Consider the following 56206-nt stretch of genomic DNA (forward strand, 5'->3'; position numbering starts at 1 on the left):
CCCTCCCCCCCCCCCCCCCCCCCCCCCCCCCCCCCCCCCCCCCCCCCCCCCCCCCCCCCCCCCCCCCCCCCCCCCCCCCCCCCCCCCCCCCCACCTCTTCCCGGACCTTCGGATTCCCAGACCCTCGGAGCAGTTCATGGGACGTTATGTGATCCGGCGTCTGCTGCAGATGATCCCGGTCTTCTTCGGCGCCACGCTGCTGATCTTCCTGATGGTCAACGTCATGGGCGACCCCATCGCGGGGCTGTGCGGCGACAAGGCCTGCGACCCGGCGACCGCCTCCCGCCTCAAGCAGGAGTTCGGCCTCGACAAGCCGGTCTGGCAGCAGTACGCGACGTACATGGGGAACGTGTTCACCGGTGACTTCGGGACCGCGTTCAACGGCCAGAAGGTCACCGAGCTGATGGCGACCGCCTTCCCCGTCACCATCCGGCTCACGATCATCGCGATCCTCTTCGAGATCGTCATCGGCATCACCCTCGGCGTGATCACCGGGCTGCGGCGCGGCCGCCCCATCGACACCGCGGTGCTGATCCTCACCCTGGTGGTCATCGCGATCCCCACCTTCGTCACCGGTCTGGTGCTCCAGCTGCTGCTCGGCGTCGAGTGGGGATGGATCAAGCCGTCCGTGTCCCCGGAGGCGCCGTTCAACGAGCTCCTGGTCCCCGGCCTGGTCCTCGCCTCGGTCTCGCTCGCGTACGTCACCCGGCTCACCCGGACCTCGATCGCGGAGAACTCCCGCGCGGACTACGTCCGTACCGCCGTGGCGAAGGGCCTTCCCAGATGGCGGGTGATCACCCGCCATCTGCTGCGCAACTCGCTGATCCCGGTGGTCACCTTCATCGGTACGGACGTGGGCGCCCTGATGGGCGGGGCGATCGTGACCGAGCGGATCTTCAACATCCACGGCGTCGGCTACCAGCTCTACCAGGGCATCCTGCGCCAGAGCACGCAGACCGTCGTCGGCTTCGTGACCGTTCTGGTGCTGGTGTTCCTGGTGGCGAACCTCGTCGTCGACCTCCTGTACGCCGTACTCGACCCGAGGATCCGCTATGCCTGAGCCCGACTTCGACGAAGGTGCGATCGCCGCGACCGGCGCGGGCGGCGTCGGCCAGGGAGCCATCGCCCCCACCGGCACCAGCGGCCCGATGGACCTCGCGATCAGCGAGGGGGCGACGCTCGAAAAGATGCCGGGCGGACCCGAAGGCACCGGCCCCGCGGGCAAGCCCCGCAGCCTCTGGGGCGACGCCTGGCGGGATCTGCGGCGCAACCCCGTCTTCATCATCTCCGGCCTGATCATCCTCTTCCTGGTCGTCATCTCGCTGTGGCCGTCCCTGATCGCCTCCGGCAACCCGCTCAAGTGCGACCTCTCCAAGGCCCAGCTGGGCTCCCGGCCCGGCCACCCCTTCGGCTACGACGGCCAGGGCTGCGACGTCTACACCCGGACCGTGTACGGGGCGAGGACCTCGGTCACCGTCGGCTTCTGCACCACCCTCGGGGTCGCGCTCTTCGGCTCGGTCCTGGGCGGGCTCGCCGGGTTCTTCGGCGGCGGCTGGGACGCGCTGCTCTCCCGGATCACCGACATCTTCTTCGGTATCCCGGTGGTGCTCGGCGGTCTGGTGTTCCTGTCCGTGGTCACCTCGACCACCGTCTGGCCCGTGATCGGCTTCATGATCCTGCTCGGCTGGCCTCAGATCGCCCGGATCGCGCGCGGCTCGGTGATCACCGCCAAACAGAACGACTACGTCCAGGCCGCCCGCGCGCTCGGCGCCTCCAACTCCCGGATGCTGCTGCGCCACATCACGCCCAACGCGGTGGCCCCGGTGATCGTCGTGGCGACCATCGCGCTCGGTACGTACATCTCCCTCGAAGCCACGCTCTCCTACCTCGGCGTCGGGCTGAAGCCGCCGTCCGTCTCCTGGGGCATCGACATCTCGGCCGCCTCCCAGTACATCCGCAACGCGCCGCACATGCTGCTGTGGCCGGCCGGGGCGCTGGCGATCACGGTGCTCGCGTTCATCATGCTCGGCGACGCGGTGCGCGACGCCCTCGACCCCAAGCTGCGCTGAGGAGTTGGACGCCATGCTGCTCGAAGTGCGCGACCTCCAGGTCGAGTTCAAGACCAGGGACGGGATCGCCAAGGCCGTCAACGGGGTCACCTACTCGGTGGCGGCCGGGGAGACACTGGCCGTGCTCGGCGAGTCCGGCTCCGGCAAGTCGGTGACCGCGCAGGCCGTGATGGGCATCCTGGACATGCCGCCGGGCCGGATCACCGGCGGCGAGATCGTCTTCCAGGGCCAGGACCTGCTGAAGCTCAAGGAGGACGCGCGGCGCAAGGTGCGCGGCTCCGGGATGGCGATGGTCTTCCAGGACGCGCTGTCCTCGCTCAACCCGGTGCTGAGCGTGGGCGCGCAGCTCGCCGAGATGTTCACCGTGCACAAGGGGATGTCCCGCGCCGACGCCAAGGCCAAGGCGGTGGAGCTGATGGAACGGGTGCGGATCCCGGCCGCCGAGGAGCGGGTCGGGCAGTATCCGCACCAGTTCTCCGGCGGTATGCGCCAGCGCATCATGATCGCCATGGCGATGGCCCTGGAGCCCGCGCTGATCATCGCGGACGAGCCGACCACGGCGCTCGACGTGACCGTCCAGGCCCAGGTGATGGACCTGCTCGCGCAGCTCCAGCGCGAGATGAACATGGGGCTGATCCTGATCACCCATGACCTCGGGGTGGTCGCGGACGTCGCGGACCGGATCGCGGTGATGTACGCGGGCCGGATCGTCGAGGAGGCTCCGGTCCACGAGATCTACAAGGCCCCCGCGCACCCGTACACGCGCGGCCTGCTCGACTCGATCCCGCGCCTGGACCAGAAGGGCCAGGAGCTGTACGCGATCAAGGGCCTGCCGCCCAATCTGATGCACATCCCGTCGGGCTGCGCCTTCCATCCGCGCTGCCCGATGGCGCAGGACGTGTGCCGCACGGACGTACCGCCGCTGGCGCACGTCTCCGAGGGCCGCAGGAGCGCGTGCCACTTCTGGAAGGAGTGCCTGAATGGCTGAGGCGATTCTGGAAGTGCGCGACCTGGTCAAGCACTACCCGCTGACCCAGGGCATCCTCTTCAAGAAGCAGGTCGGCGCGGTGAAGGCGGTCGACGGGGTCTCCTTCGACCTGGCGGCCGGCGAGACCCTGGGCATCGTCGGCGAGTCCGGCTGCGGCAAGTCGACGGTCGCCAAGATGCTGGTGAACCTGGAGCGCCCGACGGCGGGCCGGATCGCCTACAAGGGCGAGGACATCACCAGCATGTCCGGCAAGGCCCTCAGATCCGTCCGCCGCAACATCCAGATGGTGTTCCAGGACCCGTACACGTCCCTGAACCCGCGGATGACGGTCGGGGACATCATCGGGGAGCCGTACGAGATCCACCCCGAGGTGGCTCCCAAGGGCGACCGGCGCCGCAAGGTGCAGGACCTGCTGGACGTGGTGGGCCTCAACCCGGAGTACATCAACCGGTACCCGCACCAGTTCTCCGGCGGTCAGCGCCAGCGCATCGGCATCGCGCGCGGCCTCGCCCTCCAGCCCGAGATCATCGTGGCGGACGAGCCGGTCTCCGCGCTCGACGTCTCGGTCCAGGCGCAGGTCGTCAACCTCCTGGAACGCCTCCAGAACGAGTTCTCCCTGTCGTACGTCTTCATCGCGCACGACCTGTCGATCGTGCGGCACATCTCGGACCGGGTCGGGGTGATGTACCTGGGCCGGATCGTGGAGACCGGCCGGGACGCCGAGATCTACGACCACCCCACGCACCCGTACACCCAGGCGCTGCTCTCGGCGGTCCCGGTGCCGGACCCGTCCGCGCGCGAGCACCGCGAACGGATCATCCTGACCGGCGACGTCCCGTCCCCGGCGAACATCCCCTCGGGCTGCCGCTTCCGCACGCGCTGCTGGAAGGCGCGGGAGCGCTGCGCGCTGGAAGTCCCGGAGCTGGCGGTCCCGGCGGTCTTCCAACTCCTGGACGGTCCGGCCCACCACCCGTCGGCGTGCCACTTCGCGGAGGAGAAGAGGGTGGTGCCGAGGGAGTGACCCGGTGTTCGTCTGCGGGCCGTCTGTGGCTGATCGCGCAGTTCCCCGCGCCCCTGAAATGCTCGGCTTCGCCCTCGCCCTCGCCCGTACCCCCTAGGGGCGCGGGGAACTGCGCGCTCAGCCCCCACCGGGCCGCAGACAAAGGTCGGCACGCCGGAGCCCGCGTCCGTGGTGTAACGGGGTGTACGGACGCGGGCCCGGCCTCCGAGCGGAGGCACTACGAACTCGGGTCAATGGGCTGTGTCCGTCGCCTCCTCGATCGCGGCAAGCGCAGGATCGAGCACGACATCCTCGCCCCGCGCCGCGACCGTCGGTTCCTCGGGGAAGTGGCACGCGGTCAGATGCCCCTCCCGGTTGCCGTCGAGCCGCACCAGTTCCGGTACTTCCAGCGCGCAGCGCTCCCGCGCCTTCCAGCACCGCGTACGGAACCGGCACCCCGAAGGCGGGTCGATCGGGGACGGCACGTCACCGGCGAGCCGGATCCGCTCGCGCCCCTCGCCCTCGTCGTCCACCACCGCCTCCGGCACGGCGGAAAGGAGCGCGTGCGTGTACGGGTGGCGGGGCCGGTCGTAGATGGAGGCCCGGTCGCCGATCTCGACGATGCGGCCCAGGTACATCACGGCGACCCGCTGCGAGAAGTGCCGCACGATCGCCAGGTCGTGGGCGACGAACAGGAACGCGATCCCCATCTCCCGCTGGAGGTTCTGGAGCAGGTTGACCACCTGCGCCTGGATCGACACGTCGAGCGCGGAGACCGGTTCGTCCGCCACGATCAGCCGGGGCCTGAGCCCCAACGCCCGTGCCACGCCGATGCGTTGGCGCTGCCCGCCGGAGAACTCGTGCGGGAACCGGTTGTAGTGCTCGGGGTTGAGGCCGACGACCTCCAACAGCTCCCGCACCCGCTTCTCGCGCCCGCCCGGCGGATTGACGCCGTTGACGGCCATCGGGTTGGAGATGATGTCACCGACCGTCTGGCGCGGGTTGAGCGAGGCGAACGGGTCCTGGAAGATCATCTGGATCTCGGACCGGATCGGCGCCAGCTCCTTGCGCGAGGCGTGGCTGATGTCCCGGCCCTCGTACGTGATGGTGCCCCGGGTCGGTTCGAGCAGCCGGGTGATCAGCCGCCCCGTGGTCGACTTGCCGCACCCCGACTCGCCCACCAGGCCCAGGCTCTCGGCCTGCCCGATGGTGAAGTCGACGCCGTCCACCGCGCGCACGTCCCCGACGTGGCGCCTGAGGACGAGTCCGCTGGTGATCGGGAAGTACTTGACGAGCCCGGCCACTTCGAGCAGCGGGGCGGACGGCTCCGGGCCCTCCTCGCCGCCCTGGTCGCGGGGCCCCGGAACCTTGGTGAGGCTCAGCTGTTCGCTCATGATGTGTTCTCGACTCCTGGTCGGCCGGTCGGCTGGTCGGCGAAGGGGCAGCGACCGGGTCAGCGCAGTCGCGGCCGGATCTGCTCGGCGAAGATGGTGGACTTCTGATTTGGTGTCAGATGACAGGCGGCCCCGTGCGGTTCGTCCTCCGGGATCACCGGCCGCGCAGTGCGGCACGCGCCCCCCGCGACCTGGTCCGGGAAGGCGCACCGCGGGTGGAAGGGGCACCCCGGCGGCGGTGCCAGCAGGCTCGGCGGTGTCCCCGGGATCGGCACCAGCGGCAGGTCGACGGGAGAGTCGAGCCGGGGGATCGAGCCGAGCAGCCCCCAGCTGTAGGGGTGGCGGGGCGTGCGCATGATCTCCCGTACCGTGCCGCGCTCCACACAGCGGCCCGCGTACATCACCATCACGTCGTCCGCGGTCTTCGCCACCACACCGAGGTCGTGGGTGATGATGATGATCGCGGAGCCGGTCTCCTGCTGGAGGTCCTTGAGCAGGTCGAGGATCTGCGCCTGGACGGTCACGTCGAGCGCGGTCGTCGGCTCGTCCGCGATGATCAGCTCCGGGTCGCAGACCAGCGCCATCGCGATCATCGCGCGCTGGCGCATCCCGCCCGAGAACTGGTGCGGATAGTCGTCGACCCGCAGTTTGGGCTGCGGGATGCCGACCTTGGTGAGCATCTGGACCGCCCGCTCGCGGGCCTCCTTGCGGGAGGCGCCCATGTGCTTCATGTACGGCTCGGCGATCTGGCGGCCCACCGTGTAGTACGGCGAGAGCGCGGCCAGCGAGTCCTGGAAGATCATCGCCATCTTCTTGCCGCGCAGCTGGGCGAGCCGGCGCTCCGAGGCGCCGGTCAGCTCCTGCCCGTCGAGCAGGATCTCGCCCCGGATCGTGGTGTTGCGCGGGTTGTGCAGGCCGAGGACGGCGAGGTTGGTGACGGACTTGCCGGAGCCCGACTCGCCGACGATGCCCAGCGTCGAGCCGCGCGCCAGGTCGAACGAGAGCCCGTCGACCGCCTTGACGGTGCCGTCCTCGGTGGCGAAGTGGACGTACAGGTCACGGACCGAGAGGAAGCCGCGGGACGCGTCGGCGACCGGCTTCGCCTCGGGCTGGCTGAGGGTGCTCACGGACGGTTCTCCTCCGGAGGTTCCTGGGTCCCGGGGTCCCGGGACCGTGAGGGTCGACGTGCTCTCAGGAGAGCCGGATCCGCGGGTCGATGAAGGCGTACGCCATGTCGACGACGATGTTGCAGAGGACGATGATCGTGGCGCCGATGAGCATCACGGCCATCTCCAGCGGCAGGTCGCTGCGGAGCACGGCCTGCACCGACAGCGAGCCGAGGCCGTGCAACCCGAAGGTGACCTCGGTGATGATCGCGCCGCCGAGCACCGCGCTGAGGTCGACGCCGAAGATGGTGATGACGGTGGCCATCGCGCCGCGCAGCGCGTACCGCAGGAAGACGTAGCGCGAGCTCATGCCCTTGGCGCGGGCCGCGCGGATATGGTCCTCCGACATCTGCTCGACCATCAACGACCGTGTCTGACGGCTGTAGTTGGACCAGAAGATCACCGACAGGATCAGACAGGGCAGCAGCAGCCCCGAGACGGAAGCGGCCGGGTCGCTCGACCAGTGGGGGTCCTGGCCGCGGTTGAAGATGTGCGTCTTGGTGGAGAGCAGCAGGATGGCGATCGGGCCGATGAAGTAGATCTGCACGGACTGGCCGAGCAGCGAGGCCGCGCTCGCGATCCGGTCGAAGAGCTTGCCCTGCTGCCAGGCTGAGACGAGGCCGAGGCCGACGCCGACGGTCAGGAAGATCGCGGCGCCGCCGACGCCCAGCGAGAGCGTCGTGGGGTAGCGGTCGGAGATGGTGCTCCACACCAGCTGCTGGTCGGCGAAGGAGTAGCCGAAGCAGGGCGCCGGGCAGTGCCCGACGGGCATGTCGCGCCCGGCGAAGATGCCGACCATGAAGTGCCAGTACTGGACCCAGATCGGATGGTCGAGTCCGAGGTTCTTGCGGATCAGCGCGACGTTCTGCGGGTCGCAGTTCTTGCCGCAGGAGAGCAGCGCGGGGTCGGAGGGCAGGAAGAAGAAGAGGAAGTACGTAATGGCGCTGATCAGCAGCAGGATGACCGCGGCGCCGAGCAGTCGTCGCACAAGGAAACGGAGCATCGGACTCTTCCGTCTGTATGCGGTCCCCGGCCCGTGAGCCGGGCCGGGGACCGGGCCGCCACTGCTACTGCTTCACGAAGATGGTGCTCGCGTTGATGGTGCCGAAGACCTGGTTGTAGGTGACGCCGCCGAGGCCGTCGCCGTGCAGGTTGAAGTACTTGTCGTAGATGAACGGGATCTGCGAGGTGTCGCTCTGCAGCACGTACTCGGAGAGCTTGCGCCACTCGTCGTTCTGCTTGCCGATGTCGGTGAGCGCCATGATCCGGTCGATCTCGGAGTTCACCTTCGGGTCGTTCAGGAACGCGTAGTTGTTGGTGCCGTCCTGGAGGTTGCGGCCGTCCATGGTCGGCGGGACCACGGTCGAGGCGCTCGGCCAGTCGGCGCCCCAGCCGGTGCGGTAGATGTCGTACGGCGTGTTCACCTTGCCGACCACCGTGTAGTACGAGGTCGGGTCGATGGCCTTGCGCTCCACCTGGAAGCCGGCCTTCTCCAGCGCCTTCTGCAGGGTCAGTGAGACGTTCTGCCAGCGCGGGGTGTTGGCGTACGCGTAGGAGAGCTTGACCGGGGTGGTGACCCCGGCCTCCTTCAGGAGCGCCTTGGCCTTCTCCGGGTCGCCCATGGGCTTGGCGAGCTTGCCGAACGGGTCGAACTTCGCCCAGCCGGCCACCGTCGGGCTGATCAGCGTGGTGCCGAGCTCACCCTGCGCACCGCCGCCGAACGCCTGCTGCACCTGCTGCATCGGGAAGGCGTACATGATCGCCTGGCGGACCTTGGGGTTGGTGATCCGCTTGGTGTTGATGTTCATGACCTCGACGTACGGCTGGTACTCGTTGACCGTCCGCGACTTGTACTGCGAGTCCGTCGTCAGCGTCTGCATCTTCGACGGGTCGGCGGAGCCGGACATGTTCACGGCGTACTTGTCGGGCCCGGACTGGGCGGCCATCCGGTTGGTGAGGCCCGGCTCGGCGATGCCGAGCTGGAACTCCCACTTGTCAGGGTAGGCGTTGCGGATCGGGTCGCTCTTGGGGTCCCAGTTGGTGTTGCGCACGAAGGACAGCGACTTGCCCGGCTTGTAGTCCGCGATCTTGTACGGACCGGCGGCGACCGGGTGGTTGTTGTACTTCTGCTTGTCGTCCTTGTCCTTGGGCACCGGCGACACGTTCGGCATCGACATCGCGTACGGGGCGTCCGCGTGCGCGTCCTTGAAGTGGAAGACGATGGTCTTGTCGTTGGGCGTCGCCAGGACCGTGTCGGGCAGCTCCTTGCCGTCGTACGGGCCCTTGTAGGCCTTGCGGTAGTCGGTGCCCAGCATCCACTTCTGGACGTACTGCGGGCCCTGCGTCTGGTAGTCCGCGAAGAGCCGCTCGATGCCGTACTTGACGTCCTTGGACGTGATCGGCCTGCCGTCCTCGAACTTCAGGTTGTCCTTGAGCGTGTACGTCCAGGTCTTGGCGCCGTCCGACGAGGTGCCGGTGTCGGTGGCGAGGTCGCCGACCAGAATCGTTTTGCCGGTCTTGGCGTCGATCTTGTATCCGGTCAGCGAGCGGTTGTAGAGCAGTTGCAGCGAGAGCATGTCGCTGACGTACTGCTGGCCCGGGTCCAGATAGTCGAAGCCCGCCTGGTCCAGGTCGTAGGCCGTACCCCCCGGCTTGGCGCCCTCGACGGGCACCGCCGGGCCGGTGGAGTCGGCCTTGGTGCCGATGCCGAAGTTCTGCACCGACGCTTTCTTGCCGTCGTCCGAGGGTTTCTTTCCATCGTCGGCCCCGCCGCTGCTGCATGCAGCAGACAGTGTCAAAGCCCCCACCGCCAGAAACGCGGAGGCGTAGCGCGCCTTGCGAATTCTCATTGATTCCTGCCTGTCAGGATGTGGACGGTTCAGCGGACGGTCTTGGGGTCGAGTGCGTCCCGGACCGAATCCCCGAGCAGGTTGAAGGCGACGACGAAGATCAGCATCGCGATGCCGGGGAAGAACATGAAGGTGACGTCGGACTCGAAGTACGAGGCGCCCGACTGGAAGAGCAGCCCCCAGTCCGGGGTCGGTGGCTGGATACCGACGCCCAGAAAGGAAAGTCCCGCCTCCGCGGTGACATTGGCCGGAAGCAGGAGTGTGGCCTGAACGAGGACGGTCGACCAGATGTTCGGCAGGACTTCCTTGCGGATGATCCGCCAGTTCGAGGCGCCGCTGAGTCTGGCCGCCTCGATGAACTCGCGCTCCCGCAGCGAAAGCACCTGGGCCCGCACCAGCCGGCCCACCACCATCCACCCGAGCAGGAACTGCACCAGGATCAGCGCCACGATCCGCACGTACGTGGGTTCCTCGTCCCGGGGCGAGACGAAGAGCGCGACGATCACCGGGGTGAAGGCGATGAAGAACAACTGCTGGGGGAACGACAGCATCAGGTCCGAGAACCGGCCCAGGAAGTAGTCGACCTTGCCGTGCAGATAGCCCTGGACCAGGCCGATCAGCACCCCGGTGGCCACCGAGACCACGGTGACCGCCAGCGAGATGAACAGCGAGGTCCGGATCCCGTAGATCAGCAGCGTGAACACATCGCGGCCCAGGTTCGGTTCGACGCCGAACCAGAAGTCCCCGTCGATGCCGCCGTTGGGCTTCAGCGGAATGCCGTAGCTGTTCAGCAGCCCGCGGTCCTGGCCGTAGAGCTGATAGGGATCCTTTCCGTACAGCTTCGCGATCAAGGGTGCCGTGAAGGCGACGAGAATGAAGGCGAGCACCGTGACGGCACAGGCGATGCCCACCCGGTCGCGTTTGAAGCGCGCCCATGCGAGGCGGCCGGGAGAGCGTCCCATGAGTTCGGTCGCCGTCAGTCCCGTGCCCGTGCCCGAATCCCCGCCAGGCGGAAGGGGATCAGTTGGTTCTGTGGCGGCCTGGGTTGAACTCGTCATCGCGCATAGCCCCCGCACCGAGAGAGTCGAACGGCGCCCGAAAAAGGCGTCATTGATTGACCGGAACATTCATGGGCCCGGCCTTGTGCGTCAAGAGGTTGGAGCATGCTGGTGTGTGATCACGAAAGAACTTGGCACAAGATTTCGCACATCGAGGCGACTGCGTGCTTGACAGGGCGGCGGAGCGGGCGACATGACTCCATAAATGCCCATCAATTTCGTTAACAAGCAGGCAACTTGACTGACGCAACACCGATATACGAACGCGCCACGCTGAACACCGTACGGCCGTGCGGGTGCCGTAGGCCGGCCGGGGCGGCCAAGTCGCCCCGGCCGGCTGCCTCCGGCCCGCCCGGGCCACGCACCCCTCTTGTCCATCCGAGCACCGCGGGTGGAGGATTCGCCCGAGCAGGCGCTCGCCACGCCAACCGGGGGGACGGCAAGGGGCATGACGCAGCCACAGACACTCACGGCCGGGGCCCGGCTGACCGGCGCCGTCCTGTGCGCCTTCCTCGCGCTGCTCACGGCCGCCTGGATCGCCCGCGACATCCACGCCGCCCGCAGCCTGTCCGACCTCTGGTGGTTCTGGACCGGCGCGCCCAAGCACCGCGGCGGCACCCCGCTGACCACCGGCGTCCTCGACCCCGTCCTGCTCGTGGTCTACGCGGTGGCGGCCGCGGTCGTGCCCCGCTCACCGGCCGCCGCGGCCGTGCTGAGCTGCGTCGGCGCCGTCACCGCGGCGCTTCGGGTCTCCTCCCTGTGGGTGCTGCACGACGACTGGACGGACTCGACCGCCCTGCACGATCTGCACCGGCGGGCACTGCTCAGCACCTTCGCGGCGCTGGCGGCCGGGCTCGCCCTGGTCATCACGGCCGCCGCCGGACGCAGACCCGACGCCGTCCCCGGCCCGCGGTCGCAGGCCCGGCCCGGTCCGGGCGCCGGGACCACCGCGTTCCTGCTGCTCGGCGCGGCCGGTCTGGTGGCGGTGGCCTGGGAGATCTACTGGGCCGTGGAACTCTCCGGGGAGCAGTACAAGGCGCGGTTCACCGGCAAGCACCTGCCGCTGCTCTGGATGCCCGGCGGCTGGGTGGCGGTCGTCCTCGCGGCGATCGCGCTGACGGCCGCGGGCGGCGGGCTGGCGCGGGCCGTCCACGTACGGCCGCTCGGTCTGGTGGCGGCCGCCGTCCTCACCGCCTCCGGCGCCATCGGGATCGCTCTGGCCGTACGGTTCGAACTGCTCGACCACTTCGGGGACTTGGAGACCGGCGCCCAGCTGCAAGTGCTGACGTGGTTCTTCCAGCTGGCCGCCGGTATCGCCCTGGTCCCGGTGCTCGCCCGGCGCGGCCCCGAGGACCAGGCGGGCGCGCCCGGGGCGCCGTGGACACCGCAGTCACCGCCGTACGCGCCCTACTCGCCCCAGCCGCCGCAGGACGCCCACGGCGGCGGCTTCGGCCCGCCGCCCCCGGGCTACGGCCCGCCCCCGCCGCCCTCCTCACCGCCGCCGGGCTGGTGAGGCCGGCGGCGGTGAGGAGCCGGGTTCAGATCCCCAGCGAGCGCTTCAGGAAGTCCACTTGGAGCAGCAGCAGATTCTCCGCCACCTGCTCCTGCGGGGTCATATGGGTCACGCCCGTGAGCGGCAGCACCTCATGGGGGCGGCCGGCGGCGAGCAGGGCCGAGGAGAGACGCAGGGTGTGTGCGGCCACCACATTGTCGTCCGCCAGGCCGTGGATGATCATCAACGGCCGGTGCTGCTGGGCCGGTTGGGACAGACCGGAGTCGGTGACCAGCGAGTTCGCCTCGTACACCGACGGGCTGCTCTGCGGGTCGCCGAGGTAGCGCTCGGTGTAGTGGGTGTCGTAGAGCCGCCAGTCGGTCACCGGCGCGCCCGCGATCCCCGCGTGGAAGACGTCGGGCCGGCGCAGCACCGCGAGCGCCGACAGATAGCCGCCGAAGGACCAGCCGCGCATCGCCACCCGGCCCAGATCCAGCGGGAAGGTGCCCGCGAGGCCATGGAGCGCCTCGATCTGGTCGTCGAGGGTGAGCGTGAAGTCGTCCCGGATCGCCTTCTCCCAGCCGGGGGAGCGGCCGGGTGCGCCGCGCCCGTCGGCCACGATCACCGCGAACCCCTGGTCCGCGAACCACTGCGAGGTGAGATGGGCGTTGTGCGCGGCGTGGACGCGCGCGCCGTGGGGGCCGCCGTAGGGGTCCATCAGCACAGGAAGAGGACCGTCCGATTCCGAGTAATCGGCGGGGAGCAGCACGGCGCATGGGATGCGGCGTGCGCCCCCCTCGGTCAGCCGGACCCTGGCCGTGAGCACCGGGGTCTCCGCGTACGAGTCGACCACCGCGACCGTCTTGCCGTCCCGTTCCACCCGGACCGTGGTGCCCGGGCTGTCCGGACGGGCCGAAGTGAGCACCGTCACCGGCCCGCCCCGGACCGCCGAGTGCACCCCGGAACCCTCCGAAACCCGCTCGATACCCAGCTCATTGACCCGGTACACATGGATCTCTCCGGTTTCGGGAGCACGGGCCGCCTCGCCGGCCGACGCCGAGACCAGGATGTCGTCGGTCCCGATGTCGAGCACGGCCCGGATCTGCAGCTGCCCTCCGGTCAGCGGGCGGTCGCCCGCCGCGAGCACGCGCGCCCCGCCCTCGTCCGCGATCCGCACCAGCCGTCCGTCCGGCGCCCAGGCCGGGACGCCGGGGAAAAGATCGAGCCACACCGCGTCCTCGTCCGCGTGGACCGTCCGGGTCTTCCCGGAGGCGGTGGGGGTGGTGTCGATGGTCAGATGCATCTGCACCCGCTGGTCCCGGGCCTGCACCAGGAGCAGCGGGGCACCCGCCGCCGACCAGTGCACCCGTGCCAGGTACGGGTAGCGCTCCCGGTCCCAGACGACCTCGGTCCGGGAGCCGTCGAGCCCGTACAGGAACAGCCGCACCTCGGCGTTGGGCGTGCCCGCCGCCGGATACGCGACCCGCTGCGGCTCGCGGTCGGGGTTGGCGGGGTCGGCGATCCACCAGCGCCGCACGGGGCTGTCGTCGGCCCGCGCCACCAGGAGCGCGTTCCCGTCGGGCGACCACCAGTAACCCCGCGGGCGCTCCATCTCCTCGGCCGCGATGAACTCCGCGAGCCCATAGGTGACCTCGGGCGATTCCGGCTCGGCGAGCGCCCGGTCGCCCTCGCCGTCCGCCCCGGTCACGCGCAGGGCGCCCCGCGCCACATAGGCGACGAGGCGGCCGTCGGGCGAGGGCCTCGGGTCGATCACCGGGCCGGGAACGGGCAGTTCACGGGTGGTCCCGGCCCGCAGCTCGGCCGTGAACAGCCGGCCCGAGAGGGCGAACGCGGCCAGCTCCACCGCCGCGTCGGTCGCATAGCCGACGATGCCCGCCGCGCCCTCGCGGCTGCGCTCGCGCCGCGCCTTCTCCTGCTCCGACAGCTCCTCCACGGCTCCGCCGAGGAGTGCCCGGGGGTCGGCCGCGAGCCGTTCGTGCGCGCCGTCCTCCAGATCGAGCACCCAGAGGCTGTTGGCCGGATCCGTACCCCCAGGGGCCCTCAGAAAAGCCACCCGGCTGCCGTCCGGCGCCACCGTGAAGGCGCGGGGCGCACCGAGCGTGAAGCGCTGGGTCCTGGCGTACTGACGGGGAAACGAGGGTTTCCCAGGGGCAATTGAGGTCATGGAGGGAACCTAGCGGCACCCGTCCGCACCTGCTCGTACGTGGGGGGTGTGCGCCCCTTGTGCGCCCGTGCACCGATCAATGCGTTCCGTCGGATAGTTATGATCCATAGTGGGGGGTGGGTATGACTCTGCATGCCCCCTCACACGCTGCTCTGCCCCTACCGACTGGCTCTTCCCGACCGACAGATGGAGGTGAACCGCCGTGGCACTCTCGATTTCGGCGGTGGTGCTGCTGGCGATCATCGTCTTCCTGCTGGTCAGGAAGTCCGGACTGAAGGCCGGACACGCGGTGGTCTGCACTCTGCTCGGCTTCTACCTCGCCAGCTCGTCCATGGCGCCCACCATCAACGACCTCTCCAACAACGTCGCGGGCATGATCAGCGACATCAAGTTCTGACGGTTCCGTCGCCGCCCGGCCCGGTCGGGGGATCCGAGGCATGCCGCCGTGCGGCATGCCTCGTAGGCTGTCCCGTATGACGGATCTCCCCGCCCGGCGGCTGCTCCTGGTGCACGCCCACCCCGACGACGAGTCGATCAACAACGGCGCCACCATGGCCCGCTACGCCGCCGAAGGCGCGCTGGTCACCCTGGTGACCTGCACCCTCGGTGAGGAGGGCGAGGTCATCCCGGCCGACCTCGCGCACCTCGCCGCCGACCGGGACGACCGCCTCGGCGCCCACCGCGTCGGCGAACTCGCCGCCGCGATGAAGGAGCTCGGGGTCACCGACCACCGCTTCCTCGGCGGCCCCGGCCGCTTCCGCGACTCCGGGATGACGGGTCTTGAGCAGAACCGCCGCGAGGGCGCCTTCTGGAACACCGAGGTGGACGACGCGGCCCCCCATCTGGTCGAGGTGATCCGCGAGGTCCGCCCGCAGGTCCTGGTGACGTACGACTCCAACGGCGGCTACGGCCACCCCGACCACATCCAGGCCCACCGAGTGGCGATGCGCGCCGCCGAGCTGGCCGCCGAACCCGGTTACCGTCCCGACCTCGGCGAGCCGCACACCATCGCCAAGCTCTACTGGAACCGGGTGCCGCGCTCGGTGGCCGAGGACGGCTTCGCCCGGCTCCGCGCCTCCGGGGTCTCCTTCCCCGGGATCGCCGACATCGGCGACATCCCGGGCGTCGTCGAGGACACGCGGATCACGGCCGAGATCGACGGCGCCGCCCACGCCGAGGCCAAGGCCGCCGCGATGCGCGCACACGTCACCCAGATCGCCGTGGACGGCCCGTTCTTCGCGCTCTCCAACGACCTGGGCCAGCCGCTCTTCTCCGTCGAGTACTACGAGTTGGTCGACGGCGAGTCCGGGGCCCCGGCCGGCGAGCGCGAGCACGACCTGTTCGCCGGGCTGGACGTGTGATGAGCACTTCATCCCGTACGTCCGGTCCGTCCGTCAACTCCCGTACGGCGGGCGCCCGCCCCGGGCGGATCGCCGCCTTCGCGGCCCTGTTCGTGCTCGGCGCGCTCACCGGGGCCGCGGGCGCGCTCGTCCAAGCCGCCTGGTTCCCCGGCGGGTTGCTGCTCTCGCTGGCCGCCGCGGCCGGACTCTTCTGGGCCGGTACGGCCCTGACGGGCAGCCGGGCCGGGGTCGGCGCGTCCGCCGCCGGATGGCTGGTGGCCGTGCTGTTCTTGACCACCACACGGCCCGAGGGCGACTTCGTCTTCGGCGCGGGACTGGGCTCGTACGTCTTCCTGCTCGGCGGGATGGTCGCGGCTGTGATCTGTGCCACGATCGGCGGCCTGGTGCAACCACCCCGTGATTCGGTCCGACTTGGCAAGTGACGTGCGCGGTCACGGCGGCGCAGTACCGGGTGTCGTGCCCTGCTTTCCCGGGCGGTCCCTTGCTTGTCGACGGCGGCCAGTATGGTGGTGCGCGCCGCCGAGCCACCCGCACAGAGGAAAACGAGACAAGAGCGGGTGGTGGAGCCGATCGGGAGAGAACCTGCCTTGAGTCGTGAAACTGACAGTTCGACCTCCGGCCCCCAGGGGCGCGGCGGAGCTGCGTACCCGTCGGGTACCCCGCCGTACGGAACGCCGCACTCTCCGGCGCACGACGCCCCGGAAGCCGCCGTCGCCCAGCCGGACGAGCCCAAGACCGAGACCACGCTGACGACGCGTATCCGGATCAACATCCCCGGGTCCCGGCCCATCCCGCCGGTCGTGATGAGAACGCCCGTGAGCGACGCCGACAAGGCGTCCGCCGCCGCGGAGAGCGAGCGTGCTCAGGCCGCCGCCGCGGCGGAGGAGGCGGCCGCGGCCGCCGACGCCGCGGCCGAGGAGAAGCCGACCAGCGACTGGTTCGCGCCCCGCAAGGCGGGCTCCGGCGCGACCCCGCCGTCCGGCACCCCGCGCCAGAACCTCCCGTACTTCTCGGACAGCCCGCAGGGCGCGCCCGCCGACGGCTCCGCCACGGGCGCGTCCGCGCGGCCCGGGAGCAACGGCGGCAACGGCTTCGCACCCGGCACCGGCACCGGCACCAACGGCAACGGCTTCGCCTCCGGCCCGGCCGGTCCCTCGGGCGCCAACGGCTTCGCACCGGGCGGCCCCGACAGCAACGGCTCCCACGGCCTCGCGCCCGGCGGCCCCGACGCCAACGGCTTCCGGCCCGGTGCGGCCGCGGCCAACGGCTCGGGCCGCTCCGCCCTCGCCGGCAGCGGCGGCCCCGCCGGGCCCACCACCGGCCCGGTCACCGGCACCGCCGCGCTGCCCACCCGCCCGGTCGGCAGCCGCAAGGGCCAGCAGCGGCTCGGCGGCGCGCCGGGCGGCCCGGAAGGCACCCCGAGCCACGGGACCCCGGTCCTGGGCGCGCAGGGCGTGCGGCCCGGGCCCATGGCGCCGCCCGTGCCCCAGATGTCCGACGACACGGCGATCCTGACCCCGCAGGCCCCGGCCCCGGTGCCGGGTGCCGGGAGCGGCGGGGTGAATCCGCCCCCGCCGGCGAGCCACGTCTCAGGGGACACGCTGACCAGCGGGATCCCGGTCGTACCGGGGGACAACCGCTCCCCGTTCGCGCCCGGCGGCGCGGGTCCCGACCTCACGCCGCGGCTGCCGGACGGGCCGCGCCCCGCGGAGGAGCCGCCCGCCCCGGCCCGTACGAGCTCGCCCGCGCCCGCCAAGAAGAAGGGCCGCTCCAAGCTGGTCCTGCTCGGCGTCGCGGCCTTCGTCCTGGCCGGTGTCGCGTACGGCGCGGGTCTGCTGCTCAACCACTCCGAGGTCCCCAAGGGCACCACGGTCCTGGGCGTCGACATCGGCGGCGGCAGCAAGGAGCAGGCCGTCGCCAAGCTCGACGCCACGCTCGGCAAGCGCGCGGCCCAGCCGCTGCGGCTCTCCGTCGACGGCAAGAAGGAGACGCTCGCGCCCGACAAGGCGGGCCTCGCCCTGGACAGCCAGGCGACCGTGCGCAACGCGGCGGGCAGCGACTACAACCCGGTCTCCGTCATCTCCTCCCTCTTCGGCGGCAAGCGCGTCGCCGAGCCGGTCATCCCGGTCGACGAGGAGAAGCTGGGCGTGGCGCTGACCGACCTGGCGGGCGCCTCGGGCTCGGCGGTCGAGGGCACGATCAAGTTCGTCCCGGGCAAGGCCGTTGCCGTACCCGGCAAGGCGGGCAAGAGCCTCGACGTCAACCGCTCGACGATCTCGGTCAAGGACGCGTACCGGGCGCAGGTCGAGACGGGCAGGCCCAACGAGGTGCGGCTGCCGGTCACCGGGCGCCAGCCGACCATCACCCAGGCCGAGATCGACCGGGCGATGAACGAGTTCGCCAAGCCCGCGATGTCCGGCCTGATCACCGTCAAGGCGGGCGGCAAGCGCATCGACTTCGGCCCGGTGAAGTCGCTCCCGAAGATCCTTTCCATGAAGCCGATCGAGGGCAAGCTGGTCGAGGTCTACGACAAGAAGGCGATCGAGCAGCTCATGGGCAGCACCTTCAACGGCGTGATGATCATGAAGGGCGACGGTCAGAAGCACCAGCTGACGTCCGACGACGTGGCCAAGGCGATGCAGAGCGCCCTGCGCGGCAAGACCTCGGCGGAGCGCATCGTGACGATCGATCTGAACGCGAGCTGACCTGCGGTCCCGTGCCGGCCCCCGTACGCCCTGCGCGTACGGGGGCCGTGTCATGCCGTCCGCATGACATCTGTCATCCGACACTCACGACACCCGGCACTGCCCCCGGCCAGGGCCCGCGGGCGAATCTTGGGTCATGACCACAATGACCTCCACCTCCACCTCCGTGGTGAGCTTCGAGCACGTGAGCAAGAGCTACGGCGACGTCCACGCCGTCGCCGGGCTCTCCCTGGAGCTGCACCCCGGCGAGACGGTCGCGCTCCTCGGGCCGAACGGCGCGGGCAAGTCGTCCACGCTCGACCTGCTGCTCGGGCTGCGCAAGGCCGACTCCGGCGCGGTGCGCCTCTTCGGCGCCACGCCCGAGCAGGCCATCAAGGACGGCCGGGTCGGCGCGATGCTCCAGAGCGGCGGTCTGATGGAGGAGGTCAAGGTCCGCGAGCTGGTCCGGCTCGCCTGCGATCTGCACCCGCGTCCGCACCCGGTCGAGGAGGTCCTGGACCGCGCGGGCATCGCGCAGATCGCCGACCGTATGGTCAACAAGCTTTCCGGCGGCCAGGAGCAGCGCGTCCGCTTCGCGCTCGCGACCGCCGGCGCCAACGACCTGATCGTCCTGGACGAGCCGACCACCGGCATGGACGTCACCGCCCGCCAGGCGTTCTGGGCGACCATGCGCGAGCAGGCGCAGCAGGGCCGTACGGTCCTGTTCGCCACCCACTACCTGGAGGAGGCGGACGCGATCGCGGACCGCGTCCTGGTCCTGCACAAGGGCCGGCTGCTCGCCGACGGCACCGCCTCCGAGATCAAGGCGAAGGCCGGCGCCCGCCGGATCGCCTTCGACCTGGAGGGCGTGATCGACGAGGACGTCCTGCGCAGGCTGCCCTTCCTGACCTCCTTCGACGTCTCGGGCCGCACGGTCCGCATCCAGTCCGCCGACGCCGACGCCACCGTCCACGCGCTGTACGGGCTGAGCCTGTACCCCCGCAACCTCGAAGTCGCGGGCCTCGGCCTGGAGCAGGCCTTCGTCGCCATCACCGAGGCCGAGGAGGCCAAGGCAGCATGCTGAACCAATTCTTTTCCGGGTCCCTGATCAAGCTCGAAATCACCCGCACCCTGCGGAACAAGAAGTTCATGTTCTTCTCGGTGATCTACCCGTCGGCGCTCTATCTGTTGATCTCCGGCTCCCAGAACACCACGGACAGGATCGGCGACACCGATCTGACCTTCCCCGCCTTCTTCATGGTCTCGATGGCCTCGTTCGGCGCGATCACCGCCGTCCTGATGGGCAACAGCGAGAAGATCGCCAAGGAGCGCGAGAAGGGCTGGGTGCGCCAGCTGCGGCTGACCGCGCTGCCCGGCCGCGGCTACGTCCTGGCGAAGATCGCCAGCGCCGCCGTGGTCACCCTGCCCTGCATCGTGGTGGTCTTCCTGGTCGCCGCCACGGTCAAGGACGTACGGTTCGACGCCTGGCAGTGGCTGGCGCTGACCGGCTCCATCTGGGCGGGCTCGCTCTGCTTCGCCGCGCTCGGCGTGGCCATCGGCTACCTCGCCAGCGGTGACGCGGTCCGCCCGATCACGATGATCATCTACTTCGGCCTCTCCATCCTGGGCGGCCTGTGGATGCCCACGACGACGTTCGCGCCCTGGCTCCAGTCGCTCGCCAAGTGGCTGCCCACCCACGCGTACGCTGCGCTCGGGCAGGCCATCGAGGCGGGCAACGCCCCGGACACCAAGGACGTGGCCGTCCTCGCCGCCTACTTCCTGCTCTTCGCGGGCGGCGCGGCCTGGCTGTACCGGAAGGACACCCTGAAGGCGTGACGAGCGTGACGGAAGACCGCAGGGCCGAGGCCACCGTGGCCACGATCGGCCGGCCGCCGGAGAACCGCCAGGAGGCGCTGCGCAAGCTGCTGTGGATCGGCATCTGGCTGGCGTTCCTCGGCGCCCCGGTGTCCGACCTCCTCAAGCGGGAGCACACGACGTGGGCGACCGTGCTCGGCTGGCTCGCCCTGGTGGCGTTCGTCGCGGTCTATCTGGCCCTGGTCTTCCGTCACACCGCCCGCCCCTTCGCCCGCACCACGGTCGCCTCGATACTGGTCTTCCTGACCTGCATCGCGGTGGTCACCTCGCTGACCCTGGACGCGCCCTGGCTGGTGCTCTTCGTGTACGTGTCGGTCGGCTGCGGGGCGGTGCTGCCGCTGCCCCTGGCGAGATGGGCGATCCCGGGCGCGACGGCCGCGATGGCCCTGATCGGCCTGACCACCAAGGGCGACTGGGGTGACTTCGTGCCGGGCCTGGCGATCCCGGCCCTGCTCGGCGGCTTCGCCATGACGGGCGTGCGCCATCTCGTCCGTACGACCGTGGAACTGCGCCAGGCCAGGGCCACCGTGGCCCAGCTGGCGGCCAATGAGGAGCGGCTGCGCCTCGCCCGCGACCTGCACGACCTGCTGGGCCACTCGCTCTCCCTGATCACGCTCAAGAGCGAGTTGGCGGGCCGGATGCTCCCCGACCACCCCGACCAGGCGGCCCAGCAGGTCGCCGACATCGAACAGGTCAGCCGCCAGGCCCTGGTGGACGTACGGGAAGCGGTCACCGGCTACCGCAGGGCGACCCTCACCGGGGAACTGGCGGGCGCGTGCACCGCGTTGACGGCCGCGGGGGTCGCGGCGGACCTGCCGATGACGGCCGAACTCCCGCCCGGCCTGCCCCCGGGGGCGGGGGAGGCCCTGGCCTGGGTGATCCGTGAGGCCGTCACCAACGTGGTCCGCCACAGCGGCGCCCGCACATGCGCGATCACCCTCGGGGAGCGCCAGACCCTGGACGGCCGCTTCCTGGAACTGAGGATCGCGGACGACGGCCGAGGGGGTTCCGCCGTAACGGCGGGCAACGGCTTGACGGGCTTGGCGGAACGCCTGTCGGAGGTGGACGGCACGCTGGAGCCGTCGGCGCAGAAGGGCAAGGGCTTCACGCTGACGGCGAGGGTGCCGCTGGGCGCCCCATAGGGGCGCGGGGAACCGCGCGACCGGCCCAGCACGGTCCGCAGCCGACCAACGGCACAACCACCGCCGCCGCTTAGAATCCGGCTCATGATCCGCCTACTCCTGGCCGAAGACCAATCCATGGTCCGCGAAGCACTCGCGGCCCTGCTCGGCCTGGAGCCGGACTTCGAAGTGGTCGCCCAGGTGGCCAGGGGCGACGAGGTGCTGGGCGCGGCCCGCGCCTTCACCCCCGACGTGGCGCTGCTCGACATCGAGATGCCCGGCAAGACCGGCATCGAGGCGGCGGCCGAACTCCACAAAGAGCTCCCCGCCCTCAAAATCGTCGTCCTGACGACGTTCGGCCGCCCCGGCTATCTGCGCAGCGCGATGGAGTCGGGCGCCGACGCCTTCCTGGTGAAGGACGCCCCGGCCGCCCAGCTCGCGGCCGCGGTGCGCAAGGTGCTCGCGGGGGAGCGGGTGATCGACCCGACGCTGGCCGCGGCCGCGCTCGCGGAGGGCGCCAACCCGCTGACCGACCGCGAGCGCGACGTCCTGCGCGCGGCGGCGAACGGCGCCACCAACGCGGAACTCGCCCGCACCCTCTCCCTCTCCCAGGGCACGGTCCGCAACTACCTCTCCATGGCCATCCAGAAACTGGCGGCCCGCAACAGGGCGGAGGCGGTGGGGATCGCACGGGAGAAGGGCTGGTTGTAGGACTCCTACTGGCCCGGCGTCAGTTCAGCATCGCCCGAGCCGCCCGCGCCCGCCCCCGGATCGTCTCCGCCGTGCCGGGTTCCACCGGCTCCAGGACGTCCGCGTACAGGTCGAGTTCCGCCGCGCCCCCCAGGAAGTCGCCTCGCTGGACCAGGAGTTGGGCGCGGTCGTAGCGGAGCCGGGCCGGGTGGGTGGGCAGGAGCAGGGAGAGGTCCAGGGCCCACAGGGCGACCGCGCTCTGCTCCGGGCGGGCCGCCGCCCAGGCACGGATGTTGTTGAGGATGCGCAGCACGATCGCCAGCGGGTCGGCCGGGGTGAGCATCGACGGGTCGAGCGGGGCGCCGGTGGCCCCGGCCACCAGGAGCTCCGCGTCCGCGCCCGTCAGCGGCCGCCCCCCGTCGAACGGGTCCGCGAGCACCCGCTCCTCCGGGCGGCCGAAGCCCACCACGAAGTGGCCGGGCAGGGCCACCCCGTACACCGGGGCCCCGGCCCTGCGGGCCACCTCCATCCAGACCACCGAGAGCAGGATCGGCAGGCCCCGGCGGCGGCGCAGGACCTCAGGCAGGAGTGAGGACTCCAGGCGCTGGTACTCGGCCGGGGTACCCCGGAACCCGCAGCCGCGGCCGAGCAGTTCGGCCAGCGCCACCGCCCACGGGCGGGCCCCGGAGACGCCGTACGGGAGCAGACCGGCGAGGCGGTCCAGCTCCATCTGGGCGTCGTCGAGGCCCCGCTGCCCGAGCTCGGGGTCGGCCACCGCGCCGATCAGCAGGCACAGCGTCGCGAGGTCCGGCCGCTCGGACCGGGCCTCCTCGGTGAACTGCCGCCGCCAGTCGTTGGTGTTATGGCTTTCGGGGTATTCCATAAGCTTTCCGTGGTATTTCCTGCTCGTCCCGAAAGGGGCCGGTTCGGGCTGGACCGCAATCTGCGGGTGGGAAGCCCCCGCCGTTCAGGTGGGGAGCGGAGTCACAACCGCCTCGTACCCGCTCAGCTGGATCGGGAAATGAAGGCGGGGCATCCGGGTGCCCCGGAGGGTGGTCCGACCGGTCAGTTCGGCCGGGCCGATCCGCCGGGTTCCCGGAAGTGGTGATAGCTGTGATGCGTCGCGAAGCCGAGCGCGTCGTACAGCGCCGCCGCTCCTTCATTCTCCGCCTCGACCTGGAGCCACGCCGCCGACGCCCCCTCGGAGAGGGCCTGGCGGGCCAGCGCGGCCATCACGGCCGTCGCGAGCCCCCGGCGGCGGTGCGCCGGGTCCACCTCGACCGCCATGAACCCCGCCCAGCGGCCGTCGACCACGCACCGGCCGATCGCGGCGGGCGCCCCGCCCCCGTCCCCGGCCACCGTCGCGAACCATGTCGAGGGGCCGCTCTCCAGTACCTTCAGCACATGGGGTCCGGGTGTCCCGGTGCGCTGGTAGCGGCCGAGCCAGGCGGAACCGACAGAACGGGACAGTCCGACCCGTGAGACGTCCGCGTCGAGGTCCCCGATCGGGGCAAGTGCGGCGATCCGCAGTTGGGCGCTTACCTCGCGAATCCACCCAAACTTTTCAAGATCGGCACAGAGGCCCTCCTGGGTCCCCTCGGCGCCGGTGGACGTTTGTATGTACGTGGGAAGTCCGCGGGCGGTGTACCAGGCGTGCGCGTCCGCGAGGGCGTCCGCGAGCGGCATCCCCGGGTCGCCGAGCGGCAGCACCGAATTGGCCCGGCGGGTGAATCCACCGGCCGCCCGCAGCGTCCACTCGCCCAGCGCCTCGCTCTCCACGGGCTGCCACGCACGTGCGCTGACCAGCGCCAACTCCCGGAAAGTGGCGGCCGGACCACGTCGCCGGGCGGGTTCGGCCGGGATGACCTTGCCGGCGACCATCTCGCGCTCCGGGACGTGGACCGTCTGTCCGTTCCTGCGTACAATCGAGAGCATTCCGGCATCCCACGATGTGAGAACGCCGACCGTGTCGGTGAACTTCTCGCCCCGCTCCCCGGACCTCGCCAGGTGTCTGACTGATACGCGTTTGCCCTGATCTTCAGGCGTGATTCTGACGATCAACCGTCCGCCGGTGGTGAACTCCACAGCTCTCTTCGCCCCTCCTGTTCGGATCGCGCCCCGGAACGGAGATACTAGGTGTGGGCATCGACGACGCCGCGCTCCCGCGCGCCACGTGGACGGAGCCGCAGACCGGCCCGCCGCGCCCTATCGAGGAGGAACGACAGCGTGACCTACGTCATTGCGGAGCCTTGTGTCGACCTTAAGGACAAGGCATGCATCGAAGAGTGCCCGGTCGACTGCATCTATGAGGGCCAGCGGTCCCTCTACATCCACCCGGACGAGTGCGTCGACTGTGGTGCCTGTGAGCCGGTCTGCCCGGTCGAGGCCATCTTCTACGAGGACGACACCCCGGAGGAGTGGAAGGACTACTACAAGGCGAACGTCGAGTTCTTCGACGAACTCGGTTCGCCCGGTGGAGCCTCCAAGCTCGGCCTGATCGAGCGCGACCACCCCTTCATCGCCGCGCTGCCCGCCGACATCAACGCCGACAGCGAGCACTGACACTGACACCGCGTGTCCCCCGGTCCCGTACGGCGCCCACCGCCCTGCGGGACCGAGGCGTTTCGTCCGTACGGAACCGAGTACGAGAAAGTGAGCACCTCCGTGGGCGCAGTCTCCGCACGCCTGCCCGTCTTCCCCTGGGACAAGCTGGAGCCGTACAAGGCGACGGCCTCGACCCATCCGGACGGGATCGTGGACCTGTCCGTCGGCACCCCGGTCGACCCGGTTCCGGCGCTGATCCAGAAAGCGCTGATCGAGGCCGCGGACTCGCCGGGCTATCCGACGGTGTGGGGGACCACGGAGCTGCGCGACGCGCTCACCGGATGGGTCGGGCGCCGGCTCGGCGCGGTCGGCGTCGGCCACCGCAACGTGCTGCCGGTGGTCGGGTCCAAGGAGCTGGTGGCCTGGCTGCCGACCCAGCTGGGCCTCGGCGCGAGCGACAAGGTCGCCTACCCCCGGCTCGCGTACCCGACGTACGAGGTGGGCGCCCGGCTCTGCGGCGCGACGCCCGTCGTCTACGACGACCCGACGGACCTCGACCCGGCCGGTCTCAAGCTCCTGTGGCTGAACTCGCCGTCCAACCCGACCGGCCGGGTCCTCGCCAAGGACGAGCTGGTCCGGATCGTCGCCTGGGCGCGCGAGCACGGCGTCCTCGTCTTCTCCGACGAGTGCTACCTGGAGCTGGGCTGGGAGGCCGAGCCGGTCTCGGTGCTGCACCCGGACGTCTGCGGCGGTACGTACGAGGGCATCGTCGCCGTCCACTCGCTCTCCAAGCGGTCCAACCTCGCGGGCTACCGCGCGGCCTTCCTCGCGGGCGACGAGGCGGTGCTCGGCGAGCTGCTCCAGATCCGCAAGCACGGCGGGATGATGACGGCCGCGCCCGTCCAGGCGGCCACGGTGGCGGCGCTCGGCGATGACGTGCACGTCCAGGAGCAGCGGGCGCGTTACGCGGCCCGCCGCGCCGCCCTGCGCGACGCGCTGGTCAAGCACGGCTTCCGGATCGAGCACAGCGAGGCCAGCCTCTACCTGTGGGCGACCCGCGACGAGGGCTGCTGGGAGACCGTGGAGCACCTCGCCGGTCTCGGCATCCTCGTGGCGCCCGGCGACTTCTACGGCGAGGCGGGCGAGCGGTTCGTGCGGGTGGCCTTCACGGCGACGGACGAACGCGTCGAGGCGGCCGTCAAGCGGCTGGGCTAGGGCCTGTCCGGCGGATCTTGTCCGGGACGCGGGGTCCTGGCACGCCCTCCCCCAAGGCCTCAAGGGCCAGGGGGACCTGGGACCCCCAGCGGCGTTGTCGTAGGTTGCCGACTCCCACCAGGACCCCGCTCACCAGGACCCAAAGGCGCAGGCACCTCGCGGGCGACCAGATCCGCCGGACAGGCCCCAGGGCCGTACGAGCTCGTACGTGCGAGAAGGGGCCCCGGGGACAGGATCCCGGGGCCCCTTCGGCCGTGTGCCGCGCGGCTCAGCCGACGGGCAGGCTCTTGGGCGGCAGCTGGTCGGTGGAGGGCAGTCCGCCGGTGGGCAGCTGGCCGCCGGCCGGGAGGCCGTCCAGGCTGGTCGACCGGGCGGTGGAGCCGAGGAGGCCGCCCGCGTTGCCCGCGGCGTCGCCCGCCGTCTTCTGGGCCGCCGGGGTCGCGGTCTTGCCCGCTTTGCCGACGGCCTTGCCCGCGGCCGGGACCGCCTGCTTGACCGCCTTGCTGCCGGCGTCGCCCGCCAGGCCGGTGGCCTTCTGCGCGGCACCGTCGACGGTGTTGCCGATGTTCGCGCCGTCGAGTGCGGTCCGGCCGCCCAGGTTCGGGGTCTCCGGAAGGGACGCGGCGCTCGCCGCGCCGGCCGCGCCGACCACGGGAACTGCACCCGCCGCGATGAGCAGCGCGGCACGGGCGATCCGACGGGTCAGGGGGAGGGACATGATGCTCCTTGAGACGGGAGGAACGGCGTTCGGACGCTGTGACAACTCCTCTGGGTGCGGCGGAGGTTGCGGAGGCCCTGGGTAAAGAGTTCGCAATGCGTCGCATTATCGGGTTCGGATAAAAACGGGCAAATGAGCCGTCGCGGCAATATGTTGAACGCCGCCGATTCCCTTTGTTCTCAAGGGAATTGACGATTCTTCCGGTGGGCGCGGGGGTGGGCGTACGAAACGGTGTACGCGAAAGCCATCTGTGCCCCGCACGAGTGGCCGTCCGAACAGGTGTCGCGCGCTATCCGGCGAGCTGGATCCGGACCTGGCCGAATGCGCCGGAACTCTCCGCGCCGCCCGTGGCGCCGCCCGCGTTCCCGCTGGTGGCGCCGCTCGCGCCGGCCTCGGTGTCGTCCGTGTGCCAGCCCTTGCGGGAGCCGTCCACGCGCCAGGTGCGCCCGGCGTACGAGACCTGCTCCACGCGGAACGCGGCGGCGTGCGCGACCGCCCAGTGGGCCAGCTCCCAGCCGCGCTGCTCGGCGCCGCCCTCGGCACCGGCCCGCGCGGGCGCCCGCACCGGGACCGTGACCTCACGCCCGTCGCCCTTGTCCGGAGCCACCCCCGCGCCGAACGCCCGGGCCAGCTCGGTGCGTACCTTCGCCGGGTCGCCCGGGTGGGTGTCCTTGGCGATCGTGCAGGTCAGCGAGGCGGGAGTGCGGCCGGTGAGGACGGCGGTGAGCAGCGCCGCGTCCGGCTCGTGCTTGGCGTAGGCCTGCGGGAAGCCGCTGCGCTGGACCCGCTGCGCGGCGACGGTGAGCGGCAGCCGCGAGTAGCCGGGCACTTCGGCCAGGCGCTGGTAGAACTTCCCGGCCGAGTAGACCGGGTCCATGATCTGCTGCACGGTGCCCCAGCCCTGCGAGGGCCGCTGCTGGAAGAGCCCCACCGAGTCGCGGTCGCCGTGCGTGATGTTGCGCAGGCCCGACTCCTGGAGCGCGGTGGCCAGCGCGATCGTCACCGCCCGCTCGGGCATCCCGCGCGAGGTGCCGACCGCGGAGATGGTCGCCGCGTTCACGGCCTGCTCGGGGCTGAGCCGGTAGGTGTCGTCCCCGGACCCCACCGTGCATCTCGGCGCCCCCGGCCCGCCGCTCATGTACTGCACCGCCAGATATCCGGCGACGGCGAGCAGCACGACCGCCGCGGCCACGATACGGAAGAGGCGGCCGCGCCTTACGGGTCGGTTGGGGGTGACGGGCTGGGACACGGGGACCACCGTACTGGAGGGCGGGGCGGGGGCCCGGGGGCCGGTGCCGGGGCGGGTGCGGGCCGGGTGCTTCTGGATGCCCCCGCCCTGGTCGGGCGGTGCGCGCTAGGGTCGTGGCCATGGCAGACAGCGCACTCGACCTGACCCTGGACGGCCCCGCGCTCACCGCGTGGCTCGTCGACTTCCCGTCGGAGAGCGGGACGGAGAAGCCGCTCGCGGACGCGATCGAGGCGGCGCTGCGGACGCTGCCGCACCTGACCGTGGACCGCCACGGCAACAACGTCGTCGCGCGCACAGACCTGGGCCGGGCCGAGCGGGTCATCCTCGCCGGGCACATCGACACCGTGCCGATCGCCGACAACGTGCCGTCCCGCCTCGACGGGAACGGCATCCTGTGGGGCTGCGGCACCTCGGACATGAAGTCCGGCGTGGCCATCCAGCTGCGGATCGCCGCGACCGTCCCCGAGCCCAACCGCGACCTCACCTTCGTCTTCTACGACAACGAAGAGGTCGCCGCACACCTCAACGGTCTCGGTCATGTGGCCGACGCACACCCTGACTGGATCGAGGGCGACTTCGCGGTCCTCCTGGAGCCCTCCGACGCCCAGGTCGAGGGCGGCTGCCAGGGCACGCTGCGGGTCATCCTGCGCACGGCGGGGGAGCGGGCCCACTCCGCGCGCAGCTGGATGGGGTCCAACGCCATCCACACGGCCGCCCCGATCCTGGCCAGGCTCGCCGCGTACGAGCCGCGCCGGCCGGTGATCGACGGCCTGGAGTACCACGAGGGCCTGAACGCGGTACGGATCGAGGGCGGCGTCGCCAACAACGTCATCCCCGACGCCTGCGCGGTCACCGTCAACTACCGCTATGCCCCGGACCGCACCGCCGAGGAGGCGCTGGCCCACGTCCGCGAGGTCTTCGCGGACTGCGGGATCGCGGAGTTCACCGTCGACGACCACTCGGGCGCGGCCCTGCCGGGGCTCTCGCACCCGGCCGCCGCGGCCTTCATGGCGGCGGTCGGCGGCACCCCGCAGCCCAAGTTCGGCTGGACCGACGTCTCCCGCTTCGGAGCCCTCGGCGTCCCCGCCGTGAACTACGGGCCCGGCGACGCCCTGTACGCGCACAAGCGGGACGAGCACGTCGCCGTCGACCGGATCACCCACTGCGAACGGCGACTTCACGCCTGGCTGACCACCTGAATTTCGTCTTTGGTCACGTAAGTCGTCCTACGCTGGCCGGACGCGTCGTATGACTCAGTCAGCGGAGGGAGCACGCAATGGCCAACCCCGAGGGAGAGTTTCCGGGCGAACAGCGGCTGGAGCAGCGGCTCGGACCGGTGCTGCGCCGCCGCGACCAGGTCCAGGCCGGGACCACCGACCAGCGGCTCCTCGACACCGAGGGCGACTCGGAGTGGGTGCACACCGACCCCTGGCGGGTCATGCGCATCCAGTCCGAGTTCGTGGAGGGCTTCGGCGCGCTCGCCGAACTGCCCAGCGCCATCAGCGTCTTCGGCTCTGCCCGCACACCGGTGGGCTCACCGGAGTACGAGGCGGGTGTGGCCATCGGCCACGCGCTGGTCGAGGCGGGCTTCGCGGTGATCACCGGCGGTGGCCCGGGTGCGATGGAGGCGGCCAACCGGGGCGCGCGCGAGGCGCGGGGCGTCTCGGTCGGCCTCGGCATCGAGCTCCCCTTCGAGCAGGGGCTCAACCCGCACGTCGACATCGGCGTCAACTTCCGCTACTTCTTCGTCCGCAAGACGATGTTCGTGAAGTACGCGCAGGGCTTCGTCGTCCTGCCCGGCGGCCTCGGCACGCTGGACGAGCTCTTCGAGGCGCTCACCCTCGTCCAGACCGGCAAGGTGACCCGCTTCCCGATCGTCCTGTTCGGCTCGCAGTACTGGGCGGGCCTGGTCGACTGGCTCCGCGACACAGTGGTCGGCGGCGGCAAGGCCTCCGCCCACGACCTGCTCCTCTTCCACGTCACGGACAGCGTGGAGGAGGCGGTGGCGATGGTGACGAAGGAGGTGGGGCGGTAGTTCCCCCACCCCGCCCCTTCGTGGCGCCCACGGGATGCCGCGCAGCGGCATTCAAGGGGCGTGGGGCTGTGACATCGTGCGGCCCCGCCGCGTGGGCGCGACCAGCCCCCACCGAGCCCGCAGGGAAAAGCAGGGCCCCCGGGGCGAAGCCCCGGCTACGCCAGCCCGCGCCGTGCCACAGCAGGCGGACGGTGGCCGGCGATGGACGCCACCATGTCCAGCACCTGACGGGTCTCGGCGACTTCGTGCACCCGGTACACCCGCGCCCCCAGCCACGCCGACACCGCCGTCGTCGCCAGCGTCCCGATCACCCGCTCCTTGACCGGCCGGTCCAGCGTCTCCCCGACGAAGTCCTTGTTGGACAGGGAGACCAGGACCGGCCACCCCGTCGCCGTCATCTCGCCGAGCCGCCGGGTCGCCTCCAGACTGTGGCGGGTGTTCTTGCCGAAGTCATGACCGGGATCGATCATGATCCCGTCCCGCCGCACTCCGAGCGCGACCGCCCGCTCGGCGAGCCCCACCGTGACCCGGAGGATGTCCTCCATCACGTCCTCGTACGCGATCCGGTGCGGCCGGGTGCGCGGTTCCACGCCGCCCGCGTGTGTGCACACCAGCCCCGCCCCGTACCGCGCAGCGACCTCCGCCAGCTTCGGGTCGACCCCGCCCCACGCGTCGTTCAGCACGTCCGCGCCCGCCTCGCAGACCGCCTCCCCGACGTCGTGGCGCCAGGTGTCGACGCTGATCACCACGTCCGGATGCCGCCGCCGCACCTCGGCCACGAAGCCGACCGTGCGCCGCGCCTCCTCCTCGGCCGTCACCTCCTCGCCGGGGCCCGCCTTGACCCCGCCGATGTCGATGATGGCAGCCCCCTCTGACACCGCCTGCTCCACGCGGGCCAGCGCGGGCTCGTCCCGGAACGTCGCACCCTGGTCGTAGAAGGAGTCCGGGGTCCGGTTGACGATCGCCATGATCACCGGCTCGTGCGCGTCGAACTCGCGCCTTCCCAGCCGCAGCATCCGCTGTTTCCTCCTCGGGTAAGACGCCCGTGACCTCAGGTTCCGTGTCCGGCGGGTCCGGCCTGTGCCGACCGACAGACCCTAACTCCCAGCTCCGCATGGCACGATCGGACCCGACGGTTTCCGGCTGCCGGGGAGAGGTTTCGCGCGTGTTCTGGTTCTTGCTGATCGCCATGGTCGTGGTGGTCGCCGCGGTCACGCTGGCCGTGGTGGGCGGCGGCGACGGTGCCGTACTGCCCGAGACGGGCCCCGAGCGGCTCACCGACCCGCTGCCCGCGGGCCGCCCCGTCGAGCGCGCGGACATCGACGCGCTGCGGCTTCCGGTGGCCGCGCGCGGCTACCGGATGGCCGACGTCGACGACGTGCTGAGCCGCCTCGCCGCGGAGCTCGCCGAGCGCGACGCCCGGATCACCGATCTGCGGGAGGCGCTCAGCGCCGCCCACGCCCCCCGCGACGAGGAGCCCCGCAAGTGAGCACCGCCATCCCCGGCCCGGACGGCCGGCTGCGCTGCCCGTGGGGGCTGTCCACCGCGGACTACGTGGCGTACCACGACACCGAGTGGGGCCGCCCGGTCCACGGCGACGACGCCCTCTACGAACGGCTGTGCCTGGAGGCCTTCCAGTCGGGCCTCTCCTGGATCACCATCCTGCGCCGACGCGAGGGGTTCCGCCGCGCCTTCGCGGACTTCCGGATCGCCAAGGTGGCCGCCTTCACCGACGAGGACGCGGCGCGGCTGCTGACCGACGAATCGATCATCCGCAACCGTGCCAAGATCGAGGCGACCCTCTCCAACGCGCGCGTACTGGCCGACTGGGCCCCCGGCGAGCTGGACGAGCTCATCTGGTCGTACGCCCCGGACCCCGCCTCCCGCCCGGCCCCCCGCACCCTGGCGGACGTCCCCCCGGTCACCGACGAGTCGACGGCGCTCTCCAAGGCCCTCAAGAAGCGCGGCCTCCGCTTCATCGGCCCCACGACGGCGTACGCGCTGATGCAGGCGTGCGGTCTGGTGGACGACCATCTGACGGACTGTGTGGCCCGGAGCGGACGTACCCCTTAAGGGGTACGGGGCTGTGGCTCCCCGAATGGCTCAGCGCCCCACATATTTCGGCTTCTCCTTGGCCAGGAACGCCGCCACCGCGATCCCGTGGTCCTCGGACGCCCCCGCCAGGGTCTGGAGCTCGTCCTCCTTCTCCAGCGCCTCGGAGAGCGAGTGCCCGGCCCCGTACGCCAGGGACGCCTTGAGGGCCGCGTACGCGAGCGTCGGGCCGTCGGCCAGCGCGCGCGCCACGGCGGCCGCCTCGGCCGCCAGCTCGGCGGCCGGGACCAGTTTGTTGACGATGCCGAGCTCGTACGCCTCCTGAGCGGAGACGGAGCGCGGGAAGAGCAGCAGGTCGGCGGCGCGCGAGTGGCCGATCAGGCGGGGGAGCGTCCAGGAGACGCCCGAGTCGGCGGTCAGCGCGACCCCCGCGAACGACGTGTTGAAGGCGGCCGTGTCCGCCACCACCCGGTAGTCGGCCGCCAGCGCGAAGCCGAAGCCCGCGCCCGCCGCGACCCCGTTCACCCCTGCCACGACCGGCTTGGGCATCTCGGTCAGGGCCTTCACGATCGGGTTGTAGTGCTCGCGGACCGTGCTCATCGTGGAGCCGGTGCCCGCCTCGCGGTCCGCCGCGAGCAGGCTCACGTGCTCCTTGAGGTCCTGGCCCACGCAGAACGCCCGGCCCGTCGCCGTGAGCAGGACCGCCCGTACCGCGGGGTCCGCGGCGGCGGCCCGCGCCGCGTCCCGCAGGGCGACCTTGGCCTCGGTGTTCATGGCGTTCATGGCGTCGGGACGGTTGAGCGTGATCGTCGCGAGCCCGTCGGTCACCTCGTAGAGCACGGTGTCGGCCATTGGGATGGATCCCCTCCGTTGCGGTGTCGTGTCCGCCCAGCATGGCGGAGATCATCGGCGCCGCACATGTGACCTGCGTCAAACATTCCCGGCCACGACCCGGACCGAGGGTGGCGAAGTATCGCAGGCGGATCGCCGAATTGGGTGGTTTTGATAGAGCGCGTTGCGCAAGCGATGCCGACCGATGTTGGTCATCGGGTCCTGCGATGCGGGATAATGACCTGGAAGCAATGTGTTCGATGCCGGTAACACGGTGCCTGTCAGGGGCCGCCGGCTGCGATGAGCTGGTTTCAGGAAGGGGAAACAGCATGGCGGCCATGAAGCCGCGGACGGGCGACGGCCCGCTCGAGGTGACCAAGGAGGGGCGGGGCATCGTCATGCGCGTTCCGCTCGAAGGCGGTGGACGGCTTGTGGTCGAGCTGACCCCGGACGAGGCCGAGGCGCTCGGTGACGCTCTTAAGAAGGTCGTCGGCTGATTCAGCGGGCTTGACCCCCAATCTGCCTCCGCCCCGGGCCGGTACTCATGTACCGGCCCGGGGCGGAGTAGTTTCCGGACCCGCGTTTCCGGACCCGCGCACGCGGCCGGAAGAGAATCTCGGCGGGCGCCCTCGGTGAGGGGTCACGCCCGCTTCACGGCGCAGAGCAGCCCGTCGCCCACCGGCAGCAGCGACCCGACGAGCTCCTGGCTCTCGCGTACGGTCCGCAGCAGGTCGCGCAGCCGCAGCACCTCGGCGGGCTGGACGCCGGAGTCGACCGTACGGCCGTCGGCGAAGACCCCTTCGAAGCAGACGATTCCGCCGGGCCGCAGCAGGCGCAACGATTCGGCGAGGTAGTCCAGGGACTCCGTCCGGTCGCCGTCGCAGAACACCAGGTCGTATCCGCCGTCGGCCAGCCGCGGCAGCACGTCCAGGGCGCGCCCGGGGATGAAACGCGCCCGGTTCCCGGCGAAGCCCGCCGCGCGGAACGCCTGCTTGGCGAACTGCTGGCGGTCCGCCTCGGGGTCGACGGTGGTCAGCACGCCGTCCGGCCGCAGGCCCTGCAGCAGATAGATCCCGGAGACGCCGGTTCCGGTGCCGATCTCGGCGACCGCCTTCGCGTCGGCGGTGGCAGCGAGCAGGCGCAGCGCGGCGCCGGTTCCCGGGGACACCGAACGCAGTCCTGCCTCCCGGGACCGCTCGCGGGCCCAGCGCAGCGCGTCGTCCTCGGCGACAAAGGCGTCGGCGAACGCCCAGCTCGTCTGCCGGTTGGCGGTAATGGCCCTCTCCTGTCCCCGTAGTTGGCGCGCACGGGTGACTGTATCCGCTGCACCCGGGAACCCGCAGATGGGACCGGGCGTTATGAAGGGCGGGGGGAGACATGGACGAGTACGGAATCCCGGTCCCCGAGCGGTCCGGGAAGCAGCGCGGTTCGAGGGGCACGAAGCCAGTCCCAAATGCGCGTAAAGATTCTTATCCGGAGCTAACGGGCGAGGTGGCTATGGTAGGGGCTCCGCTGGACACCACCAGAGCCGACAGGGGAGGTGCGGCTGCGCCTGTGGATCGGGGAGGAGTGCTCCGGCGCTTTCTCAGGTCGGCAGGTGAGCCGAGATCCGTGACCTACACCGCTGACAGCCCCCATGGCCTCAATGGCATGGGAGGGACTCCCATCACCTCCGCAGCCACCGCGACCTTCGCCGACGCGGATTCCCCGGCGTGGACCCCTCCCACCTGGGAGGAGATCGTCAGCACGCACAGCGGCCGCGTCTACCGCCTCGCCTACCGCCTGACGGGCAACCAGCACGACGCCGAGGACCTCACCCAAGAAGTCTTCGTCCGCGTCTTCCGCTCGCTGTCGACCTACACGCCGGGCACGTTCGAGGGCTGGCTGCACCGGATCACCACCAACCTCTTCCTGGACATGGTCCGCCGCCGCCAGCGCATCCGCTTCGACGCCCTGGGCGACGACGCGGCCGAGCGCCTGCCCAGCCGCGACCCGTCCCCCCAGCAGGTCTTCAACGACGCGCACTTCGACGCCGACGTCCAGCAGGCGCTGGACACCCTCGCGCCCGAGTTCCGCGCCGCCGTAGTGCTCTGCGACATCGAGGGACTGTCGTACGAGGAGATCGCCGCCACCCTCGGCGTGAAGCTCGGAACCGTGCGCAGCCGGATCCACCGCGGCCGCTCGCATCTGCGCAAGGCCCTCCAGCACCGTTCGCCCGAGGCTCGCGCCGAGCAGCAGCGTGCCCTCGCGGGGGTGGCGCACGGCGCCCCGGGGGCGGTCGGAGAGGGGGCCGCGTGACCGGCACCAGTCCCACTCCCGCAGAGCAGCATCTGGGGGACCGTCTCGCCGCCCTGGTCGACGGCGAGCTCAGCCATGACGCGCGCGAGCGTGTCCTGTCGCATCTGGCCACCTGTCCCAAGTGCAAGGCCGAGGCCGACGCGCAGCGCCGCGTCAAGAGCGTCTTCGCGCAGACGGCACCGCCCGTCCCCTCCGAGGGCCTGCTGGCCCGGCTCCAGGGGCTGCCCGGGGGACCCGGAGGTGACGACGACGGTCGGGGACCATTCGGCGGGGGGCGCCTTGCCGACGGGGTCTTCTCGCCCGGAGTCCTGAGCGATCCGCGCGACCCGGTCGGAGGCTTCGGCTATGTGCCCGGCGGGGCCCATGCGGCCGTCCTCGGCGGCGGGCTGCCCGGGCGGGGCTTCCGGATCCACGAAGTGGCCCGCCCCGAGGAGCGTTCGGGCTCGCCGTGGCGCGGGCGCAGGATCGCCTTCGCCGCCGCCAGCGCCGTCTCCCTCGCGGCGATCGCGCTCGGCGGCGCGGTCCCGTCGGACTCGGGGGCGGAGACGTCGGCCCGGGGCGAGGGGTCGGGCAGCAATGTCACGCCGCTGCGGGACCAGCGTCCGTCGGCCGGTCCGTCCTCGGGGGCACCCCTGTCCGCGGAGTCGCAGCGCAGACGGGGCGGCGTGGCGAGCGCACCGGTGGCCCCGGAGTCCACGGCGCCGGTCGCGATGGGTCTGGCCGGGTTGAACGGAGTCCCGTCCCAGCCGTCCCCGCAGCAGTTCGGCAATCCGTTCCGTGCCGCTCTGCTGAGCGGTTCGTCCTTGCCTCCGCTGATACGCCCGGCGGCCGCCACCCTGGCAGTGCGGCCGGTCTCACCGCTGTCCGCGCTCTCCGGCGCGACCCCGTCCGCTCCGCCGACGCATCTGGCGGCTCCCCGGCACTGACCGTGCCCTGCGCTCCTCCCGGCAAACCTGGTTGAATCCCTGGGAGGGTGCCCCTGGGGCACGCAGGACAGTTGCGGGGAGAGCATGAACGACGGGAAGCCCACCGGGCCCAAGGCGAGATGGTGGAGCCGTCCCACCCCGCGCGGGGACGGCTCCACGGCCGAGGAGACGTACGACCTGGCTCCGCCGGAGGCACCTGCGGCTTCGGCGCCGGGTGCGCAGGACGTAGCGGTTCCCGGCGGGCCGCAAGGTTCCGGCGACGGGGAGGTGCCGTACTCGCTCGCTCCCGGGGAGCCGGTCGAGGACGAGTCCGCGTATCGGCTTGCGCCGCCCGCGCCGGCCGGCGAGCCCGCCCAAGAGCCCGCGTCGGCCGGCGAGTCGGTCCACGACCCCGCCCGGCCCGAGGGCCCCGTGCCGCCTCGGCAGCCGTTGCACGCCCCTGATCCGTACGGGACGCCGCCGTACGGCGGGCCGGGGCCGTGGGCGCCCGCGCCGCCCGTGCAGCGGCCCGCGCCGGTCGCAGGAGCGGTCCCGACCCAGGGGGCGTACCCGGCGCCGGAGGCCCCGGTCCCGTACCCCGTACCGGAAGGCGTGCCGCCGGTGCCGCCCTCGTCCCAGTGGGTGCAGTACGACCCCTGGGGCGCGGCCGGGCAGCCGCTCAGCACGGCCGGGGTGCCGGAGAGGCGGAAGCCGCGGCGCGGGGCGCTCGTCCTCGGGGCCGTCGTCCTCGCGCTGGTCGCGGGCGGCATCGGCGGCGGGGTCGGCGCGTACATCGAGCGCACCGGCGCCACGCCCGTCGATCTGCCGCAGGCCGGCAAGGGGCCCACCGGACGCGCGCCCGACAGCGTCGCCGGGATCGCCGCTAGCGCCCTGCCGGGCGTGGTCACGCTGCACGTCAGCGGGGAGAGCGAGTCCGGCACCGGCACCGGCTTCGTGCTGGACGACTCCGGGCACATCCTCACCAACAACCACGTCGTGGAGCCCGCGGGCTCGTCCGGCGACATCAGCGTGACGTTCAGCGGCGGCGAGACCGCACGCGCCACGGTGGTCGGCCGCGACTCCGGGTACGACCTCGCCGTGGTCCGCGTCACCGGTGTCTCCGGGCTGAAGCCGCTGCCGCTCGGCAACTCCGACAACGTCCAGGTCGGTGACCCGGTGGTGGCCATCGGTGCCCCCTTCGACCTCTCCAACACCGTCACCTCGGGCATCATCAGCGCCAAGGAGCGCCCGATCACGGCGGGCGGCGAGAAGGGCGACGGCAGCGACGTCAGCTATGTCGACGCGCTCCAGACCGACGCCCCGATAAACCCGGGCAACTCGGGCGGCCCCCTGCTCGACTCGCACGCCCACGTCGTCGGCATCAACAGCGCGATCCGCGCCGCGGGCAAGAGCGACGGCGGCGGGCAGGGCGGCTCCATCGGCCTGGGCTTCGCGATCCCGGTCAACCAGGGCAAGCGGGTCGCCGAGGAGCTGATCAACACCGGCAAGGCCACCCACCCGGTGATCGGGGTGACCCTCGACATGAAGTTCACCGGCGACGGCGCCCGGGTCGGCGCCAAGGCCGCCGACGGCAAGCCGTCCGTGACCCCCGGCGGTCCCGGCGCCACCGCGGGCATCAGGCCCGAGGACGTGATCACCAAGGTCGACGGCCAGCGGGTGCACAGCGCCGAGGAACTGATCGTCAAGATCCGCTCGCACCGCCCCGGCGACCGCCTGGAGCTGACGCTCAAGCGCGGCGGCGGGGAGCAGCGGCTGACCCTCACGCTCGGCTCCGCAACGTCCTGACCTGCCGCTGCCCTGCTCCTGACGTGTTCCTGGCGTGCTCCCGGCGTTTCCCTCGGCCGCTCGCCACGGCCCGCCACGGTTCGCCCCTCTGGTCACCTATCGGTCACCAGGGGGGCAAGCGGCGGCCAAAGGTCACCGGGTAGGTACCGTTTCGACAGTTTCGGCGGGTACCGTGGAGCGGTCCATGACTGGACCCGGGAGCAGAGCCACGAGGAGCAGCTAGGTGTTCAACGACATAGGGCCCATGGAGCTCGTCACCCTCGTGGTCCTCGCTGTGCTCGTCTTCGGCCCGGACAAGCTGCCCAAGCTGATCCAGGACGTGTCGGGGTTCATCCGCAAGATCCGCAGCTTCTCGGAGACCGCCAAGGCGGACATCCGTGCCGAACTCGGCCCGGAGTTCAAGGACTTCGAGTTCGAGGACCTGAACCCGAAGACGTTCGTACGCAAGCAGCTCATGGACAACGACGACCTGGGTCTCAAGGAGATCCGCAACAGCTTCGACCTGCGCAAGGACATGGAAGAGGTCGCGGACGCGGTGCACGGCCGCGAGAGCGCGCCCACCGGGTCCGGCGCGCCCACGACGGCCGCCAACGGCTCGGCCGCGGGTGTCTCGGGTACGCCCGACCTCCTCAAGAAGCGCGAGAAGCTCGACCCCGGCGAGCGCCCCCCGTACGACGCCGACGCGACCTGACACCACCCCCCGGGTTTCGTACAGGACGTCAATCTGAGCCACCTCCGCACCGTCATTCCCGGTGGGCGGGACCGGGGTGGCTATCCTCCATAGGTCCGGCAGCCAGGACGCCCGAGGGGGGCGGGCCGCTCCGGACACCTACGGATCGAGGAGGCGGCCGGGCAGTGGAGACGACGAGTCGGGTAGCGGCACAGGGGTCCACCGAGGACACCCCGTCCACACCGGAAGGGGTGCCGGCGGCCCGGCGTGCGGTCGAGGGCTATCTGCGGGCGCCGTTCGCCTGGTACGGCCTGGACGAGGCCTTCAGCGGGCCGCGCTGGCTGATGCAGGTGGCCACGGCGGCCGACGGCACCGTGCAGCACGGGTCCACCGGCCACGGCGACGAGCCGTCGATACGGCCCGACGCGGCCGACCGCTCCGCCGCCGGCCGCGAGCGCTTCGCGGTGGTCGTGAGCGTGCCCGCCAACCCCACGCGCCGCAGCGGCGACGGTACGGGAGTGCTGGAGGCCACCTCGGTCTCCTCCGCGGCCTGGCTGGCCGGGTCCGGGCTGCTCTCCTTCACGTGGCCCGCCCAGATGGACCATGTGCTGCGCGGCGACTGGCTGGACCAGCAGACCGAGACGGCGTGGGAGCTGGCGGACGATCTGGCCGGGCCGGACTGGACGACGCTGTCGCTGCCGGTCGACGGGGTGGCCACGCCGTTCCACTACCGGGAGTCCGAGTTCGGGTGGGTCCTGGCCGGGTCCGCGGGGCCCGCCGGAGGCGGGGTGCATCTGGGGGCGTATGGGCGAGGGTTGAGCGCGTATGGGCTCGGGTTCGCCGTCGTCAAGGACATCACGTCCTACGCGTGAGGCGCCGCCGGGCGGGTGCGCGGTTTGTCCGCGGGCCGTCTTGGGCTGGTCGCGCCCACGCGGCGGAGCCGCACGACGACACAGCCCTGCGCCCCTGGCCGTCCGTGCCGCAGCCATGAGTAAGGGGCGCCCAGCAACCGTGGGCGCCCCTTACTCGTATCAGTTGCTCTAGAACTTGTTCCTCGGCGTGATCCCCAGCGACATGCCCGACAGGCCCCGCTGGCGGCCGCCCAGCTTGCCCGCGATCGCTCGCAGCGCCGCGCCCGCCGGGGAGTCGGGGTCGGAGAGGACGACCGGCTTGCCGTCGTCGCCGCCCTCGCGCAGGCGGACGTCGATCGGGATCGAGCCGAGCACCGGCACGTTCGTGCCGGTCGTCTTGGTCAGGCCCTCCGCGACCTTCTCGCCGCCGCCCGTGCCGAACACGTCGACCATCTCGTCGCAGTGCGGACACGGCAGGCCCGCCATGTTCTCGACGACGCCGACGATCTTCTGGTGGGTCTGGACCGCGATCGAGCCCGCCCGCTCGGCCACCTCGGCGGCCGCCTGCTGGGGGGTCGTGACGACCAGGATCTCCGCGTTCGGGACCAGCTGGGCCACCGAGATCGCGATGTCGCCGGTGCCCGGCGGCAGGTCGAGCAGGAGGACGTCCAGATCGCCCCAGTAGACGTCGGCCAGGAACTGCTGGAGGGCGCGGTGGAGCATCGGGCCGCGCCATACGACCGGGGCGTTGCCCGGGGTGAACATGCCGATGGAGATGACCTTCACACCGTTCGCCGACGGCGGCATGATCATGTTCTCGACCTGGGTGGGACGGCCGTCCACGCCCAGCATGCGGGGGACCGAGTGCCCGTAGATGTCGGCGTCGACGACACCGACCTTCAGCCCGTCCGCCGCCATCGCCGCGGCGAGGTTCACCGTCACCGAGGACTTGCCGACGCCGCCCTTGCCGGACGCCACCGCGTAGACGCGGGTCAGCGAGCCGGGCTTGGCGAAGGGCACCTCGCGCTCGGCGGTGCCGCCGCGCAGCGATGTCGCGAGCTCCTTGCGCTGTTCGTCGCTCATCACGTCGAGCGTGACGTCGACGCGCGTGACGCCTTCGACCCGCTCGACCGCCTCGGTCACGTTCTTCGTGATCGTGTCGCGCATCGGGCAGCCGGAGACCGTCAGGTACACCGTGACCGCGACCGCCCCGTCCGTCCCGATCTCGACCGTCTTGACCATGCCGAGCTCAGTGATCGGTCGGTGGATCTCTGGGTCGTTCACTGTCGCCAGTGCCTCGCGCACCGCGTCATCCGTAACCATATGGAGATGGTACGGCGCCGGGTCCCGCCCCGGGAAAGCCCTAACGGCGGTCGGATTCGTCACTTCTGTGGGGAGCCTCCAGCGGGAATACGACCCGCCGGTCCTCCATTTCCTTGATCATGTCCTGAAGTTCCGAGCGGATCCAGTCGCGGGTGGCGACCTCGCCGAGGCCCATCCGCAGGGCGGCGATCTCCCGGGTGAGGTACTCGGTGTCCGCGATGGAGCGCTCGTTGGACTTGCGGTCCTGCTCCAGGTTGACCCGGTCGCGGTCGTCCTGCCGGTTCTGCGCTAGCAGGATCAGCGGGGCCGCGTACGAGGCCTGGAGCGACAGGGCGAGGGTCAGGAAGATGAACGGGTACTCGTCGAAGCGCACCGACGCCGGCGCGAAGATGTTCCAGACCACCCAGAGGATGATGACCAGGGTCATCCAGACGATGAACCGCCCGGTCCCCAGGAGGCGGGCGATCCTCTCGGAGAAGCGGCCGAACGCCTCCGGGTCGTACTCGGGCAGCAGGCGCGGCCGCGGGGCGCGCGGCTGGTCGAGGCGGCCGCGCGGGCCGCGCGCCACGGCGCTCGCCCCCGCCGCGCGCGTGCGCTCGCGCTCCTCGGTGCGGTCAGCCATGCGAGCCCCCCTCGGGGGCGTGGAACTCCGCCTCGCGCCAGTCCTCGGGCAGCAGGTGGTCCAGGACGTCGTCGACGGTGACCGCGCCGAGCAGCGAGCCGCTGTCGTCGACGACGGGCGCGGCGACCATGTTGTACGCGGCGAGGAACGCGGTCACGGCGGGCAGCGGGGTCTGCGGGGACAGCGGCGGCAGGTCGTTGTCCACGATCGAGGAGACCAGGGTGAACGGCGGGTCCCGCAGCAGCCGCTGGAAGTGCACCGTGCCCAGGTACTTGCCGGTCGGCGTCTCGTCGGGCGGCCGGCACACGTACACCTGCGCGGCGAGCGCGGGCGAGAGGTCCTGCTGGCGTACGCGCGCGAGGGCGTCCGCGACCGTGGCGTCCGGACGCAGCACGATCGGCTCGGTGGTCATCAGACCGCCCGCGGTGCGCTCCTCGTAACTGAGCAGCCGGCGCACGTCCGCCGCGTCGTCCGGCTGCATCAGGGTCAGCAGCCGCTCCTTGTCCTCCTCGGGCAGCTCGGAGAGGAGGTCGGCGGCGTCGTCCGGGTCCATCGCCTCCAGGACGTCGGCGGCCCGCTCGTCCTTCAGCTTGCCGAGGATCTCCACCTGGTCGTCGTCCGGCAGCTCCTCCATCACGTCCGCGAGCCGGTCGTCGTCGAGGGCCGCGGCCACTTCGCCGCGGCGCTTGGGGGAGAGGTGGTGCAGCACGTTGGCGAGGTCGGCGGGGCGCAGCTGCTCGAAGGTGGCGAGCAGGCTCTCGGCGCCCTGGCCGTGCTCCTCCAGGGAGAAGCCGGTGACCGCGGACCACTCGACGGTCAGGGTCTCGCCCTTGCGCCGCAGGGCGCCGCTCTTGCCGCGCCGTACGAAGACCTTGTCGATCTCCCAGTCGCGGCGGGCGGGCAGCTGCTGAATGGCCACGTCCAGAACCGTCACCTCCTCGCCGCTCTCGACGAGGGTGACCCGGCGGTCCAGGAGTTCGCCCAGGACCAGCCGCTCGGTGGGGCGCTGCTCGAAGCGGCGCAGGTTGACGACGCCGGTGGTGATGACCTGGCCGGACTCGACGCCGGTGACCCGGGTCATCGGCAGGAAGATCAGTCGGCGGCCGGCCACCTCGACGACGACGCCGAGCAGCCGGGGCGGGCGGCGGCCGACCCGGAGTATGGCGACCAGGTCGCGTACCCGGCCCACCTGGTCGCCGTTGGGGTCGAAGACGGCGACGCCGGAGAGGTGCGAAACGAAGATCCGGGGGGCGCCTGCCGCCATGCTGAGCGCCTCCTCTTGGGCGTGATCCGACCGTGTCCTGACCTGAAATGGCGCTGAATATCTGATTCAGGCTAGCCGGTGACCATCCGGTGCGCCTTTGAGGGGCGTCCGTACGGCTCTCTGCCGGGCAGCGTAGACGGCCCGGGTAGGGTGCGGTCTGCCGACCCCGACTTCGCGCCCCCCACCTCGCGCGCTCCGACGAAAGGCCGTGTGCCGGTGACCACTCGCTCCCTGTCCGTACGGGCCCGCCGGGCCGCGCTCCCCATCGCGCTCTGCGCGGGGCTCGCCACGGCCGTCACGGCGTGCTCCTCGGACCCGGACGAGGGCACCAACGGTGTCGGCAAGCTCTCCGCCACCGAGATCGAGGGCAAGGCGCGCACGGCTGCGGACGGTGCCGACGCGGTGCACCTCAGCGGCACGCTGGTCAGCAAGGGCGGCTCGTACAGGATCGACATGCGGCTGAAGGGGACCGGCGCCACCGGCACGGTCACCTCGAAGAGCACCACGTTCGGGCTGCTGCGGGTGGGCGACGAGCTCTATCTGAAGGCCGACGCCGGGTTCTGGTCGCACCGGGACGACAAGCGCTCCGACGACTCGGGGAGCGCGGCGGCGGCGGGCAAGCTCGACGACAAGTACGTCAAGGTGCCCTCGGGCGACCCCTCGTACCAGGAGCTGCGCGGCTTCACGGACAAGAGCGTGCTCCTGAAGGGCATGCTCGGGCTCCAGGGCGAGCTCTCCAAGGGCGACCGGTCCAAGGTCGGCGAGGTGGGCACCATCCGCGTCAAGGCGGGCAAGAACGGCGAGGGCGGCACGCTCGACGTCTCGCTCCAGGGCACCCCGTACCCCCTGCGCTTCGAGCGCGCGGGCGGCGCGGGCGCGCTCGAACTGGGCGACTGGAACCAGGACTTCGCCCTGGCACCGCCGACGAAGGACGCGACGGTGGATTACGGGAGCCGGCTTCCCAAGACGTAGTGGGGCACGCACGCCTCAGGGGTGCGGGGAACTGCGTGACCAGCCCACGACGGCCCCCAGACGCACAACAACGTGTCCGGCCCGCTCAGCGGCGACGCTTCCGCTTCAGCAGCAGCCTCGGCAGCGCCGCCGGCATCGGCCGCCGCGTGGTGGCCGAGGTCTCCACCGGCCGGGCCGCGAGCGAGCCCTCGGGCATCGTGGTGCGGACCTCGGCCGGCGCCAGGCACAGCACCCGGCACTCCCGCGCCCAGCGGCCCGTCACCGCCTCGCCGTCCGGTGCGTTCAGCCGCTTGGCCTTCAGCTCGGCGGCCACCGTCTCCCACAGCTCGCCGTGCGGCGCGACCTCGCTCACCGCGGCCGTCCAGGCCACCAGGCGGCCGCCCTTGTCCTTGCTGCGGACGGTCACCTCGGCGGTGCCGCCGTCGGCCAGGCCCTCCAGCGGCTGTTCGCCCGGCCCGCCGCCCACGACATAGGCGGCGCCGTCGTGCCAGACGTGCCACAGCGCCCGGTCGGCGGTCCCGGTGCCCCGCACCCAGATCAGCCCGGACTTCTTGGTGGCCTCCTCGACGAGGGCCCGGTCGAGCAGCGCAGGTGTCATGGGGCCACTTTATGGGACGGCCGGGACGCGGTCGGCGGTGTTGTCCACAGCATGGACCGACAGTTCCGTAAATATGTTTAGCGCCTTACGCTCTTGCCGTGCCCACCACCGCGCCCGCCGCCACCCCGGCCCTGACCGCCGCTCCGGCCGTCCCCCGGGTGGACTTCGCGCTGCTCGCCGTCGCCATCGCCAGTGTGTCGCTCTCCGCGCCGCTCATCGCCGCGACGACGGCCCCCGCGCTGGCCATCGCGTTCTGGCGCAACGCCATGGCCGTCGGGGCGCTCACCCCGCTCGCCGCGGTCAGGTACCGGGCGCAGCTGCGCGGGCTGACCCGGCGTGAGGTGGGCCTCGCGGTCGCCGCCGGGGCGCTGCTCGCGCTGCACTTCGGGCTGTGGCTGCCGAGCCTGCGGATGACGTCGGTGGCGTCCTCGACCGCGCTGTGCACCACCACACCGATCTGGACCACCATCGCGCTGCGCCTGCGCGGCCACCGCCCGCCCGCCATGGTGTGGGCCGGGACGCTGGTCGCCTGCGCGGGCGTGGTGATGCTCACCGGCGTCGACATGACCACCTCGCCGCGTGCCCTCGCCGGTGACGCGCTCGCGCTCGGCGGCGGCATCGCGGCCGCCGGGTACGTGCTGCTCGGCGCCGAGGTCCGGCGGACCGTGGACACGGTTCCGTACACGTACCTCTGCTACGGGACGGCCGCCGCCGGGCTGCTCGCCGCCTGTCTGGCGAGCGGCGCGGACCTCACCTCGTACTCGGGAGTGACCTGGGCCAAGCTGGCCGCGCTCACCGTCGCCGCCCAGTTGCTCGGCCACTCCCTGCTCAACCGGGTGGTGCGGGGCCTGGGGGCGTCCGTGACGTCCACGGCGATCCTCCTGGAGACGCCGGGCGCCGCCCTCATCGCGGCGCTCTGGCTGGGCCAGCAGCCGCCCGCGCTCGCCTGGCCCGCGCTGGTGGTGATCCTCGCCGGGCTCGCGCTCGTCGTCAGAGCCAACCGTTCCGCTTGAGGGTGCGGTGGATGACGAGACAGCTTCCGGCGATGGCGGCCAGCACGAGCGGGTAGCCGTACTTCCAGTGCAGCTCCGGCATGTGGTCGAAGTTCATGCCGTACACCCCGCACACCATCGTCGGTACGGCGATGATCGCCGCCCATGAGGTGATCTTGCGCATGTCCTCGTTCTGCGCGAACGACGCCTGCGCCAGATTCGCCTGGAGGATCGAGTTCAGGAGCTCGTCGAAGCCGACGACGTGCTCCTGCACACGCGCGAGGTGGTCGGCGACGTCCCGGAAGTACTTCTGGATGTCCGGGTCGACCAGCCGCATCGGCCGCTCGCTGAGCAGCTGCATCGGCCGCAGCAGCGGCGAGACCGCCCGCTTGAACTCCAGGACCTCGCGCTTGAGTTGGTAGATCCGCCCGGCGTCCGTACCGCGCGGACTGCCCTTGGACGGCGCCGAGAAGACGTCGATCTCGACCTCGTCGATGTCGTCCTGCATCGCGTCCACGACCGCCAGATACCCGTCGACCACCTGGTCCGCGATGGCGTGCAGCACGGCCGAGGGGCCCTTGGCGAGCAGCTCGGGGTCGTCCTGGAGGCGCTTGCGCAGCGCCCGCAGCGAACCCTGGCCGCCGTGCCGGACGGTGATCACGAAGTCCCGCCCGGTGAAGCACATGACCTCGCCGGTCTCCACGACCTCGCTGGTCGCGGTGAGTTCGGCGTGCTCCACGTAGTGGACCGTCTTGAAGACGGTGAAGAGCGTGTCGTCGTACCGCTCCAGCTTGGGCCGCTGGTGGGCGTGGACCGCGTCCTCCACGGCCAGCGGATGCAGCCCGAACTCGGCCGCGATACCGGCGAATTCGGCCTCGGTCGGCTCGTGCAGCCCGATCCAGGCGAACCCGCCGTCCTCGCGTACGCGCCGCATCGCCTCGCGCGGCGACAGGCACGAGTCGGCCTGGGTGCGCAGCCCGTCGCGGTAGACAGCGCAGTCGACGACCGCGCTGCTGGCGGAGGGGTCGCGGGTGGGGTCGTACGAGTTGTACGGGGCGGTGCTCTTGCGCAGTGACGGACGCAGGGAGGGGCGGACCGCGGCGCGCAGGTCACGAATCATGGACATGGCAGGACTCCTTCACGGAGGGGCCGCCGGGCGGACGTGGCACTGCCCGGAATGGGGACGTGACGCGACGACTGCAACATCTGCGTACGTCCGCAAAGCGGGCGGCACCGCGGGTGCGGTGACGGCGTTCGCTACTGAAACGGACTGGGCGAGGCGATGTGCTCTTCCGCCGTGCGAAATGCCATGAGACTCAGAGGTTTCCCGGTGAGGCGTCCGGGTAGGGAGGTCTCGATCACAGGGAACAACGAAGGCGCACGGAAGAGCGGTTGGTACTGCCAGGCCGACTTCGATCCATCGCAGCCCCACCTCCTCCGGCCGGTCCCCCGTGAGGGACTTCCTGCTGCCCTGAACAGCGGCCAAGACTATCAGCCGGCGCAAGTGTCAAGTCCGTACTTTGCTCGTTCGATACGGCTTCTATGCTCAACTCATGGTTGATGTTCTTGCTCTCGTCGAGGCCAGGCTGCGCACCGCCCTCGGTGAACCGGACGCGCGCGCCGCGGTGACCTTCCTCGGTACGGAACGCATCGAGGTGCTGCGCTTCGCCGACGGGGACATCGTCCGCTACGCCACGCTCGGCATGTCGGCCCAGCCCATGACCGACCCGGCCGCCGCCCTCGCCGACCCGGTCAAGGGCCCGCGAGCCGAGCTGGTCCTGTCCGTACGGGCCGGGCTCGCCGACACCGACCAGGTGCTGCGGCCGCTCGCCGTCCTCGCGTCCACCCCGCAGGTCGAGGGCGTGATCGTGGCCCCCGGCGCCTCGCTCGACATCGGGGAACCGCTGTGGCCCGGGGCGCCGTTCAGCTCGGTCCTGGTCGCGGAGCCGGGCGGGCTCGTCGAGGACCTGGAGCTCGACGACCCGATGGACCCGGTCCGCTTCCTGCCGCTGCTGCCGATGACGACCAACGAGGCCGCCTGGAAGCGGGTGCGCGGGGCGCAGGAGCTGGAGGAGCGCTGGCTGGCGAACGGGACGGACCTGCGGGATCCGCTGCGTGGCTCTGTGCGGCTGGACTAGGGCCTGTCCGGTGGATCTGGTCGCCTGCGAGGTGTCTGCGCCTTTGGGTCCTGGTGAGCGGGGTCCTGGTGAGCGGGGTCCTGGTGCTTCCCCAAGCTCTCCACTTCGTTCGAGCAGGGGAGACCCCAATGCTGCAAGGCGGAGGAGGGCGTCGACGCGATGGGGGTCCCCCTGCTCGAACGAATTCGAGAGCTTGGGGGAGTCGGCAGCCGACGACAACGCCGCTGGCGGTCCCCCCTTGGCCCTTGAGGCCTTGGGGGAGGGCGTGCCAGGACCCCGCGTCCCGGACAAGATCCGCCGGACAGGCCCTGGTCCGGGTGCCCGGGCTCTCCCCGGTTGCCACACGCCGGACGGGTGATCGTCCTTGACGCGGCGCGGGACGGGGAGGACCGTGGGCATTTATGAGGGGCGAACCCAGTTGCCCGAAGTGTGGAGGCCGGGTCAGGGCGCCCGGTCTCTTTGCCGACTCCTGGCAGTGCGATGTGCACGGGACGGTGCATCCGCTGCAGCCGGTGGTCCCCCCGAGCGTCGAGGCGCTCGGCGTCGTGGTGCACCGGGCGAGGGTGCCCGTCTGGATGCCGTGGCCGCTGCCGATCGGCTGGCTGTTCACGGGCGTGGCGTGCGCGGGCGACGACCGCAGCGGCGGGCGCGCGACCGCCGTGGCCTGCTCCGGCCCCGGCCCGCTGGGCGGCATCGGTGAGCTGCTGCTCGTCGCGGAGGAGCTGGGCGTCGGCCTCGGCGCGCGGTACGCGGGCATCGACGGCCCCGACCCCGGCCCGTACATGAGCGTCGACAAACCGCCGCAGACCAAGGTCCTCGCGGCCGGACGCCCCACCCCGCTCTGGCACGTGACCGGTACGCCCGACGACCGCGCGGTCTTCGCGGGCGAGGCGCGCGGGCTGTGGCTGTGGGCGATCGTCTGGCCCGAGCAGTCGGGTCTGCTGCTCTACGACGAGCTGGTCCTCACCGATCTGCGCGACGCGGGCGCCGAGGTCGAGCTGGTGCCGTGCGGGGCGCTGTCGCCGCGGATCCTGTCGTGACGGGCGCGGGGCGAGGCGCCCCGGGTGCGGTGACCGCCACAGCCGTCACGGGCGGGACAGGGGCTACGCGCAGCTATCCTTGATTGTCCCCCCGCCGGTTCTACGCCCTGGAGTCACGCGTGCGCATCGATCTGCACACCCACTCCACGGCCTCCGACGGTACGGACACCCCGGCCGAGCTGGTCCGCAACGCGGCCGCCGCCGGTCTCGACGTCATCGCGCTCACCGACCACGACACCACCCGCGGCCACGCCGAGGCGGCCGCCGCGCTCCCCGCGGGCCTGACCCTGGTGACCGGCGCCGAGCTCTCCTGCCGTGTCGACGGCATCGGGCTGCACATGCTGGCGTACCTCTTCGACCCCGACGAGCCGGAGCTGGCGCGCGAGCGCGAGCTGGTCCGCGACGACCGGGTGCCGCGCGCCCGGGCGATGGTCGCCAAGCTCCAGGAGCTGGGCGTCCCGGTCACCTGGGAGCAGGTGGCGCGGATCGCGGGCGACGGCTCGGTGGGCCGCCCGCACGTCGCCGAGGCGATGGTCGAACTGGGCGTCGTCGGCTCGGTGTCGGAGGCGTTCGTACCGGAGTGGCTGGCGGACGGCGGACGTGCGTACGCCGGCAAGCACGAGCTCGACCCGTTCGACGCGATCCGGCTGGTCAAGGCCGCCGGCGGGGTCACCGTCTTCGCGCATCCGCTCGCCCTCAAGCGCGGCAGGGTCGTGCCCGAGTCGGTCATGGCCGAGCTCGCGTCGGCCGGTCTCGACGGCATCGAGGTCGACCACACGGACCACGACGCGCCCACGCGCGCGAGGCTGCGAGGACTGGCGGCCGAGCTCGGTCTGCTGACCACCGGCTCCAGCGACTACCACGGCGGCCGCAAGGCCGTACGGCTCGGGGAGTGCACCACCGACCCCGAGATCTACGGCGAGATCACCCGCCGTGCGACGGGCGCGTTCCCCGTCCCGGGCGCGGGCGGAACCGGCCGCTGAGGCCTGGGCCGCCGAGGCCCCTTCCCTTCCCCTCCCCAGAGGACTCCGCCCGGCGGGGTCCCCCTCTGCTCCGTACACCCCTCTTCCTGCAAGGCACCACCGTGTTCGACGCTGCCGTCTTCGGCTCCCTGTTCCTCACCCTTTTTGTCATCATGGATCCCCCCGGGATCACACCGATCTTCCTCGCGCTCACCTCCGGCCGCCCCGCCAAGGTGCAGCGCAAGATGGCGTGGCAGGCCGCGGCCGTGGCCCTCGGTGTGATCACCGTGTTCGGTCTGGTGGGCCACCAGATCCTGGCGTATCTGCACATCGACGTCCCCGCGCTGATGATCGCGGGTGGTCTGCTGCTGTTGCTCATCGCGCTCGACCTGCTCACCGGCAAGACGGACGAGCCGAAGCAGACCAAGGACGTCAACGTGGCGCTGGTGCCGCTCGGCATGCCGCTGCTCGCCGGGCCCGGCGCGATCGTCCAGGTGATCCTCGCGGTCCAGAACCACGACACGTTCTCCGGACAGGTCGCCGTGTGGGCCGCGATCCTCGCGATGCACATCGTGCTCTGGCTGGTCATGCGGTACTCGCTGCTGATCATCCGGGTGATCAAGGACGGCGGTGTGGTCCTGGTGACGCGGCTCGCGGGCATGATGCTCTCCGCGCTCGCGGTGCAGCAGATCATCAACGGCGTCACCCAGGTGATCCACAGCACCTGACCTGCCTCAGGGCCTGAGCCCGATCCCGTCCGCCGCAGCAAAAAGCGCCCCCGTGCACCGATCGGTGCGGGGGCGCTTCGGCTTGCCGCGTAGAAGATCCTTACGCGTTACGAAGCCGAGCTTTCGAACGGGCGGATGTAGATGCGCTGGCCGATTGCGGCGGCCTGCTGCACGATCCGGTTGACGGAGGCGGCGTCCACGACGGTGCTGTCCACGGCGGAGCCGTCGACGTCGTTGAGGCGCATGATTTCGAAGCGCATGGCTTCTCCCTTCGTCTGATCCTCCTGAAGGAGAACTACTGGTGCGGGGTGGCGCGGCTTCAGCCTGCACCCTCACGGAGTCCGGACGGTTGCCCGCCCGTTACGTCTGTTCAACGGGTTGCCCTTGGCAAACATTCCCTACGCTAAGGAAATTTTTTCACGGGCTAAATACTGGCAGGTAAGGCATCGGTTGTGTGGGATCGGTCACGCCACGGAGAATGGGGGCAATGAGCAAAGCAGGCGACATCCCAGGCCCCCCCGACGGCCCGAGCGACCCGGGCAGCCTTCGCGACCCGGGCAGATCCGTCGCGTCCGACATCGGCGCGCAGCTGGAGCACACCAACCAGCTGCTGCGGCGGATGCTGGCCGAGGTGGCCAAGACGCCCTCCACGCACGCGATCTTCGTCGACGCGGGCTATGTGTACGCGGCGGCGGGCCTCCTGGTCGCCGGGACGGAGGACCGCCGGTCCTTCGACCTCGACGCCGAGGGGCTGATCGAGGCCTTCATCGACAAGGCGCGCACGATCTTCGCGGACAGCCGGCTGCTCCGCGTGTACTGGTACGACGGTGCGCGCCGGCGCATCCACACCTCCGAGCAGCAGTCGATCGCCGAGCTGCCGGACGTGAAGGTCCGCCTCGGCAACCTCAACGCCAACAACCAGCAGAAGGGCGTCGACTCACTGATCCGCTCCGACCTGGAGTCCCTCGCCCGGCACCGCGCCATCAGCGACGCGGCGCTCATCGGCGGCGACGAGGACCTGGTCTCGGCGGTCGAGGCGGCGCAGGGGTACGGCGCCCGGGTCCACCTGTGGGGCATCGAGGCGGCGGAGGGGCGCAACCAGGCGGAGCCGCTGCTGTGGGAGGTCGACAGCCAGCGCACGTTCGACCTGGACTTCTGCAAGCCGTACGTCACCCGGCGGCAGGTGACGATGTACGAGGACAGCGGGCCGACGCCGACGCGCGACGACGTGCGGTTCGTGGGCGCGCAGATCGCCGCGACCTGGCTCTCCGAGCGGGGCAGGGCGGCCCTGGCGCAACTCCTGCCGGGCCACCCGTATCTGCCCGGCCCGGTCGACCAGGATCTCCTGGTCGAGGCGGAACGGCTGCTCCAGCGGTCGCTGCGCGGACACGCGGATCTGCGGCGGGCGCTGCGGGACGGGTTCTGGCAGCACTTGCAGTCGCAGTACTAGACGCTCCGCCGGGAGTGCGGTTGTTCGGCTGCGGGCTGTGTGCGGCTGGTCGCGCAGTTGCCCGCGCCCCTGAAGCCTGTGGCCGACCTGTGTTCTCTGGCTGCGGCGGACCACCTGAGGGCGCGGGGAACTGCGCGACCGGCCCCCACCGGCCCGCAGTCGAACCGCCGCGTCAGACGATCCGCCCCGTCGCCCAGAACTCCGTCAGTGCCGCCGCCAGCTCCTCGGGATGCGTGACGTTGGGGGAGTGGCCCGCGCCCGCGATCACCGTGTGGCGGGCGTCGGTGTCGCGGGCCAGTGCGGCCAGCTCCTCGACGGTCCACACGGTCTCCTCGTCCCCGTATGCGATGTGCAGCGGCAGGGGCAGCGCGGCGATGTTCTCGGTCCGGTCCGGTTCCGTCCTCAACTGCCGCCCGGCGGCGATGAGTTGGCCCGGCCGGGTGTTGAACCACCGCTGCCGCAGGAACGCGGCGATGTCCGGGGTGTCCGGCTCGTACGCGGGATCGCGGCTGTCCAGCCACCGCGTCACCGCCCACACCGCCGCCGGGGGCAGCACGGGCAGGGCCGCCCGCAGCAGCCGGATCTTGGCCCGCTGATCCGGACCGACATGGCCCGGCCCCGACGCCAGCAGCGTCAGCGACCGGAAGGACGGCGGGGCGACGCGGACGGCCGAGCGGGCCACCAGACCGCCGAAGGAGTGGCCGACGAGGTGCACGGGCCCGTCGCCGAGCGCCGCCGTCTGCGCGATCACGTCCTCGGCGAGGGTGCGGGGTGTGTACCCGGCCGCGCCACGCGGCCCGGGGCTCTCGTGCTGGCCCCGTCCGTCGACCGCCACCGCCCGGTACCCGGCCCGGCCGAGCGGCTCCAGGAGCGCGAGGAAGTCCTCCTTGCTCCCCGTGAAGCCGGGCAGCAGCAGTGCGGTGCCGAGCGCGGGCCCGACAGGCCCGGCATCGAGCACGGCGAAGCTGCCGCGGGGCGTTCTCAGCGGGTACGCGCGCGTGCCCGAAGGCAGGACCAGGGAGCGGGGCTTGCTCATATGCCGAGCGTAACGGGGGTGTGCGGGGGCCGGAGCGCCGGGCCGCACGGGGCGGGCCCGGACGCACTTCGGCCCGGCACCCCCGTGGGGATGCCGGGCCGAAGTGCGGTGTGCTTACGCCTCGGGCGCCGCGACCTTGCGGGCGCGCGTGCGGCGGGGCTTGGGCTCGGCCTCGGTCGCCTCGGGGGCGGCCTCCACCGTCTTCTTGGCGCGCGTACGACGCGGCTTGGGCTCGGCGGGGACCGACGCGTCGGGCTCGACGGCGGCGACCGCCTTCTTGCGCGTACGGACCGGCTTGGTGGCGGCTTCCGCAGCCTTCGCCGCGGCGATCTCCAGCGCGGCCGACTCCGGGGTCATAAAGCCGACCTCGGCCGACTCGGCCACCTTGCGGGTGCGCCGGCGCGGCTTCGCGGGCGCCTCCACGACGGCCTCGACGACCGGCGTCGCGACCTTGCGGGTGCGGCGACGCGGGGCCGCCACCGGCTCGGCGACGGACTCGGCCACCGCGACCGGCTCGGCCGGGGCCGGGACGACGGGCGCCTCGACGACGGCCGCGACGGCCTTGCGGGCCCGGGTGCGGCGCGGCTTGGACTCGGCCTCCACCACGGCCTCCACGACGGCCTCGACGACCGGCACGGTGATCGGCTCGGCCACGGCGATCGGCTCGGCCACGGCCACCGCGGCGACGGCCTCGGCGGCCGGAGCCGCCTCCACCGGGGCCACCCGGGTGCGGCGGCGACGGCGCGGGGTGCGCGGCTCGGTGTCCGCGGCGGCCGGTTCGGCGGCCGGTTCCGTGGCCAGCGGCGCCGGAGCGTCCGCGTCGAGCGTCGAGCCGCTACGGGTGCGGCGGCGCTGGCGCGGGGTGCGGGTGCGCTCGGGGCGCTCCTCGGTCACGACCGGGGCCGCGGACTTGCGGCCGCGGCCGCCCGTCTCGCCCAGGTCCTCGACCTGCTCGGCCGCGAGACCGGCGCGGGTGCGCTCGCCACGCGGCAGGACGCCCTTCGTGCCCGCCGGGATGTTCAACTCCTCGAACAGGTGTGCGGACGTGGAGTACGTCTCGACCGGGTCGGGGAACTTCAGGTCCAGTGCCTTGTTGATCAGCTGCCAGCGCGGGATGTCGTCCCAGTCGACCAGCGTGATCGCGATGCCCTTCTTGCCCGCGCGGCCGGTGCGGCCGATGCGGTGGAGGTAGGTCTTCTCCTCCTCGGGCGACTGGTAGTTGATGACGTGCGTCACGCCCTCGACGTCGATGCCGCGGGCGGCGACGTCGGTGCAGACCAGCACGTCGACCTTGCCGTTGCGGAACGCGCGCAGCGCCTGCTCACGGGCGCCCTGGCCGAGGTCGCCGTGGACCGCGCCGGAGGCGAAGCCGCGCTTGGCGAGCTGCTCGGCGATGTCGGCGGCCGTCCGCTTCGTACGGCAGAAGATCATCGCGAGTCCGCGGCCCTCGGCCTGCAGGATGCGCGCGACCATCTCCGGCTTGTCCATGGAGTGGGCGCGGTAGACGAACTGCGCCGTGTTGGCGACGGTCGTGCCCTCGTCGTCCGGCGAGGTGGCGCTGATGTGCGTGGGCTGCGACATGTAGCGACGGGCGAGACCGATGACGGCGCCCGGCATGGTCGCCGAGAACAGCATGGTCTGGCGCTTCGCCGGAAGCATGTTGATGATCTTCTCGACGTCGGGCAGGAAGCCCAGGTCGAGCATCTCGTCGGCCTCGTCGAGCACCAGCACGCGCACGTGGGAGAGGTCCAGCTTGCGCTGGCCCGCCAGGTCGAGCAGCCGGCCCGGGGTGCCGACGATGACGTCGACGCCCTTCTTGAGCGCCTCGACCTGCGGCTCGTACGCCCGGCCGCCGTAGATGGCGAGCACGCGGACGTTACGGACCTTGCCCGCGGTGAGCAGGTCGTTGGTGACCTGGGTGCACAGCTCGCGGGTGGGGACCACGACGAGCGCCTGCGGGGCCTCGGTGAGCTGCTCGGGCTTGGCCCGGCCCGCCTCGACGTCCGCCGGGACGGTGACGCGCTCCAGGATCGGCAGACCGAAGCCGAGCGTCTTGCCGGTGCCGGTCTTGGCCTGGCCGATCACGTCGGAGCCGGAGAGCGCGACGGGGAGCGTCATCTCCTGGATGGGGAACGGGGACACGATGCCGACGGCTTCGAGGGCCTCGGCGGTCTCGGGAAGGATCCCGAGCTCTCGGAACGTAGTCAGGGTGCTGCCTCTTCTGTGAGACGCGGTACGGAGGCGAACGCGGCGGGTCGTACCGTGCCGGGTGCATCCGGCCGGAGTCGGGAATCGACCGGGCCGGGTGGCGCGGGACCACTGCCGTCGCTCAAGCGCTCGTGCCGCTGAGGGTCCCTCATCTGCGGTTACGCACTGTCACGTGCCGCACTGGAGGGCTGTCGGGTCGGAGCCGACCGGGCGACCGACCGGGCATCCTCATTCATCAAGCCGCCCGCCGAATACATGATCCTCGGCAGGCTCATTACCACTGTACCCCGGATTCGCGCATGTGTGTTGGGCGAATTCCCGGGAACCGGTCGCGCGCTCTGGCTGACCAGGCCCTTCCCCCCTGCCGGGAGCGGGCTATTGTGCGCTTCATGGAGACGCCTGACAACGCCAACGCGGCCGGAACCGAAGCCGACGCGCACACCGCCGAGAACACAGTGGAACCCACCGGGATCGCCGCCCAGGACTGGGCGACGGCCTCTGCCGAGCCGCAGTACCGGGCCGCCGTGGTGGATCTGCTCGGCGCGCTCGCGTACGGCGAGCTGGCGGCCTTCGAGCGCCTCGCCGACGACGCCAAGCTGGCGCCCTCGCTCGCCGACAAGGCGGAGCTGGCGAAGATGGCCTCGGCCGAGTTCCACCATTTCGAGCGGCTGCGCGACCGCCTCGCGGAGATCGACGCGGAGCCGACCGCCGCGATGGAGCCGTTCGCCAAGGCGCTGGACGACTTCCACCACCAGACCGCGCCGTCGGACTGGCTGGAGGGCCTGGTCAAGGCGTACGTGGGCGACTCGATCGCCAGTGACTTCTACCGCGAGGTGGCGGCCCGGCTCGACTCGGACACGCGCGGCCTGGTGCTCGCGGTCCTCGACGACACCGGGCACGGCAACTTCGCGGTGGAGAAGGTGCGCGCCGCGATCGAGGCCGACCCGCGGGTGGGCGGCCGCCTCGCGCTGTGGGCGCGCCGGCTGATGGGCGAGGCGCTCTCGCAGGCCCAGCGCGTGGTCGCGGAGCGTGACGCGCTGTCGACGATGCTGGTCGGCGGCATGGCCGACGGCTTCGACCTGGCCGCGGTCGGCGAGATGTTCACCCGGATCACCAAGGCCCACACCAGGCGCATGGCCGCGCTGGGCCTGGCGGCCTAGGGCCTGTCCGGCGGATCTGGTCGCCTGCGAGGTGCCTGCGCCTTTGGGTCCTGGTGAGCGGGGTCCTGGTGCTTCCCCAAGCTCTCGACTTCGTTCGAGCAGGGGAGACCCCAATGCTGCAAGGCGGAGGAGGGCGTCGACGCGATGGGGGCCCCTGCTCGAACGAAGTCGAGAGCTTGGTCGAGAGCTTGGGGGAGTCGGCAACCGACGACAACGCCGCTGGGGGTCCCAGGTCCCCCCTGGCCCTTGAGGCCTTGGGGGAGGACGTGCCAGGACGACCCCACATCCCAGACAAGATGCGCCGGACAGGCCCTGGTCCGGGCCTGGTTGAGGGGGTGCCGCCTACGCCGCTGAGCGGCGCAGGCGGCCCGCCGGGCGCAGCAGCAGGGACAGTGCGACCACCGCGATGAACATGGCGCCCCCGACCGTCGTCACCAGGTGGCCCGGGCCGACCGCCGAGTGGGTCAGGAAGGCGCCGAACAGGGCGCCGAGCGTGCCCACCGCGAAAACGGTCCGGCGCTCGGGCAGACGGTGTGGCAGACGGGACGCGGCAGTCCAGGCAAGGGCGATTCCGAGCAGTACGGCGCCGAGCGCTTCCAGGAGCATG

At 71.5% G+C, this 56206-nt stretch carries 54 protein-coding genes and 2 pseudogenes; 34 read left to right on the forward strand and 22 right to left on the reverse strand.

What is annotated here, in order from left to right; translation table 11 throughout:
- Positions 1-136 precede the first annotated feature (136 nt).
- The 5 genes and pseudogenes from ACZ499_RS36660 (at position 137) to ACZ499_RS36680 (ending at position 4078) form a co-directional block, all read left to right on the forward strand.
- Positions 137-1060: an ABC transporter permease gene (locus ACZ499_RS36660; RefSeq protein WP_468681084.1), complete on the forward strand. Its 924-nt coding sequence runs from the start codon at positions 137-139 to the stop codon at positions 1058-1060.
- Between the two features lie 127 nt (positions 1061-1187).
- Positions 1188-1343 (forward strand): annotated as a pseudogene (locus ACZ499_RS36665) (ABC transporter permease); the annotation flags it as partial.
- 228 nt (positions 1344-1571) lie between these two features.
- Positions 1572-2069: pseudogene (locus ACZ499_RS36670) on the forward strand (ABC transporter permease); the annotation flags it as partial.
- A 13-nt stretch (positions 2070-2082) separates the two neighbouring features.
- Positions 2083-3057 carry an ABC transporter ATP-binding protein gene (locus ACZ499_RS36675; protein WP_468681086.1) on the forward strand — a complete coding sequence of 325 codons (975 nt, stop codon included), beginning with the start codon at positions 2083-2085 and terminating at the stop codon, positions 3055-3057.
- The gene (locus ACZ499_RS36680) at positions 3050-4078 is read left to right on the forward strand and encodes an ABC transporter ATP-binding protein (RefSeq protein ID WP_468681087.1); all 1029 of its coding nucleotides are present in this window, start codon (positions 3050-3052) and stop codon (positions 4076-4078) included. Before ACZ499_RS36675 ends, ACZ499_RS36680 begins: the two co-directional genes overlap by 8 nt.
- A 230-nt stretch (positions 4079-4308) precedes the next feature.
- Here ACZ499_RS36680 and ACZ499_RS36685 read toward each other — a convergent pair whose 3' ends face one another.
- The 5 genes from ACZ499_RS36685 to ACZ499_RS36705 form a co-directional block, all read right to left on the reverse strand.
- Positions 4309-5451 (reverse strand): ABC transporter ATP-binding protein, encoded by a 1143-nt coding sequence (locus ACZ499_RS36685; RefSeq protein ID WP_468681089.1) that lies wholly within the window; start codon positions 5449-5451, stop codon positions 4309-4311.
- Between the two features lie 59 nt (positions 5452-5510).
- Entirely contained in the window at positions 5511-6578 is a 1068-nt protein-coding gene (locus ACZ499_RS36690) for an ABC transporter ATP-binding protein (protein ID WP_468681091.1), read from the reverse strand.
- A 64-nt stretch (positions 6579-6642) separates the two neighbouring features.
- Positions 6643-7620 (reverse strand): ABC transporter permease, encoded by a 978-nt coding sequence (locus ACZ499_RS36695; RefSeq protein WP_468410766.1) that lies wholly within the window; start codon positions 7618-7620, stop codon positions 6643-6645.
- Between the two features lie 64 nt (positions 7621-7684).
- The gene (locus ACZ499_RS36700; RefSeq protein ID WP_468681094.1) at positions 7685-9337 is read right to left on the reverse strand and encodes an ABC transporter substrate-binding protein; all 1653 of its coding nucleotides are present in this window, start codon (positions 9335-9337) and stop codon (positions 7685-7687) included.
- Between the two features lie 158 nt (positions 9338-9495).
- Positions 9496-10524, reverse strand: a complete 1029-nt coding sequence (locus tag ACZ499_RS36705; RefSeq protein WP_468410770.1) for an ABC transporter permease — start codon at positions 10522-10524, stop codon at positions 9496-9498.
- A 448-nt stretch (positions 10525-10972) separates the two neighbouring features.
- Between ACZ499_RS36705 and ACZ499_RS36710 the strand changes: the two genes are divergently transcribed.
- On the forward strand, positions 10973-12037 hold the full coding sequence (locus tag ACZ499_RS36710) for a hypothetical protein (RefSeq protein WP_468681096.1): 1065 nt from the start codon (positions 10973-10975) through the stop codon (positions 12035-12037).
- 25 nt (positions 12038-12062) lie between these two features.
- Here the strand turns inward: ACZ499_RS36710 and ACZ499_RS36715 are convergent, their stop codons facing one another.
- The gene (locus ACZ499_RS36715) at positions 12063-14201 is read right to left on the reverse strand and encodes a prolyl oligopeptidase family serine peptidase (protein ID WP_468681099.1); all 2139 of its coding nucleotides are present in this window, start codon (positions 14199-14201) and stop codon (positions 12063-12065) included.
- Between the two features lie 202 nt (positions 14202-14403).
- On the opposite strand from ACZ499_RS36715, the gene ACZ499_RS36720 reads away from it, so the two are divergent.
- From ACZ499_RS36720 to ACZ499_RS36755, 8 genes are all read left to right on the forward strand, one after another.
- On the forward strand, positions 14404-14598 hold the full coding sequence (locus ACZ499_RS36720; protein ID WP_101389912.1) for an SH2 domain-containing protein: 195 nt from the start codon (positions 14404-14406) through the stop codon (positions 14596-14598).
- A gap of 76 nt (positions 14599-14674) precedes the next feature.
- Positions 14675-15562, forward strand: coding sequence for an N-acetyl-1-D-myo-inositol-2-amino-2-deoxy-alpha-D-glucopyranoside deacetylase (mshB, locus tag ACZ499_RS36725; protein ID WP_468681101.1), 888 nt, complete (start codon positions 14675-14677; stop codon positions 15560-15562).
- On the forward strand, positions 15562-15984 hold the full coding sequence (locus ACZ499_RS36730; RefSeq protein WP_468681103.1) for a DUF6113 family protein: 423 nt from the start codon (positions 15562-15564) through the stop codon (positions 15982-15984). Before mshB ends, ACZ499_RS36730 begins: the two co-directional genes overlap by 1 nt.
- A gap of 165 nt (positions 15985-16149) precedes the next feature.
- Complete coding sequence (locus ACZ499_RS36735) at positions 16150-18267, forward strand: peptidoglycan binding domain-containing protein (protein WP_468681105.1); 2118 nt, start codon at positions 16150-16152, stop codon at positions 18265-18267.
- Between the two features lie 136 nt (positions 18268-18403).
- The gene (locus tag ACZ499_RS36740; RefSeq protein ID WP_468681107.1) at positions 18404-19330 is read left to right on the forward strand and encodes an ABC transporter ATP-binding protein; all 927 of its coding nucleotides are present in this window, start codon (positions 18404-18406) and stop codon (positions 19328-19330) included.
- On the forward strand, positions 19324-20082 hold the full coding sequence (locus tag ACZ499_RS36745) for an ABC transporter permease (RefSeq protein WP_385547832.1): 759 nt from the start codon (positions 19324-19326) through the stop codon (positions 20080-20082). Before ACZ499_RS36740 ends, ACZ499_RS36745 begins: the two co-directional genes overlap by 7 nt.
- The gene (locus ACZ499_RS36750) at positions 20079-21263 is read left to right on the forward strand and encodes a sensor histidine kinase (RefSeq protein ID WP_468681109.1); all 1185 of its coding nucleotides are present in this window, start codon (positions 20079-20081) and stop codon (positions 21261-21263) included. The genes ACZ499_RS36745 and ACZ499_RS36750 overlap by 4 nt, the downstream gene beginning before the upstream one ends.
- An 84-nt stretch (positions 21264-21347) precedes the next feature.
- A complete protein-coding gene (locus tag ACZ499_RS36755; RefSeq protein WP_385547826.1) occupies positions 21348-21953 on the forward strand; it encodes a response regulator in 606 nt (201 codons plus the stop codon).
- A gap of 19 nt (positions 21954-21972) precedes the next feature.
- Here the strand turns inward: ACZ499_RS36755 and ACZ499_RS36760 are convergent, their stop codons facing one another.
- Both ACZ499_RS36760 and ACZ499_RS36765 read right to left on the reverse strand, forming a co-directional pair.
- The gene (locus ACZ499_RS36760; protein WP_468681111.1) at positions 21973-22815 is read right to left on the reverse strand and encodes a transglutaminase-like domain-containing protein; all 843 of its coding nucleotides are present in this window, start codon (positions 22813-22815) and stop codon (positions 21973-21975) included.
- Between the two features lie 182 nt (positions 22816-22997).
- Positions 22998-24017, reverse strand: a complete 1020-nt coding sequence (locus ACZ499_RS36765) for a GNAT family N-acetyltransferase (RefSeq protein ID WP_468681112.1) — start codon at positions 24015-24017, stop codon at positions 22998-23000.
- A 141-nt stretch (positions 24018-24158) separates the two neighbouring features.
- Here ACZ499_RS36765 and fdxA point away from each other — a divergent pair, with 141 nt between their 5' ends.
- Together fdxA and ACZ499_RS36775 are read left to right on the forward strand one after the other, a co-directional pair.
- Positions 24159-24494 (forward strand): ferredoxin, encoded by a 336-nt coding sequence (gene fdxA, locus ACZ499_RS36770; RefSeq protein WP_188276063.1) that lies wholly within the window; start codon positions 24159-24161, stop codon positions 24492-24494.
- Between the two features lie 102 nt (positions 24495-24596).
- Entirely contained in the window at positions 24597-25691 is a 1095-nt protein-coding gene (locus ACZ499_RS36775) for a bifunctional succinyldiaminopimelate transaminase/glutamate-prephenate aminotransferase (RefSeq protein ID WP_468681114.1), read from the forward strand.
- Positions 25692-25959: 268 nt separating this feature from the next.
- On the opposite strand, the gene ACZ499_RS36780 is transcribed toward ACZ499_RS36775, so the two are convergent.
- Positions 25960-26409, reverse strand: a complete 450-nt coding sequence (locus tag ACZ499_RS36780; RefSeq protein ID WP_468681116.1) for an ATP-binding protein — start codon at positions 26407-26409, stop codon at positions 25960-25962.
- Positions 26410-26698: 289 nt separating this feature from the next.
- Positions 26699-27667, reverse strand: coding sequence for a VldE C-terminal domain-containing protein (locus tag ACZ499_RS36785; RefSeq protein WP_468681118.1), 969 nt, complete (start codon positions 27665-27667; stop codon positions 26699-26701).
- Between the two features lie 110 nt (positions 27668-27777).
- Between ACZ499_RS36785 and dapE the strand changes: the two genes are divergently transcribed.
- Complete coding sequence (gene dapE / locus ACZ499_RS36790; protein WP_468681119.1) at positions 27778-28857, forward strand: succinyl-diaminopimelate desuccinylase; 1080 nt, start codon at positions 27778-27780, stop codon at positions 28855-28857.
- Between the two features lie 77 nt (positions 28858-28934).
- Positions 28935-29693, forward strand: coding sequence for an LOG family protein (locus ACZ499_RS36795; RefSeq protein WP_468410798.1), 759 nt, complete (start codon positions 28935-28937; stop codon positions 29691-29693).
- Positions 29694-29848: 155 nt separating this feature from the next.
- Here ACZ499_RS36795 and folP read toward each other — a convergent pair whose 3' ends face one another.
- Positions 29849-30709 carry a dihydropteroate synthase gene (gene folP / locus ACZ499_RS36800; protein WP_468681121.1) on the reverse strand — a complete coding sequence of 287 codons (861 nt, stop codon included), beginning with the start codon at positions 30707-30709 and terminating at the stop codon, positions 29849-29851.
- A gap of 149 nt (positions 30710-30858) precedes the next feature.
- On the opposite strand from folP, the gene ACZ499_RS36805 reads away from it, so the two are divergent.
- On the forward strand, positions 30859-31182 hold the full coding sequence (locus ACZ499_RS36805) for a DivIVA domain-containing protein (RefSeq protein ID WP_468410802.1): 324 nt from the start codon (positions 30859-30861) through the stop codon (positions 31180-31182).
- Positions 31179-31766, forward strand: coding sequence for a DNA-3-methyladenine glycosylase I (locus tag ACZ499_RS36810; RefSeq protein WP_468681123.1), 588 nt, complete (start codon positions 31179-31181; stop codon positions 31764-31766). Before ACZ499_RS36805 ends, ACZ499_RS36810 begins: the two co-directional genes overlap by 4 nt.
- 30 nt (positions 31767-31796) lie before the next feature.
- Here the strand turns inward: ACZ499_RS36810 and chcB are convergent, their stop codons facing one another.
- The gene (gene chcB, locus ACZ499_RS36815; protein WP_468681125.1) at positions 31797-32597 is read right to left on the reverse strand and encodes a 2-cyclohexenylcarbonyl CoA isomerase; all 801 of its coding nucleotides are present in this window, start codon (positions 32595-32597) and stop codon (positions 31797-31799) included.
- A gap of 308 nt (positions 32598-32905) precedes the next feature.
- Here chcB and ACZ499_RS36820 point away from each other — a divergent pair, with 308 nt between their 5' ends.
- The gene (locus ACZ499_RS36820) at positions 32906-33073 is read left to right on the forward strand and encodes a DUF3117 domain-containing protein (RefSeq protein WP_009997451.1); all 168 of its coding nucleotides are present in this window, start codon (positions 32906-32908) and stop codon (positions 33071-33073) included.
- Positions 33074-33216: 143 nt separating this feature from the next.
- Here ACZ499_RS36820 and ACZ499_RS36825 read toward each other — a convergent pair whose 3' ends face one another.
- Positions 33217-33921 carry an O-methyltransferase gene (locus tag ACZ499_RS36825; RefSeq protein ID WP_385547762.1) on the reverse strand — a complete coding sequence of 235 codons (705 nt, stop codon included), beginning with the start codon at positions 33919-33921 and terminating at the stop codon, positions 33217-33219.
- A 152-nt stretch (positions 33922-34073) separates the two neighbouring features.
- Here ACZ499_RS36825 and sigE point away from each other — a divergent pair, with 152 nt between their 5' ends.
- The 5 genes from sigE to ACZ499_RS36850 all read left to right on the forward strand — a co-directional run bounded on the left by sigE (position 34074) and on the right by ACZ499_RS36850 (position 39127).
- Positions 34074-34874 carry an RNA polymerase sigma factor SigE gene (gene sigE / locus ACZ499_RS36830; RefSeq protein ID WP_468681127.1) on the forward strand — a complete coding sequence of 267 codons (801 nt, stop codon included), beginning with the start codon at positions 34074-34076 and terminating at the stop codon, positions 34872-34874.
- Positions 34871-35800 (forward strand): zf-HC2 domain-containing protein, encoded by a 930-nt coding sequence (locus tag ACZ499_RS36835; protein ID WP_468681129.1) that lies wholly within the window; start codon positions 34871-34873, stop codon positions 35798-35800. The genes sigE and ACZ499_RS36835 overlap by 4 nt, the downstream gene beginning before the upstream one ends.
- An 84-nt stretch (positions 35801-35884) precedes the next feature.
- On the forward strand, positions 35885-37585 hold the full coding sequence (locus ACZ499_RS36840; protein WP_468681131.1) for a S1C family serine protease: 1701 nt from the start codon (positions 35885-35887) through the stop codon (positions 37583-37585).
- Between the two features lie 223 nt (positions 37586-37808).
- On the forward strand, positions 37809-38276 hold the full coding sequence (locus ACZ499_RS36845; RefSeq protein WP_468410812.1) for a sec-independent translocase: 468 nt from the start codon (positions 37809-37811) through the stop codon (positions 38274-38276).
- 164 nt (positions 38277-38440) lie between these two features.
- On the forward strand, positions 38441-39127 hold the full coding sequence (locus ACZ499_RS36850; protein WP_468681133.1) for a hypothetical protein: 687 nt from the start codon (positions 38441-38443) through the stop codon (positions 39125-39127).
- Positions 39128-39295: 168 nt separating this feature from the next.
- Here the strand turns inward: ACZ499_RS36850 and ACZ499_RS36855 are convergent, their stop codons facing one another.
- Genes ACZ499_RS36855 through ACZ499_RS36865 form a run of 3 tightly spaced genes read right to left on the reverse strand, consistent with a single transcriptional unit; the run spans position 39296 to position 42315 of the window.
- Positions 39296-40429 (reverse strand): Mrp/NBP35 family ATP-binding protein, encoded by a 1134-nt coding sequence (locus ACZ499_RS36855; protein WP_371654547.1) that lies wholly within the window; start codon positions 40427-40429, stop codon positions 39296-39298.
- Positions 40430-40469: 40 nt separating this feature from the next.
- Positions 40470-41051, reverse strand: a complete 582-nt coding sequence (locus ACZ499_RS36860) for a DUF1003 domain-containing protein (protein ID WP_468681135.1) — start codon at positions 41049-41051, stop codon at positions 40470-40472.
- Positions 41044-42315 (reverse strand): magnesium transporter MgtE N-terminal domain-containing protein, encoded by a 1272-nt coding sequence (locus tag ACZ499_RS36865; protein WP_468681137.1) that lies wholly within the window; start codon positions 42313-42315, stop codon positions 41044-41046. The genes ACZ499_RS36860 and ACZ499_RS36865 overlap by 8 nt, the downstream gene beginning before the upstream one ends.
- A 216-nt stretch (positions 42316-42531) precedes the next feature.
- Here ACZ499_RS36865 and ACZ499_RS36870 point away from each other — a divergent pair, with 216 nt between their 5' ends.
- On the forward strand, positions 42532-43287 hold the full coding sequence (locus tag ACZ499_RS36870) for a hypothetical protein (protein WP_468681139.1): 756 nt from the start codon (positions 42532-42534) through the stop codon (positions 43285-43287).
- Positions 43288-43372: 85 nt separating this feature from the next.
- Here ACZ499_RS36870 and ACZ499_RS36875 read toward each other — a convergent pair whose 3' ends face one another.
- The gene (locus ACZ499_RS36875) at positions 43373-43885 is read right to left on the reverse strand and encodes a hypothetical protein (protein WP_468681141.1); all 513 of its coding nucleotides are present in this window, start codon (positions 43883-43885) and stop codon (positions 43373-43375) included.
- A 98-nt stretch (positions 43886-43983) separates the two neighbouring features.
- Between ACZ499_RS36875 and ACZ499_RS36880 the strand changes: the two genes are divergently transcribed.
- On the forward strand, positions 43984-44898 hold the full coding sequence (locus ACZ499_RS36880) for a DMT family transporter (RefSeq protein ID WP_468681143.1): 915 nt from the start codon (positions 43984-43986) through the stop codon (positions 44896-44898).
- On the opposite strand, the gene ACZ499_RS36885 is transcribed toward ACZ499_RS36880, so the two are convergent.
- Positions 44876-46003, reverse strand: coding sequence for a magnesium and cobalt transport protein CorA (locus ACZ499_RS36885; protein WP_266983330.1), 1128 nt, complete (start codon positions 46001-46003; stop codon positions 44876-44878). The genes ACZ499_RS36880 and ACZ499_RS36885 overlap by 23 nt on opposite strands.
- Before the next feature lie 427 nt (positions 46004-46430).
- Here ACZ499_RS36885 and ACZ499_RS36890 point away from each other — a divergent pair, with 427 nt between their 5' ends.
- The 4 genes from ACZ499_RS36890 (at position 46431) to ACZ499_RS36905 (ending at position 49745) form a co-directional block, all read left to right on the forward strand.
- Entirely contained in the window at positions 46431-47015 is a 585-nt protein-coding gene (locus tag ACZ499_RS36890) for a suppressor of fused domain protein (protein ID WP_371654553.1), read from the forward strand.
- 401 nt (positions 47016-47416) lie between these two features.
- A complete protein-coding gene (locus ACZ499_RS36895) occupies positions 47417-48055 on the forward strand; it encodes a DUF6758 family protein (RefSeq protein WP_468681145.1) in 639 nt (212 codons plus the stop codon).
- Positions 48056-48174: 119 nt separating this feature from the next.
- Positions 48175-49038, forward strand: a complete 864-nt coding sequence (locus ACZ499_RS36900; RefSeq protein WP_468681147.1) for a PHP domain-containing protein — start codon at positions 48175-48177, stop codon at positions 49036-49038.
- A 101-nt stretch (positions 49039-49139) separates the two neighbouring features.
- On the forward strand, positions 49140-49745 hold the full coding sequence (locus ACZ499_RS36905; RefSeq protein ID WP_468681149.1) for a MarC family protein: 606 nt from the start codon (positions 49140-49142) through the stop codon (positions 49743-49745).
- Between the two features lie 107 nt (positions 49746-49852).
- On the opposite strand, the gene ACZ499_RS36910 is transcribed toward ACZ499_RS36905, so the two are convergent.
- On the reverse strand, positions 49853-50005 hold the full coding sequence (locus ACZ499_RS36910; RefSeq protein WP_468681151.1) for a hypothetical protein: 153 nt from the start codon (positions 50003-50005) through the stop codon (positions 49853-49855).
- A gap of 227 nt (positions 50006-50232) precedes the next feature.
- Between ACZ499_RS36910 and ACZ499_RS36915 the strand changes: the two genes are divergently transcribed.
- Positions 50233-51195 (forward strand): NYN domain-containing protein, encoded by a 963-nt coding sequence (locus ACZ499_RS36915; RefSeq protein WP_468681153.1) that lies wholly within the window; start codon positions 50233-50235, stop codon positions 51193-51195.
- A gap of 172 nt (positions 51196-51367) precedes the next feature.
- Here ACZ499_RS36915 and ACZ499_RS36920 read toward each other — a convergent pair whose 3' ends face one another.
- Entirely contained in the window at positions 51368-52231 is an 864-nt protein-coding gene (locus ACZ499_RS36920; protein ID WP_468410837.1) for an alpha/beta fold hydrolase, read from the reverse strand.
- A gap of 114 nt (positions 52232-52345) precedes the next feature.
- On the reverse strand, positions 52346-54373 hold the full coding sequence (locus ACZ499_RS36925; protein ID WP_468681155.1) for a DEAD/DEAH box helicase: 2028 nt from the start codon (positions 54371-54373) through the stop codon (positions 52346-52348).
- A 455-nt stretch (positions 54374-54828) separates the two neighbouring features.
- Here ACZ499_RS36925 and ACZ499_RS36930 point away from each other — a divergent pair, with 455 nt between their 5' ends.
- A complete protein-coding gene (locus tag ACZ499_RS36930) occupies positions 54829-55599 on the forward strand; it encodes a ferritin-like fold-containing protein (protein ID WP_468410841.1) in 771 nt (256 codons plus the stop codon).
- A 342-nt stretch (positions 55600-55941) separates the two neighbouring features.
- Here ACZ499_RS36930 and ACZ499_RS36935 read toward each other — a convergent pair whose 3' ends face one another.
- Positions 55942-56205, reverse strand: coding sequence for a hypothetical protein (locus ACZ499_RS36935; protein WP_468681157.1), 264 nt, complete (start codon positions 56203-56205; stop codon positions 55942-55944).
- Position 56206 lies beyond the last annotated feature (1 nt).

The organism is Streptomyces sp. NPDC031265, from assembly GCF_055570295.1.

Coding starts and splice junctions, on each gene's coding strand:
- ACZ499_RS36660 (WP_468681084.1), top strand. CDS start 137: ATGGGACGTTATGTGATCCGGCGTCTGCTGCAGATGATCCCGGTCTTC.
- ACZ499_RS36675 (WP_468681086.1), top strand. CDS start 2,083: ATGCTGCTCGAAGTGCGCGACCTCCAGGTCGAGTTCAAGACCAGGGAC.
- ACZ499_RS36680 (WP_468681087.1), top strand. CDS start 3,050: ATGGCTGAGGCGATTCTGGAAGTGCGCGACCTGGTCAAGCACTACCCG.
- ACZ499_RS36685 (WP_468681089.1), bottom strand. CDS start 5,451: ATGAGCGAACAGCTGAGCCTCACCAAGGTTCCGGGGCCCCGCGACCAG.
- ACZ499_RS36695 (WP_468410766.1), bottom strand. CDS start 7,620: ATGCTCCGTTTCCTTGTGCGACGACTGCTCGGCGCCGCGGTCATCCTG.
- ACZ499_RS36705 (WP_468410770.1), bottom strand. CDS start 10,524: ATGACGAGTTCAACCCAGGCCGCCACAGAACCAACTGATCCCCTTCCG.
- ACZ499_RS36710 (WP_468681096.1), top strand. CDS start 10,973: ATGACGCAGCCACAGACACTCACGGCCGGGGCCCGGCTGACCGGCGCC.
- ACZ499_RS36715 (WP_468681099.1), bottom strand. CDS start 14,201: ATGACCTCAATTGCCCCTGGGAAACCCTCGTTTCCCCGTCAGTACGCC.
- mshB (WP_468681101.1), top strand. CDS start 14,675: ATGACGGATCTCCCCGCCCGGCGGCTGCTCCTGGTGCACGCCCACCCC.
- ACZ499_RS36730 (WP_468681103.1), top strand. CDS start 15,562: ATGAGCACTTCATCCCGTACGTCCGGTCCGTCCGTCAACTCCCGTACG.
- ACZ499_RS36740 (WP_468681107.1), top strand. CDS start 18,404: ATGACCACAATGACCTCCACCTCCACCTCCGTGGTGAGCTTCGAGCAC.
- ACZ499_RS36745 (WP_385547832.1), top strand. CDS start 19,324: ATGCTGAACCAATTCTTTTCCGGGTCCCTGATCAAGCTCGAAATCACC.
- ACZ499_RS36755 (WP_385547826.1), top strand. CDS start 21,348: ATGATCCGCCTACTCCTGGCCGAAGACCAATCCATGGTCCGCGAAGCA.
- ACZ499_RS36760 (WP_468681111.1), bottom strand. CDS start 22,815: ATGGAATACCCCGAAAGCCATAACACCAACGACTGGCGGCGGCAGTTC.
- ACZ499_RS36780 (WP_468681116.1), bottom strand. CDS start 26,409: ATGTCCCTCCCCCTGACCCGTCGGATCGCCCGTGCCGCGCTGCTCATC.
- dapE (WP_468681119.1), top strand. CDS start 27,778: ATGGCAGACAGCGCACTCGACCTGACCCTGGACGGCCCCGCGCTCACC.
- ACZ499_RS36795 (WP_468410798.1), top strand. CDS start 28,935: ATGGCCAACCCCGAGGGAGAGTTTCCGGGCGAACAGCGGCTGGAGCAG.
- folP (WP_468681121.1), bottom strand. CDS start 30,709: ATGCTGCGGCTGGGAAGGCGCGAGTTCGACGCGCACGAGCCGGTGATC.
- chcB (WP_468681125.1), bottom strand. CDS start 32,597: ATGGCCGACACCGTGCTCTACGAGGTGACCGACGGGCTCGCGACGATC.
- ACZ499_RS36820 (WP_009997451.1), top strand. CDS start 32,906: ATGGCGGCCATGAAGCCGCGGACGGGCGACGGCCCGCTCGAGGTGACC.
- sigE (WP_468681127.1), top strand. CDS start 34,074: ATGGTAGGGGCTCCGCTGGACACCACCAGAGCCGACAGGGGAGGTGCG.
- ACZ499_RS36840 (WP_468681131.1), top strand. CDS start 35,885: ATGAACGACGGGAAGCCCACCGGGCCCAAGGCGAGATGGTGGAGCCGT.
- ACZ499_RS36855 (WP_371654547.1), bottom strand. CDS start 40,429: ATGGTTACGGATGACGCGGTGCGCGAGGCACTGGCGACAGTGAACGAC.
- ACZ499_RS36860 (WP_468681135.1), bottom strand. CDS start 41,051: ATGGCTGACCGCACCGAGGAGCGCGAGCGCACGCGCGCGGCGGGGGCG.
- ACZ499_RS36865 (WP_468681137.1), bottom strand. CDS start 42,315: ATGGCGGCAGGCGCCCCCCGGATCTTCGTTTCGCACCTCTCCGGCGTC.
- ACZ499_RS36875 (WP_468681141.1), bottom strand. CDS start 43,885: ATGACACCTGCGCTGCTCGACCGGGCCCTCGTCGAGGAGGCCACCAAG.
- ACZ499_RS36885 (WP_266983330.1), bottom strand. CDS start 46,003: ATGTCCATGATTCGTGACCTGCGCGCCGCGGTCCGCCCCTCCCTGCGT.
- ACZ499_RS36890 (WP_371654553.1), top strand. CDS start 46,431: ATGGTTGATGTTCTTGCTCTCGTCGAGGCCAGGCTGCGCACCGCCCTC.
- ACZ499_RS36895 (WP_468681145.1), top strand. CDS start 47,417: ATGAGGGGCGAACCCAGTTGCCCGAAGTGTGGAGGCCGGGTCAGGGCG.
- ACZ499_RS36910 (WP_468681151.1), bottom strand. CDS start 50,005: ATGCGCTTCGAAATCATGCGCCTCAACGACGTCGACGGCTCCGCCGTG.
- ACZ499_RS36915 (WP_468681153.1), top strand. CDS start 50,233: ATGAGCAAAGCAGGCGACATCCCAGGCCCCCCCGACGGCCCGAGCGAC.
- ACZ499_RS36920 (WP_468410837.1), bottom strand. CDS start 52,231: ATGAGCAAGCCCCGCTCCCTGGTCCTGCCTTCGGGCACGCGCGCGTAC.
- ACZ499_RS36930 (WP_468410841.1), top strand. CDS start 54,829: ATGGAGACGCCTGACAACGCCAACGCGGCCGGAACCGAAGCCGACGCG.
- ACZ499_RS36935 (WP_468681157.1), bottom strand. CDS start 56,205: ATGCTCCTGGAAGCGCTCGGCGCCGTACTGCTCGGAATCGCCCTTGCC.